Here is a 56,796-nt window from a genome sequence, read left to right as displayed (position 1 = left end):
ATAAGGAAATATAATAACTAATTCAACAAAGGAAAGATCTAGTTGATTGTAAAAACCTAAAGGTTTATCGAAAGAAGTTCTGGCTTTAATCGTAAAATCTTTGGGTTTTTATTGAATCCCTCAATTCTGAAAAAATTCAAATTGAAAACATCCATTTATTAATGAAATCATTATTTTTTCACTTGCTGACATCACTCCTTCTTGGTTTTTCTTTAGCATGTTCTTCTGGTCAAAAAGAGCCTATCTCAAGTTTAACAAATTTTACTTCCCCTGTTTCACTTAAGGTAGATTCCTCGATTCCATTCAAGTGGCCAGATAGTCTAGTGGTTGAAAAAATCACTTATTTGAAGCCTCTTGACAATCATATTGTATCATATGTGGATAAGTTTATAGTTTCTCCAAGTGGTGAACATTTTTATGTTTTTGATCGAAATCAAAGTAAAATCTTTGTTTTCGATGATTCAGGAAATCCAAAACAAATTTTTGATCGCATGGGAGACGGCCCTGCCGAATATCTGGAAATACGTGATGTACAAATTGACTTTGAAAATGACATACTTGAGATTTTGGATTATCTGAAGCTAAAAAGATATAAGCTTAGCACTTTTGAATACATCAGCACTGAAGATTTAAGAGATTTGCCGAAAGACAAGAATTTCACCAATTTTTGCCGAATCGGAGACATCTTATATCTCTGGACACCCCTACCACCCAATCAACGTGTTGGTAAGGAAGAACTCGGCACTCATCATTTATTAAGAGTCGAAAATGGAAATACTAATTTTTATGTGGAGAAAAAATTTGGAGTTATTGATGCAAACATCTTTTACCCGGCTGCATCAAAAAATGAATTTAATATTTCGGGAATGCTTGGTTCCACTGATATCCTAGGTTTGACAAAGGATAGTGTGTATACCAAGTTCAGGTTTGACTATGGAGATAAAGAAATTCCTTTATTTGAACTAATGAATTACTGGGAGAGACGACAGGAAATCCTTTCTTCTGAGTTTTATACCCCTCCACAGATTATACGAGAAACAAATAATCACCTATATTTTTGGTTTGGTGAAGGTGCCAGAGCATATAATCTTCTTTACGACAAAAACACTAAATCGGTCATATCCATAGGGCATGTAAAGAAGATAATTGATGACCTCGTACTTATCCTGTCTGATTCTACCTATTTATACGGATATATGCCTTCAGTATACCTAATAGATTATATTGAAAATGGAGGAAGTCTAACGGATACTCGATTTTTCAAAGACTTAGATCCAAACACATTGGAAAAAGACGAAAATCCCATCATCGTCAAGTTCAGGCTCCCCTATCCTGAGAGCGTAAAATAACTTAAAAGTAAAATCGGCTGTATTAAAAGAAACAGCCGATTATTGTTTTTCATATTTTAAAATTATGTGTATTCGGTTAGCTGCACGTACCCAAATAAAGGTAGAATTAAGTTCCAATTGAATGTGCTGTGGACTGTTGACAGTCGTCTGTGGACGTGTATCCGCATACAAAATACCCCAAATCTAGTCCACGTGCATCAGTGCGGATACACATATTTAAAATATTTCAAAAGTTTTCATTCTAGTGAAAAATTCTAAAATCCAAGCAGTCAATTTTGCACTCTGTGCTAACTCCAAAGTTTTACCATTCTTAAAGTACCATTTTAGACCTTTACTATCGATACCAAAGCCAAAAAGTTTGGCCCTGACTCATTTCTGGTGTATTTTTACACCAAATAATATCTTATGGCACGACAAAGTATCTCTCTCACCCCTCCAAATGATGAATGGCTAAAATCTCAGGTGGATAACCAGGAATATTCCAGCAAAAGTGAATTGGTAAATGATCTGATCAGACAAGCCAGAAAACAGCAGGCTGAGATAGATTGGCTAAGAACAAAACTAGAAAAGGCGGAAAACGGTGGGTTTACCTCTGATACCAAAGAACAGATTTTAGCTGAAGCTAAAGCCGCGGTAAATGGCTAACTATAGACTGAGCGAAGAAGCAAAGGAGGATTTGATCCGAATCTATCAATGGGATGAAAAAAAGTTTGGGATGACCCAAGCTGAAACCTATTTCGACAATTTTTTCAATTGCTTTGAGGTAATCGCAGAAAGACCCTTTTCATTCGAATCTATTGATCACATTAAAGCCGGATATAGACGTTGCGTTTGTGGATCAGACAGCATTTACTTTCGAATAAATCAAGAAACCGTTGAAATAATGGCGATTGTCGGGAGACAGGATCTATCGAAAATCTTGTAACCTTTTATTTTCCTGCTTCTGGATGCCGGATCTTGAAAACCAAAAATGCTGCTTTCGGAAAAGCAGCATAACGGAAAGAACCCGTTGTCCTGCTTCTCTAGAAGCAGGACGTTAATCCAAATGCGATTCGATTTTTCACAACAACTCAAAAGATTTCCGCATGGCAAAGCTCTCTCTGATCCAAGCAGCCAGTCTTGCACTTTGTGCAAAATCCAAAGTTTGCTGTCCATCGGAATAAGCTTTCTCCGGAATCTCATGGGATTCATAGATAATTCCGTCTGCACCGGACATCACTCCTGCCAGAGCCATCTGCGGCACATAGGATCGAATACCGATTCCATGAGACGGATCCACAATCACAGGAAGATGTGATTTGGCTTTCAGGATAGGAATAGCATTTAGATCCAGGGTATTTCTGGAAGCACTTTCATAAGTTCGGATCCCTCTTTCGCAAAGGATCAATTTTTCATTTCCTCCGGAAAAAACATACTCCGCTGACTGTAGCAGTTCCTCGATCGTACCGGAAATCCCCCGCTTGATCATTACAGCTTTGTCCACCTTGCCGAGTTCGTCCAGCAGATTGAAATTCTGGGAATTTCGCGCTCCAACCTGATACACATCCACATAAGGATACATTTCCTCGATTTGAGAAGTCTGCATCACTTCGGTCACGATCTTGATCCCGGCGGCCGAGGCGATTTCATGCCAGAGTTTTAGTCCTTCCAGTCCCAATCCGCGGAAGGCATAGGGACTGCTTCGGGGCTTGAACACGCCGCCACGCATCATTTTGATGTCATTTTCCACGCAGTGGGCGACTACTTTCCGGATCTGCTCTTCCGTCTCGATGGAACATGGACCGGTGATGATGGCCATTTCCCCGTCTTTGATAAAGACATTATCGCCGAGATCGACAGAAGTGGGTTTGGCTTTCCACTTTTTGGAAACCAACTTGTACTCATCAGACACAATATGGATGTCCTGAATGCCATCCATCTGGCCGATTTTTCGGATGTCGAATTCATTTTTGCCGATACCGATCAGGTAATCCCCCAATTGGGTTTTGACCTCGGTGGTTTTATAGCCGATCCCATTGACCTGATTGATCAATTTTTCCTTTTGATTGTCGGATATGTCGGGTTGAAGTTGGATAATCATGAGGAAGTACGATTTACGAATTACGATTTACGAGGTTTTTGATAGGGTTTGAGATTGAAGTGCAATTTGAAGGAATCCCCCCTACCCCCTTTGAAAAGGGGGAGTTGGTACCTCGTTAACTTTTTGCCTCTAATCCTCCAATCACTGCTTTACCAATAACCATTCACTGATAACTTATTAACTAATCACTGACTGAATATATTCCTGAATGTCTTCACTCAGGTTTTTGGCGTCTTTTACTTTTTTGATAAAAGCCGATCCAATAATTGCTCCATTACTATAATTGGAAGCGGTGGTGAATGTTTCGGAATCTGATATCCCAAAGCCAATCAGCCTAGGATTCTTTAGGTTCATAGCTTTAACCCGCTCGAAATAGGCGATTTGCTCTTCACTGATGCCTGTTCGCGCTCCGGTAATGCTGTGTGCCGAAACCATGTAGATAAATCCGTTTGAGTTTTGGTCGATTTCCCGGACCCGCTTTTCAGAAGTCTGTGGAGAAATCAGAAAGGTATTGAACAAGCCGTATTCTTCAAAGAGTTCTTTAAACTCATCTTGGTATTGCTGCATCGGCAGGTCGGGTAGGATCAGTCCGTCTACTCCGACCTCTTTGCATTTTTTACAAAAAGCCTCCATCCCGTACTGCATGATCGGGTTTAAATACCCCATCAAAACAACAGGAAGATGGATTTTGGCTCGGAAACCTTTCAATTGATCGAAGAGCTTTTTCAGGCTCATGCCATTTTCCAAGGCGATCAGGTTGCTGTCCTGGATAGTCGGTCCATCCGCAATCGGGTCCGAGTATGGAACTCCGATCTCGATAATATCAGCTCCTCCAGCCTGAATAGCTTCCATGATCGGAACTGTATCCTCTAAATCAGGAAATCCCGCTGTGAAGTAGATCGAGAGAACCCGTTCTTTTTTGGTGTTGAATAAGTATTGTATTCGGTTCATTTTGTTTATTGATAGAACTTGTCCGCCGTGGCGGATTGAAAAATTTGAAAATTGGAAAATTGGGTTGAAAGGTTGGAAAGTGGTAAGGTTGTAAAGTTTTGGATCGCAATTTCAGTTAAGATCATACGTTCGCAGATTACAATTCGACTTTCACCTTTCTTAAATATCCTTTGGTCTAATTTGGAGAGAGATTATCTAAATACTATTGACCGCGTATTTCGTATCTCGTCTTTCGTACCTCCTTCAATATCCTCCCCACTTAATATACGTCTCCAGATCCTTATCTCCCCTTCCGGACAGATTGATCACAATCACATCGTCTTTTCGGTATTCGATCATATTCAAGGCATGAATGGCGTGGGCAGTTTCTATGGCAGGAATGATTCCCTCAGTTCTACTGAGAAAAATTCCAGCTTTCATCGCATCCTCATCCTCCACAGCGACAAATTCGGCACGTCCCACATCGAATAAATGTGCATGTACCGGTCCGATGCCAGGATAATCCAAACCTGCAGAAATGGAATGTGGCTCGACTACCTGACCGTCTTCAGTTTGCATCAGAATGGTCTTGGATCCATGCAAAATCCCGGGGGTACCCAATGCGGTGGTAGCAGCGGATTTTCCTGAAAATACGCCCAGCCCTGCTGCCTCAACAGCAATAAGTCGCACTTCAGGTGTATTATAATAGTGATAGAAAGCTCCCGCAGCATTGGATCCGCCGCCTACGCAGGCGATGACTGCATCCGGGTTTTCCCGTCCTTCTTTTTCCATCAACTGCCACTTGATTTCTTCAGAAATCACAGACTGAAATCTGGCAACCATCTCCGGATAAGGATGGGGCCCTACCACCGATCCGATGATGTAATGCGTATCCACGGGATTGTTGATCCACTGACGCATGGCTTCATTGGTCGCGTCCTTAAGCGTCTGAGATCCGGAAGTAGCCGGAACCACTTTCGCCCCAAGGATTCTCATCCGCTCTACATTTGGCTTTTGCCGTTCGATATCCAACGAACCCATGTAGACAGTACATTCCATTCCCATTAAGGCGCAAACTGTAGCCGTGGCCACACCATGCTGCCCGGCACCGGTTTCGGCGATGATTCGCTTTTTGCCCAGCTTTTTTGCCAAAATGATCTGACCAACGGTATTATTGACTTTGTGAGCACCTGTATGGCAGAGGTCTTCCCGCTTGAGGTAGATTTTAGCACCGAATTCTTCAGAAAGTCTGGTAGCGAAATACAATGGGGTAGGACGACCTACGAAGTCTTTCAAAAGCATCTGAAACTCGGCTTGATATTCCGGAGTAGCTATGATCGATTCCCAATTTTCCCTCAGTTCTTCAATATTGGGATGAAGCATCTCGGGAATATATGCCCCTCCAAACTTTCCGTAAAAGCCCTTTTCATCTACACGTATCATCTGGTGTCAGTTAAATGTTATTAGTTAATGGTTAATAGGGTTCAGAGTCTAGCTCCGAAGTAAATTTGATGACTATAACTGAGTCAGTAGATTTTTGAATCGTACCAAATTTTCAATGTTTTTTAATCCCGGAACGACCTCAAATTTGGAATTCAGGTCTACTCCCTGGAGTTGGGGGATTTGCTGTCGTAAAGCTAAAACTTCGTCTGCGCTTTCTTCATCCAAACCTCCACTGATTAAAAAGCCTTTGTCGAAGGGATAAGTTTCCAAAACTTTCCAATCAAATCGCTTTCCCGAACCTCCATGTACTGCTGTGGCTGTATCAAACAGAAACTTGCTAACAAAGGGAAGATAACTTTTCAGACTTTCCCATTCAATTTCATCCTTAACAGAAATGACTTTCCAAATTTCGCAGTCTGACTTTTCGGCAAGATTTTGAACAAATTCAGGACTTTCATTTCCATGCAATTGGATAGCTTTCAATCCAAAACCAGCCACTTTTTCAAGGATAGTCTTTAGGTCAGAATTGACAAAAACCCCAACTTTATTCATTTTTAATTCAGAAATCTGCACTGCCAAATCATCTGAAACGAAACGAGGGGATTTGGAATAAAAGATCAATCCCATCCAATCCGGCTTTACCTCAGAAATCAGATTTCGGATATTCTCCGGTTCACGCATGCCACAGACCTTGACTTCCATTATGCTTTGCTTAGCACAGCCGCAGCCAAGAGTTTTCGATATTCTTTAATGAAATTGTAAGCTGCCTGTTCTGGCCTTGCTGACTTTATGAAGTTTTCACCGATCAGAAAACCTTCAAATCCAGCTTTTTTCAACTCCATTATCGTATTCGGATCAGAAATTCCACTTTCTGAAATTTTCACAAAATTGGAAGGAATCTTATTGATCAAGTTTAAAGAGGTGTCCAAAGAAACCTCAAAGGTCTTCAAGTTCCTGTTATTGATGCCTACCAAATCGACGTGATCATTCAGACATCTATCCAATTCTTCGCCATCATGTACTTCAAGAAGAACCTCCAATCCGAGGCTCTTTGCGAAAGCTGCAAGAGATTTCAATTTTCCTGGATCCAGAGCAGCGGCAATAAGCAAAATACAATCTGCTCCGATGGACTTTGCTTCGATGATCTGGTATTCATCCACCACAAAATCCTTCCGTAGGATAGGGCAGAAATTGTATTTGCGAACCACTTTTAGGTCCTCATTAGATCCTCCAAAGTACTCTTTGTCCGTTAATATCGACAAGGCAGATGCGCCTGCCTGCATGTAACCAATACTGACTTGCTCTACGGAAGCTGAACCGTTGATCATACCTTTTGATGGTGATTTTCGCTTGAATTCAGCGATTATCCCAGATTTCTCCGGATTGGTCACATACTTTTTCATAGAGACAACTTTCCCTTCGAAATAGATGCTTTGCTCCAATAATTTAATAGGAAGCACACTGCTTTTATCAGCTACTTCCCGGTATTTATCTGCGATGATTTTTTCTAGAATGTTCATAATTAATGATTAAGCTACTGATATGGTGGTTTTAGGATTAACCAACCCGTTGAAAACGCGGAGGGCTTTCCCACTAAGCAAAACTTCTTCCGCAAGCGCTACTGCATCGGGAAAGTTCAACCCTTCTTTGGCAGTCACCAAAGCAGCAGCGGCATTTGCAGTCACCACAGCGTTCTGACTTTTGGTACCTTCACCCTTCAGCACTCGTTCGAAGATTTTGGCCGATTCTTGAACGGTATCTCCTCCGGCAATGCTTTCAGCAGTAATCTTGGAAAGGCCCAAATTTTCAGGATTTAGGAGTTTTTCACCTTGGTTGGAAATCATTTTAAAGGGACCGGTGAGTGATATTTCATCGTAGCCATCCAAGGCGTGAAGAATGGAAAATCTCCCTTCCATTTCCTGATAGAGGTATCCATACAAGCGGGCAAGTTCAAGACTAAATACACCTACTAATTGTTTTTGGGGAAAGCTCGGATTTACCATCGGGCCTAGCATATTGAAAAATGTCTTTACTCCCAATTCTTTCCGAATGGGAGCCACATTTTTCATGGCCGGATGGAAAAGTGGTGCATGAAGGAAGCAAAGTCCTGCTTCGTCCAAGGATCGACGGATTTCGCTGATGTCATTGGTAAACTCATAGCCGAAATAGGAAAGCAAATTGGAAGAGCCACAGATCGAGGAAACTCCGGTATTTCCGTGTTTTGCCACATTTTGCCCGGCTCCTGCAACGATAAACGATGCCAGCGTAGATATATTAAAGGTGTCTTTACCGTCTCCTCCGGTGCCGCAGAGATCCATGGCGTCATATTCTGCAATCTCTACAGGAATACAAAGCTCCAACATGGCCTCGCGAAAGCCGCGCAACTCCTCTACCGTGATGCTACGCATCAGGTAAACAGTCATAAAAGCCGCAATCTGACTGGAATTATAGGATCCAGTAGCCAGGTTTTTCAACACCTCTCGGGCTTGATCTTGAGAAAGCGTTTTGTGCTCTATCAATTGATTTAGAATATCTTTCATTTCTGGGGAAGTGGGTGATTAATGGGGCTAGTAGACTCAGGATTCTAACCAGTTTTTCATGATTTGTACACCATTTTCGGTTAAAATACTTTCGGGATGAAACTGAACGCCTCTAACATTATACCATTTATGACGAACAGCCATAATTTGTTGATCAGGAGTACGGGCAATCACTTCTAGATCAGGCGAAAGGGTGGATTCGTCGATGACCCAGGAATGATATCTTCCAATACTAAATGTATCGGGGATTTGGTCGAAAAGCAAGTCCTTTTGAACGGTGACCTTAGAGGCAACGCCATGAAGGACTTCTGAGAGATTGATCAAGCTTCCGCCAAATGCTTCTCCAATGGCTTGATGACCTAAGCAAACTCCTAATATGGACTTCGTTGAACCATATTTCTTTAATAATTCAGGCATGATTCCAGCTTCGGAAGGAATCCCTGGTCCTGGGGAAAGGATGATTTTGTCGTATTTATCGACATCCTCCAAACTGATTTTGTCATTTCGGAAAACATCCATCTGCGCTCCATATCCCAACTGACGTACGATGTACACGAGGTTGTAAGTAAAGGAGTCGTAATTATCTAGGACGAGGATTTTCATTTTGTTGAATTGTAAAATTGAAATATTTGAAAATTGAAAGATTGGAGAGAGTTAATCACCCTTCTTCTTTCTGTCTTCAAACTCACTTAAGTACTTAACAAAACCCTTTAATTCACTGGAAAAGTCAACTAAATCCAGATAGTTTTCTTGGTATATTTCTTCATCTATTTTTCCCGCCGAGAGCAAAAGAAAATGTTGACTTCTCAGTTCTCCGGCAGATCCTTTGGCTATTTCCAAATAGCGAATGAATTGGCGGTTTCTGTTGTATTCAAATCCCTCTGCTATATTATTTGAGATCGAAATTGCCGAGCCAACCAATTGATCTTTGGCTCTGTAATCTTTTGCCAGTTTTTCAGAATCAACAAGGCCGTAGATCCTTACTCCAATCCTTATCGCATGCTGCCAAACTGGCAAATCCTCAAACCGCTCGTACTTTGCCATAAAATTTCAATTCTTAATTGTTCAATTCTTTGTAGTTCAATAATTCAAACCTAAGGGTTCACAGAGACACTAATGTTTAGAAATTTAGATTTAAGAAACATGAGCTAGATTTAATGGTATCCCTCTGTGTCTCCAATTTTTCAATTTTTCAATCTTCCAATCTTTCAATCAAATCCCCTCCGCCGCTCTCAACGCCACCCTCAAGGCCTCAAGCTTATTTGCTACTTCCTGGAGTTCGGAGGGAATCGAAGACTTGGCTACAACTCCAGCCCCGGCTTGGAACCTGAGTTGATTGTTTTCCGAAACAAAAGATCTTATCAAAATGGCGTGATTGAAATCTCCATTGAATCCGAGGTACCCGATCGCTCCTCCGTAGAATTGTCTGCTGGTATTTTCCAACTCATCGATCAGTTCCATCGCGCGATATTTTGGGGCACCACTGAGGGTTCCAGCAGGAAAGGTGTCCGCCACAAGCTGAAGCGGATTAGCTCCCTCAGGCAGATGCCCTGTCACCTTGGAAACCAAATGGATGACGTGTGAGTAGTATTGAATTTCTTTGAACACATCCACTTCGACACTGTCTGAAGAACGTGAAAGGTCATTTCTGGCCAAGTCGACCAACATCACATGCTCAGAGTTCTCTTTGGGATCGTCAAAGAGTTTTTTGGCCAATTCGGCATCTTCTATATCATTCCCAGTTCTTCGAAAGGTCCCCGCAATCGGGAAAATGGTTGCTTTTCGGTTTTTGACTACAATCTGTGCTTCAGGCGAGCTTCCAAAAACCTTGAAGGAACCGTAGTCAAAATAGAATAAATAAGGTGAAGGATTTACTGATCTCAGCGCGCGATAGACATTGAATTCATCTCCTTTGAAGTCGGTAGTAAACCTGCGGGAAAGCACAATTTGAAAGACATCTCCTCTAAAGCAGTGTTCTCGGCCTTGGTTGAGAATTTTTAGGAATTGCTCATCTGTGTAGTTGGAAACTTCCTCACCGATTTTCTTGAACGAATAGGCCGGAATATTTTTGTTATTCAGCAGAGTTTCGATTTCATCCATGTATTCTGGGTTCTCAGCCCCAGCTACACGATGCTCGAATAAGTGCAATTCATTCTTATAATGATCGACCACGATGATGTTTTGGTACATAGAATACTGCATCATCGGAGTGTCATTTGGCGTAGTATTTTGGAGTTTAATATCTTCAAAATAGGCCAAAGTATCATATTGGATGTAGCCGAAAAGCCCGTTGGTACTGAACTTAAATTTGTCCGGAGTTGGATCAAACTTATTTCCAAATGTCCTCAGACAATCCATCAAGCGCTTTTTCTCACCTACTTCGTATTCCAAAATGTTCCCCGTAGGAAGTTTTTCCTGAACCTTTCCAGCATTGAAGCTAAATGTAGCAAGCGGATTAAAACAGATAAACGAATAGCTATTTTCCTGACCATGATAGTCGGAGCTTTCCAGCAAAATCGGATTGGCAAAACGGTCTCTGATCTGTAAATAAATACTGACCGGGGTGATCGTATCCGCCAAGCGCTTACGGTAGGTAGTCAGAATTGGAAATTTAACGTGGCTCATTCGGGGTTGATTTTTTTATACAAAAAAAGGCTTACCGGGAAATTCCAGTAAGCCTTTTACTATGTTGTTGTTGCACAAATTTTAGGCAACGGCTTTCTGAGCTTTCCTTTGGAAAGATGTAGAATGCCACCACCAGTATTTGTTTGCGATTGTTTTCATAAGAATGGGACAAATTTAGAAAGGGATTACAAAAGACAAAGCAAGTTTTCGTTTTTTTCAAAAAAATCTTTTGAAAGCATCTCTGTTTCATTCCTAAACTAAGTACTTCCTATCAAACTCAAACCAAGTACTCCCCAACCCGTTCAAGAAATTGAACATAATCCTAACAAACCATGAAAAAACTAACACTCCTCTTTTTCAGTATCATTTTCTCGTTTGGGGTAGTAAAAGGTCAGGAATCCGTTTGGGAAACCCCAATGCATGAAGTAAGATTTACTTCGGAGGGAGTGGAAGGAGCGACTCTTAAGGTTGATCCGGGTTTCCGATATGCTGATCTTCGCCAAAATGAAAGGCATTTCCGGATTTTCTTCAATAACAACAATGGTATTATAAAAAATGCCAGAATTATTGATCAAGACTCCAAACTTCAGGTAGCAAGAGGCAGAGGAAGTTATTTTTGGGGAACAGCCCGATTTGAGTTTATTGATGGTGAGGTTTTTAAAGTAAAATTGAAGCGTAACCGAAACGGGTACGATGTTATTGGCCCTTATGGACCATTGTTCATAGTGGAAAATTTTGGGATAAAACCTGTTAAAACTTTAAACGAAAAAGACTTTTTAGCTCAGGCATTTTATGTATTTGACCGGATAAAAAGTAGTCAAAAACCGCCTAGTGAAGTGATCATTCTCACATCCAGAATCGCAACTATTCAATGATTTCTTAACTTCGCAGGAAAAAATGGCCAAACCAATCGCTCATTATTTCAAGCGCATTTTTGACGACTATCAAGTTCTGGTGATGGTCAATCCATCGGATTTTACAGGAATCGAGTTGATTGTGCATCCCGACGGAACGATCGAAAAGACTGAAATGGAGTTTGACGAAGAGATTTTCGAAGACTTGGAAGAAGATGAATTCAAGCCTTGCGGGGCATTGGAATTTCAATTGACCTTGGCAAAAGGATAATAATCGATTCAGTGGATTTAAGAAACTTGTATTGAAATTTTTCTACAACTGAGCAGCGCTATTCAAAAATCCCACCATCCTTCAAATCATAGAAAATCCCGCATTTCAAAGATTAAGAAACGCGGGATAATGATTTGTTTCAAGCCTCTTGCCGACTTATTCCTTTTCAAGCTTTCTGTCAACAAAAAAGCTGACAACAAGCCCCAATCCTCCAAAGATGAATATACTGGCGGGATACGACACATCAGCGTGCATTCCGCCTTGCTCCAAACCGGCACCAACTAGCACACCTATTCCTATCCCAATTGCCAACAGGGCAAGATTAAGTACGATGGAACCTAATCCCCGTTTTTTTCCGGAATTAAACAGACTTGCATCAGCTCCTCTTTCGATAAGCGCAAGTCGCTCTTTATTGCGTGTGGTCAGGTACACATAAGCCACTCCAAAAATAGTGGAGAAAATAATCAGCGGAATCAGGATTTCTTCTTGCATGTAGTTTTTGTTTTGTTTGTCCTTTGGATGCAAGTTGCCTTAGTCAGGTTACAAAAAATTATAAAAAATAAATTGTAACTTTTTTCATCCCAACTCCATCTAATTGATGAATGCGATTTCTGGAAGACCATCATTACATCAAGCTAATCCGACAAGGTGATATGCAGGCCTTTGGTTTGCTGGTGCAAAAACACCAAAACCTGGTCTACACGCTTGCTGTGCGCATGCTCAAAAATCCGGAAGAAGCTCAGGAGGCTGCTCAGGACACATTCGTTAAAATTTATCAATCACTGTCTGGATTTGAGGGTAAGTCTAAGTTTACGACATGGATGTATCGAATAGTCTACAATGAATGCCTCAGTCGACTTCGAAAAGTGAAGCGTAATTTCACTCTAGTTGAAGAGTTGGTCAATAATCCGGAAGAACCCGCGGATTTAATGGGCGGCTTGGAGATTATGCTGTTGAAAGAGCGTGCTGCTTTGGTTAGAAAAGGAATAGAAATGCTCAGTGCATCGGAGGCTGTTGTATTGACACTGTTTTATTTGGAAGATCAATCGATAAAGGAAATTTCAACAATCACAGGAAATTCAGAATCTAATATCAAAGTCCAACTATTCAGAGGTAGAAACCATTTGGGGGTTGCGTTACAAAAATTAACAAACAGTGAATTAATAGGAACAAAATGAAAAAGGAAACGCATGGCGTATCAGATCCGATAAAAAAACTAATTATCGATGCTGGCGTCCAATCTCCCGGGGAAGATTTTCACTTGTCTGTATTAAATAAAATCGAGTCCCTCCAAAAAACCAGTGCAGTTTACCAACCGGTGATCTCCTCCTTAGGTTGGAAGCTGATTCTTGGATTTATCAGTTCGATTTTCGGAGGATCTATATTATTTATTCCTTCCGAAAGGGAATCCCCTTCCTTATTTGACAAACTCCCTTCTGTTAACCTTCCCCTCCCAGATTTAACTTTTTATAATCTCAAAATACCGACTGTCGATTTTAGCCCTCCATTTTTAATAGGAATCATAGCTTTCTTTATCCTTGGATTTATAATGATTGTGGGGACATTAAGAAATAAACAAGTGAGTGTATAAACAAAAAAAGACAGCGAAACGGCTGTCTTTTTTTTGTTTATATCAAACACAATTAGCTCTTCAGCCAGTTGATAAACGTCTGATAGCCAACTCCAATCTCTCTTGCAAATGCAGCCTTAGTCTTTTTGCCTGCAGCTTCTACCTTTTTCCACTCTTCTACAATTTTGTACTTTTCAGAATCAGAAAAAGATCTTCTCTTTCCTGCGCCTCTTGAAGCCGAACTTCCGCTCAGAACACTGATTAGGTCGTTTAATTCATTCACAAATTTTGAGTCTGTCAAAAACAATCCAGCTGCTTCAAGTTTTTTAATTACTTCGTCTTTTGGATTTACAGGAGTGACTGCAAGTCCTCTTGCTGCTGCTTCATGAAGATCAATTTTTTTTCCTTCAGCAGTTACGTAGATAAAACCATCTGTTTTCTTTAGGTCAACAATGGCTTCTTTAATTAGTTCTCTCATTTTTTTCAGGATTTATTTGTGTTCATAAAAATCCCTGCAATATAATAATTGATTTCTATTACATAAATGAAATTACTATTTATTTGTAAAATAAATTTCATGGCGGCATTTGAATTCTAATTCATTGAATAGGTATTTAACCTGTTTTCAATAAGATTCTTTGTTTTGAATTCCTTTGCAAGGAAATTGAAATAGGTTTTTTCGAGCTTTATGTCCACGAATTTTGATTCATAAAGACTCAAATCATTCTTCATCAACAATTTCTCAAGCATTTCATTGAATGTCTCAAAGGATTCCATTAAAAAAAAGACAAAACTCTTCCAAGACTTTAGCATTTCTTCGCTAAACCCATTATTTCCATCATTGAAAAAACCACTTCTATATAGTTCAAGTTCGCAGGAATTTTCCTTACATAGTGATACCAATTGAAACCAATCATTACCATATAGCTGGGCAAGTGGCCAAAAACAAATTAGTTTTTTATTATTCATTACCACGTCTTCGAAGAGTCTGGAGTAAATAATATTGATAACACGGACGTCATCTTCATACTGAGTCCAGTCCAATTCGGCAAATAAATTCTCCGGATCCAATACTACAACATCTTGCTCTTGAATTTTCAATTTAGCCATCCACTCAGGGTTCATCTCGATATGCTGATCCACAAGTATCATACTCTTGTTTCTAGTCTTCATATTGTAAAGTCATTTATGTTTTTTTATCAGACATTGGGAAAGGTTGATTTTTCTCGCGAAACATAATTTTAAAGTGACCTAACATCAGCTTTTTGTTCGGGGAATCAATTTTCCTTTATTTCGATACTATGGTAATGGAGAGGACAACACGAAAAATTCTTTCGACACAAACTGTCACTATTTACTTTTTATCCTTTTGAATACTGAATAATCTAAAAATCATCAAATCTCAAAAATCAGATCAAACTTCCGAAACCAAGTCAGGAAATTTCCCTAATTTTGAATCCCATAAGATTCCAATTAAAACCATCCCTCCTCCATTCTTATGGGTTCATCCACCAAGTACGTTTTTATCACCGGAGGGGTCACCTCATCTCTGGGAAAAGGCATTATTGCTGCTTCATTGGGCAAGTTGCTTCAGTCCAGGGGCTTCAGTGTGACCATCCAAAAATTTGACCCCTACCTCAATATTGATCCGGGCACACTTAATCCCTATGAGCACGGGGAATGTTACGTGACTGATGATGGTGCGGAGACCGATTTGGACTTGGGGCACTACGAGCGATTCCTAAATGTCACCACCTCTCAAAGCAACAATATCACTACTGGCAGAATTTACAACAATGTAATCACGAGGGAGCGAAAAGGTGAATTTCTTGGCAAGACAGTACAGGTGATTCCACATATCACAGACGAAATCAAAAGTAATTTTTACAAACTTGGTGAAGAGGGAAAATATGATGTAGTCATCACAGAGATCGGCGGATGCGTAGGTGATATCGAATCTTTACCATTCATAGAAGCGGTAAGGCAGGCACGTTGGGATTTGGGTCCCAATAACTTTTTGGTCATTCATCTCACGCTTATCCCCTATTTGAAGGCTACCAAGGAATTGAAAACAAAACCCACGCAGCATTCAGTGAAGCAACTTCTCGAGGCGGGTATTCAGCCTGACATATTAGTCTGCAGGACAGAATATCACCTCCCCCTGGATGTGAAGAAAAAATTAGCCCTGTTCTGCAACGTTCAACTAAACAGTGTCATCGAAGCCATGGATGCGGAGTCCATTTATGATGTGCCTCTTTTGATGAAAAAGGAAAAGCTGGATGAACGCGTTATGAGCAAGTTGAAGCTCTCTTCAAAAACCAATACCGATCTTGAAAATTGGAAAGATTTCTTGGGTAGATTGAAAAATCCCACACAGGAAGTTACTATTGGATTGGTCGGGAAATATGTTTCTCTTCCGGATTCTTACAAGTCAATTATCGAATCCTTTACTCATGCCGGAGCGGCTGTGGAGTGTAAAGTCAGTTTGAAACTGATTTCATCCGAAGAAATTCATACGGATAATTTCGAATCAAAACTCGAAGAACTTGATGGAATCCTGGTAGCGCCGGGATTCGGGGAGAGAGGATTCGAAGGAAAGATCGAGACTGTCAGATATGCTCGAGAGCAACAAATTCCATTCTTCGGGATTTGTCTGGGAATGCAGGTTGCAGTGATTGAATTTGGCAGAAATGTACTTGGCCTCCAAGACACCAACTCTACTGAAATGGATTCAAACACATCCCATCCAATGATCGCACTGATGGAAGAACAAAAGAAAATCGACCAAATGGGTGGTACTATGCGATTGGGTTCGTATGCTTGCGACCTCAAAAAAGGAAGTAAGTCCGCACTTGCCTATGGAAAAACCAAGATTCAGGAGCGACACCGTCACCGATATGAATTCAATAACGCTTACCTCGAGCAAGTTGAAAGCAAAGGAATGATCGCTACCGGTAAAAATCCAGATACAGGACTGGTGGAAATCATGGAGCTGAAAAACCATCCTTGGTTTGTTGGTGTTCAGTTTCACCCGGAATATAAAAGTACCGTCTTAAACCCTCACCCGCTGTTTGTGAAATTTATCCAAGCAGCGATAGATAATAAAAAAGTAAAGTAATCGACTTGCACCAAAACTTTTGGTGTGGAACTAACGAAATATGGATAAAAATCAAGCAACTGGTTTAATTCTCTTTGCAGCGGTGATTTTGATCTACTCCTTATTTTTTGCGAGTAGCCCCGAAATTCCGCCTTTAGAGCAAACACCTCAAGAGACTGAAGCGCAGACTTTGGTCAGTCCCAAAGTACCGACAATAGAGGTTCTTCCGGACAGTCTGGTTGATGCTCAGCGAATCTCCAAATATGGAGCTCTTGCATCCCTTACAGTAGGAGAGGAAGAAAATGTGATTCTCGAAAATGACAAGGTGAAAATTACCTTTTCGACAAAAGGTGCGCAAATCAAGGAGGTAATCTTAAAGGAATTCAAAAGCTGGAACATGGAGCCCCTTGCTTTACTGGATGAAAAAAGTTCTACCATGAACTTTTCGCTTGAAAGTACCAAAGGCCCTATTGCCCTTTCTGAACTATACTTCAACTCAAACCTTACTGGAGAAGAACTTGATGGAGTCAAAACTCAAGTCCTGACCCTATCTGCCAAGACAGAGTCGGGCAGTATCATTCAGAAATTCACCCTGTCAGACGGAAGTTTTGAGGTTAAAAAATCGCTTGAAATTGAGCGTTTTCAAGGAGTTTTTTCGGGCAATGCAATAAATTTTACTTGGGAAGACAAGGTAAAAGCTCAGGAAAAAGATCTCTCTGAATCCCGCAGACAAACCCAACTCAATTATTACCTCGCTTCCGAATCCTACGACAACTTGGGAGTAGGGAATGATTCAGAAGAGGAGCAACTAACCGAGCCTGTAAAATGGATAGGTTTTAGCCAGCGATTTTTCACGGCAGGAATTATTGCGGATTCTGTATTTCAAAATGTAAAAGTTGCGCAGTCCACCCCTGCCGACTCTTCTATTGTTCGGATCATGAGTGCTTCATTTGCTATTCCGCTTCAAAATGGAAAAGCAGGCTTGAGCTTTTATTTTGGTCCCGACAAATACAAAACCTTGAAAAAGGTGACTGATGGATTTGAGAAAAATGTGGACATGGGCTACTTTTTTGTTAGCTGGGTCAACAAATACATCGTCGTTCATTTATTTGAATTTCTGGAAAAGTACTTCAATAATTATGGCATTATCATCATCCTGATTGTTTTGATCATCAAGTTGGCCTTATCCCCTTTGACCTACAAGTCATACATTGGAATGGCCAAAATGCGAGTGATTAAGCCGGAAATCGACGAACTTAAAGCGAAATACGGCGATGATGCTACAAAAATGCAGCAAGAACAGATGAAGCTCTTCTCCCAATTGGGAGTAAGTCCAATATCCGGATGCTTACCGCTTTTGCTGCAGATGCCTTTTCTTTTTGCAATGTTCTTCTTTTTCCCAAACGCAGTAGAGCTTCGCCAAGAATCTTTCCTTTGGGCAAATGACTTGTCAACATTTGATGAATTTATCAAGTTGCCGTTTACCATCCCCTTTTATGGTTCACACGTCAGTTTGTTTACGCTCTTGATGACAGTATCTCAGATCGTTTACACACACTTCAACAATCAACTGACTACTGTAACCGGGCCTATGAAGAATTTGGGCTACATCATGCCGGTAATGTTTATGTTTATTCTAAACTCCTACCCTGCAGGTCTTAGCTTCTATTACTTTGTGTCCAACGTTGTGACTTTTGGACAGCAGGCATTGATTAAGCTTTTTGTAGACGATGCGAAAATCAGAGCAAAAGTAGAAGAGAGCAAGGTCAAAAACGTCAATAAAAAGAAATCCAAGTTTCAACAAAAACTGGAAGACGCGATGAAAGCAGCAGATTCAAACCGAAAAAAGTAAATTTAAGAGGAGCTCGAAACAGCTCCTTTTTTAATGCATGGGGCCATGTGGCTAAAAAACTCAAAATCTCAGTCTGAGTTGAAAATGAATGATTTAACCTAATTTCACAAGGATTCCTCTCCAAAAAAGCAAAATCTTCCACAGGAAACGACCTTAATTTGATTAATATTGAGTCAAAATACCCTCTAACTTAACCATGGGAAAAATAATTGCTATAGCCAATCAAAAAGGCGGAGTGGGAAAAACCACCACTGCAATGAACCTTGCAGCCAGCTTGGCTGTCTTGGAGTTTAAGACCCTGGTCATCGATGCTGATCCCCAAGCCAATACCACCTCCGGATTGGGTCACGACCCCAAATCAATAGAAGCCAGCATTTACGAGTGTATGGTGGATGGCGTCAATGTCAAAGAAATTATTCGCAAGACATCGCTTGACAATCTTGACCTGGTCCCATCTCATATCGACTTAGTTGGTGCCGAAGTGGAAATGATCAATTTGGAAAACCGAGAGGAAAAGATGAAAGAGGTGATTTCATCGCTTCGGGAGCTTTATGACTTTATCATCATTGATTGCTCACCGTCATTGGGGTTGATCACTATCAATGCACTGACAGCCGCTAATTCCATCATTATTCCCGTACAGTGCGAATACTTTGCATTGGAAGGGCTGGGGAAATTGCTCAATACCATCAAAATCATTCAAACTCGGCTTAATCCTGACTTGGAAATTGAGGGTATTCTACTTACCATGTATGACGTTCGCCTTCGACTTTCAAACCAAGTGGTAGAGGAAGTTAGATTCCATTTCAAAAACATGGTTTTTGACACAATTATTCCACGAAACGTTCGTCTTTCTGAATCACCAAGCTTTGGTTTACCGGTAATATCCTTTGACGCAGATGGAAAAGGATCGATTGCTTACTTGAATCTGGCAGGAGAAATCGCTAAAAAAAATGGTCACCAACAAGTGGCTGATTAATTATGTCAGAAAACAAGCCCAATCGAAAGAACGCATTAGGAAGAGGTCTGGGAGCACTGTTGGAAGACAGCCCTGCCAAGCATAAATTCAACGAAATTCTTCCTGAAATCGCTAAAACAGGAATTTTTGAAATCCCTCTTGAAGAGATTCAGGTCAATCCTTACCAGCCAAGAGTCCATTTTGACAAAGCTGCACTTCAGGAACTTGCAGATTCCATTTTGGTTCAGGGGATAATTCAACCAATTACTGTTAGAAAACTTGCTCCAAATGAGTACCAACTGATCTCTGGAGAGCGTAGATTTCAGGCCTCTAAAATCGCAGGCTTAACTCAAATACCTGCCTACGTCAGGACAGCAAATGACCAGCAAATGCTGGAAATGGCGCTGATCGAAAACATTCAGCGAGAAAACCTGAATGCCATGGAAATTGCCAATTCATACCAAAGGTTATTGGTAGAGTGCAGTCTCAAGCAAGAGGAACTCGGTGATCGGGTCGGGAAAAACAGAACGACTGTAAACAATTACCTAAGACTTTTAAAACTCCCCCCTACTATTCAGGCAGCAATTCGCGATCAACAACTCTCCATGGGGCATGCCCGTGCATTGATCAACATCGAAGATGTGGACAAGCAACTGGCCATTTTCAAGAAAGCTGTCGAAGAAGAACTGAGTGTGCGAAGCGTTGAAGCGCTCGTCAAAGCCCTCAATGCAAGTAAAGAAGAGAAAGAAAAAAACACAAAGAGCATGGATCCGGTTCGTAAATATGAAATGAACAAAATCCAGCAACGTTTGGCTTCTCATTTCGGAACTAAGGTAGCCTTGAAAACGGATGAGAAAAACCGGGGAGAAATTAAAATACCTTTCAATTCGGTAAGTGACCTCAACAGAATTCTGGAAATTCTAGAAATCATCTAAAATTGACCCATTTCCTTTTCCATACCGGATCAAAAAACAAAACCCCATGGATTTCCCTTGGGATTTTGCTCTTGGCTTTTTTTATTTCTGTCCCCTCTTTTTCCCAAAATCAATCAGAGGACAAAGTCACTGAGAACCAACCAAGGGGGAAGGAAGATAAACCCGTTTTTTCGACCCTGCCTAAAAACCCAAGAAAAGCAACACTGCTCTCTGCAATTTTGCCTGGGGCAGGCCAGGTATATAACAACAAAGCATGGAAAGTACCCCTGATATATGCCGGCTTCATGACAAACATTTATTTTATAGGCTTCAATAATAAGCGCTACCAAACATTTAGGACAGCACTATTTGCTTTCGATGAGGGGGATAAAAGCCAGTTTCCTTCCCTCAATCGGGAAGCATTGGTGAGAAACGTTGACTATTGGAGACAAAATCGGGATATGACAATTCTGCTGTTGGCTGCCATCTACGCACTAAATTTGATTGATGCCAATGTGGATGCCCACTTGTCAGGATTCGATATTTCCGACGACATTTCCATGAAAATTGAACCAAATGTGGGTACTTTCGCAGCCTCTGGCAATTCGCTGGGCTTAACTCTGAAATTTCAATTCAAATAATGGACATTTTAATTCTCGGATATGGTAAAATGGGGAAAATCATCAGTGAGATCGCTGAAACCCGCGGCCACCGTATTTCCGGCAAAATAAACATAGACAATCGGGACGAACTCAATTCGCTTGATCCCTCAAAAATTGACGTTGCCATCGAGTTCAGTCAACCTGAGGCGGCAGTTGAAAATATCAGCTGGGCGATGACACGTGGAATTCCCGTGGTGTCAGGTACTACCGGCTGGCTTGACAGAAAATCGGAAATTGAAATCTTAACTGCTAAACATAATGGATCGTTTTTTTATGCGTCCAATTATAGCATCGGAGTCAATATTTTTTTCAAAGTCAATGAGTTTCTGGCAAAGCTGATGAATGAAATAAGTGGCTATCAGGCATCTCTGGAAGAAATTCATCATACCGAAAAAAAGGATGCCCCATCGGGAACAGCTATAACTCTTGCAGAGGGTATTATCCGAAATGTAAACAATTTAAATAGTTGGCATCTGAACGGACAATCGCCCGAAAGTGAACATTCGCTACCGATTACTGCAAAGCGCATTGACCCTGCTCCAGGCACCCATATTATTCGCTATAGCTCTGAAATTGACCAAATTGAAATCACCCATACTGCTCACAGCAGACAGGGCTTTGCCCTTGGCGCAATTTTGGTGGCTGAGTGGATTCTAGGCAAAAAAGGAGTACTTTCTATGGATGATTTTCTATCTTTCTGAACCTAACATTAGCACATGAGTCAATCTAAAATCAAAAAATCAGCAACCAGGGAATGGCTGGATGCGTTGGTTTTTGCCGTTGTAGCTGCCAGCTTAATCCGTTGGCTTTTACTTGAGCCTTTTACTATCCCCACTGCTTCTATGGAAAAATCACTTCTGGTAGGTGATTTCCTTTTTGTAAGTAAAATGCATTATGGAACGCGAATCCCCAAAACTCCGCTACAGGTGCCTTTAACTCACCAAAAAATATGGGGAACCGAAATCCAATCCTATTCTGACGCTATCCAGATACCTTATTTACGGCTTCCGGGCTTCAGTGATATTGAAAGAAACGATGTGGTAGTCTTTAATTTCCCTATTGAATTTCAATATCCAAGTGATCTAAAAACCAACTATATCAAGCGGGCAGTAGGCATCTCTGGGGATATTATAGAAGTTAAGCAGGGAGAATTAATAGTGAATGGAGCCGTAGCCCCCAAACCGGAGGAAATGCAATATTCCTACGATTTAATCGCTAACAGGCCTTTGACGGTAGATTTCTTCGCTGATTATGATATCAATCAGGAGAGTTTCTTGTCCTTTACCAACGGGGTGGGCTACATGGTTTTTGGGACAGATCAAATGATGGAAAGACTTCGAACCTCACCTGTCGTAGTTTCAATCACCAAGCGCATCGAGGGTCCAGGAGTCAACGATATCAGGATTTTCCCTGCAAATTCAAATTATGGTTGGAATGCAGACAACTTCGGCCCCTTACAGATTCCAGCCAAGGATTGGACTATCGAAATGACTCCTGACAACGTGATGCGTTATGGATTTACCATAGAAAAATACGAAAGCCATAAAAACGTGGAAATCCGGGATGCCGCACTTTTTATCGATGGACAAAAGGTGGACAATTATACGTTCAAACAGAATTATTATTTTATGATGGGAGACAATCGCCATGATTCATTGGATTCCAGATTTTGGGGATTTGTTCCTGAAGACCACGTAGTAGGCAAGGCTTGGTTTCTTTGGTTATCACTCGACAAATACGAATCCATGTTCAACAAAATCCGCTGGAGCCGATTCTTCAAAAGCATTGAATAACTGAAAATCCCCGATCAGGGATTTTTTTTACCAATTGATAGGTTTTAGCTGCTTTTCAATCAAATAGTCATTCGCTTTGGAAAAATGCCGACACCCTAAAAATCCACGATGTGCAGAAAGTGGACTTGGATGAGGTGCTTTCAGGATGAGATGTTTTTCAGGGTCAATTAATTCCGCTTTTTTTTGCGCATAGGCACCCCAAAGCATAAAGACTACATTTTCTCTTTGAGAACTTATAGATTTAATCACTTCGTCGGTAAAAATCTCCCATCCTTGCTTTTGATGAGAACCGGCCTGATTTGCACGTACCGTAAGAGTTGCATTCAAAAGGAAGACACCTTGATCTGCCCATCTTGTCAGATCTCCATTGGGGGGCATATCCATTCCAATATCTGCTTTTATTTCCTTTAAAATATTCAAAAGACTTGGAGGAAAGGGAATTCCAGCTTTTACCGAAAAAGAAAGTCCATTAGCTTGGCCGGGACCATGATACGGATCCTGACCTAAAATCACTACTTTTACTTTCGAAATTGGACAAAGTTCAAACGCTTTAAAGATTTCTTTACTAGGAGGGAAAACCTGATGCGACTGATATTCGTCCCTTACAAAAGATACCAAACAGGAAAAAAAGTCTTGATGAAACACTTCACTTAATGCGTTTTTCCAACTATCTTCAATTTTCACTTGCATTTTATTAGATTAAATCAGCATAAATTGTAACTTCAAATATTTCAATGCATTATCCCATGGTCATAGCAGTAACTGAAGGAATAAAGGTCAGTGTGGAAGTCACCTATCAGGCGGAATTTTCCAGCCCTCACCAGCATCATTATGTTTTTACCTACAAGGTAACGATTGAAAATAAAAGCCAACATACCTATCAGCTTTTGAAAAGAAAATGGGAAATATTCGATGCTGCTGAAGAATCTAAAATCGTAGAGGGAAATGGTGTTGTTGGGCAACAACCTATACTTGAACCTGGGGATTCACATAATTATGTGTCGGGATGTAACTTGAAATCAGGATTAGGTAAAATGAAGGGTACTTACACCATGGAAAAAATTTTTGATGGAAAACTGGTAGAAGTAATTGTCCCTGAATTTCAGATGATTGCCAACATTTTCCATAATTGATTTGGGAAAAATATTTTTCTCCATCAAGGCTTATCTTATTTATTGGTTAAAAAAAGAGGATCGTTACAGCCAACAGTCTCCTTTTGTATTCAAGGTTTATTCCAGATTGATTCAATATTTAAAGGAGAATGAAGGAGGGTATCTGGAAATAGAGCAGTTTAGACAGAGTCTTCTGAAAGACAAATCAATTATAAAGGTTGTTGACCTGGGTGCAGGTTCAAAAAAAGTCCCTCATGCCAATCGCAAAGTTGCTGAAATCACTCGGTATTCTACCAGCGGAGTCAAATTTGCACAACTTTATGCATTTTTTTGCGGCTTGACACCGGCAGAAAATGTGATTGAATTGGGAACTTGTGTTGGTATTTCCACTCGATATCTTGATAGGCAAACCAAAGGACAGCTTTACACTTTCGAGGGTTCTCCGGAAATTCAAATTGTAGCTCGACGCGAACCAATCCCGTCAAACACGAAATTCATATTAGGATCGATTGAAGAGCGAATACCCTTGTTGCTAAACACAATTTCTACAGTTGATTTCGCCTTGATTGACGCCAACCATACCTACGAAGGGACAATTTCATCATTCAAAACCTTACTTTCAAAAGCCCATTCTAAATCAATTTATGCAATAGGCGATATTCATTGGTCTGAGGAGATGGAGCAAGCCTGGGAGGAAATCAAGTCCTATCCTGAAGTAAAATTATCCCTGGACTTCTTTGAGTGTGGAATTATATTTTTTGATTTTCCTGGTAAAAAAACTGATTTAATTCTAGCTCTCTGATTTTTTTAAATTGATAAAAAGCTCGGTTCCCATTCTTTCCGGAATAGAATTATAACATGGCTCAAACTTTTCGAAGGTAAAATAAGGCTCAAAATAGCCTCGGTACTCTTCTTTTTTGCCCCCAAAAGGAGGGCCTGTTTTATCAAACTCTCTATCAAATAAAACTCCGACGAGCCTTCCTCCGGGCTTAAGCAATTCATGCATTTTTTTAGCGTAAAGCGCCCTTAATTCAGGGTCAATGGCACAGAAGAAGGTCTGCTCAAGGATTAAATCATAACTGCCTTGATGTTCAAAAAAATCCTGATGGTGTGTTTGTCCAGCTGGAAAAGAAGGATTAATATCTAAAAAATTCTTAATTGGAAATAAAGAGATATCCAATAAGTGGATGTTTTTAAAGCCTAAACTCCATGCTGCAGCTATTTCATAAGCATTTCCTGCGCCGGGAACGAGGACAGCAAGAGTTTTAGTATCAATTTGGCAAAGATATTGATAAATAGGAGGTGAAGGAGAGCCGATATCCCATCCGGTAGTTCCAGTCAGATATCTGGAAGACCAAAAATTCTCATTTAAATTTTGCATATTACATATTAAAAGCATCTAAACTAAGTATACATCATGAGTTCGAATTTCGAAAAAGAACCAAGCCAAAACAAAGACCAGAATAAAAACATCATTATCATAGTTCTGGTTTTGTTAGTCATCATCAGTGGTGTAAAACTTTATTTTGACTATGTGGATCGCACCAAAAAAACTGAAGAAATACTTCTGCTTTCCACTGAGAATAATGAACTAAACAACCGATTGGATTCTGTCACCTTTCAACTTAACCTCAGAATTCAGGAAATAGAAAAGCTTGGAGGAGATGTTCAAGCTCTTGAGGCGGTAAGAGATCAATTAATTGCAGAAAGGAATTCAACCCGACAGCGAAGTACTTCCGAAATCGCAGCGCTCAATGGCAAGATTACAAATCTGAATGGTCTGATCGCACAAAAAGATCAGGAGATATTGGAGTTGAGGGCCGCAAATCAACAGCTTTTTGCAGAAAATCAGGATTTGAAAACAACTCAAGCAGAGATCGAGGAAGAGGTCGTTCAGTTGAATATGCAAAAACAAGATCTTCAGGCAAAGGTAGACGTGGCCTCAATGCTTAAGGCTGAAAACATTAATATTGCAGCTGTAAACTCGCGTGGAAAAGAGCGCGTGGAGACGACCAAAGATTTTAAAAACCGACAGATCGAACGCCTGAAAGTAAGCTTCAATTTAGCTGACAACAAAGTGGCTGAAAAGGGCCCAAGAAATGTTTATGTGCAGGTCTTGGATGCAAATTCACAGCCTATCTTTGACGTGGCTAAAGGATCTGGCACTTTTATGATCAATGGCGTAGAGCAATTTTACACCGTCAAGCAGGATATTATTTTCAACAATTCAGAGCAGGAACTGACTTTCTATTATGAAAAAGGCTCTGATTACACTTCAGGAAACCATCAGGTGAAGATTTTTGTAGACAACTACCAAGTGGGTTCTAAGACATTCAGTGTGAAATAATTTGATCTTCTAACGAAAAGCCTCCTTACTCGGAGGCTTTTCTGGTTTATACCCGGTTCAATTATGGATCTAGATTTGGAATAGAACGTCAATTACTCTACTTTTGCGGTCTGTTTATTCAAATTCCTTAAACACATTAAAAAAATGTTCCAAAGAAATTATGAGACGGTATTCATTTTAACTCCCGTTTTGTCTGACATTCAGATGAAGGATACCGTCGACAAGTTTGTAAGCTTGTTAAAAGAAGAGGGGGCAGATGTTATCAATGTGGAGAACTGGGGTCTAAAGAAAATGGCTTATACCATTGAAAAAAAGACAACCGGGTTTTACGTGATGGTTGAGTTCAAGGCTGTTCCTACTATCATCCGCAAGTTCGAAATCGAGCTTAGACGTGATGAGAAAGTAATGAGATTCTTGACTACTGTGTTAGACAAACATTCAATTGTTTATGCTGACAGAAGAAGAAAAGGAGAATTTAATAAAAAAGTAGAAGTTAAGGAGGAGCAAGCCTAATGACACTAGTAAACGAACCAATCAACAGAGGCGAAATCAGGAAGAAGTATTGCCGATTCAAAAAGCACGGTATTAAATATATCGACTACAAGGATCCTAACTTCCTATTAAAATTCGTAAACGAGCAAGGTAAAATTCTTCCAAGAAGACTTACCGGTAACTCTGCGAAGTATCAGAGAAAGGTAGCTCAGGCTATCAAAAAAGCAAGACATTTAGCTTTGTTGCCATTCGTAACCGATGGTTTGAAATAATTCGGTCTTGTATCGTCCAATCACAAAAGATCATTACAAATGGATATCATTCTAAAAACAGACATAAAAGGTCTAGGCTACAAAAATGACCTTGTGGCAGTAAAACCTGGTTACGGAAGAAACTACCTGATTCCTCAGGGATTCGCAGTTTTGGCCACAGGTTCTAATCGAAAGATTCTTGCTGAAAACATCAAGCAGGCTGCTCATAAAGCAGAGAAAATCAAAACTGAAGCTGAAAACATTGCGGCGAAACTTGCAGAGACTACTTTGGAAATCAAAGCTAAGATCGGTGATTCAGGCAAAATCTTCGGTAAAGTAACTACGCTACAGATTTCTGATGCCTTGGCAACTCAAGGTTTCGAAATTGATCGAAAGAAAATCTCCATTGGAGTGCCTGTAGATGGTGCTGGAGAATTTTCAGCAGATATTGACCTTCACAGAGAAGTGAAAACTAAAGTGAAGTTTATCGTATCTGGAGAATAAATTCTTCTCAAACAAACAAAAAGCTCGCCTTCCGGCGAGTTTTTTTTGTTTTATGCTAATGCTTTTTCCAGATCGTCGATCAGTTTCTTGGCCACGGCCTTCGCATTTTTTTCACGGGCTTCCTTGAAAGCAGCTAATGCCTGAGAAGACTTCTCAATTACGCCTTCAGGATTTTGGTCATTTTGGAAACTTACCCAGCACCAGCTGAGATCAGCCGCCAAATCTGTGTGCTTCAATTTCTCCAATTTTTCGATGACTTCAGCTACCAGTTTCTCCATTTTTTCAGCCTTCATAGCGCGATGTATTTTTAGTTTAGTTTTCAAATCTGAAACAAAACAATACAAATATTCTCATTCGAACAACCCAACTGCCTGAAAATTAATAAAAAGACAAAATTCAATCGATTTCGTCAATATATATTTAACCCTAAGCAACCCTTCCTCGACTGAAACACAATTATTGAAAAGGGTGACAATTGAAATAATTTTTCTGCCTGAATGCAAGTAAATTACACTCTTATGCTAAAATTCTTTAGAAAGCCATTTGGAAAAAATGAGGCAAGAATCTACCTTTGTGACACTTTAAGAAAAACGAAGCGTTTCTCTAAAATTGAATTGGCTGATGGTGTAACTGGCAACACGTCTGATTTTGGTTCAGAAGAGTCCAGGTTCGAGCCCTGGTCGGCCAACAAAGCTTTCCGATATTCGGAAAGCTTTTTTTATTCAGGATTGTTCTGCTTTTCGGTTTCAATCGCTACCTGATTACATTTCAAGATCCTAAGTCGATAGGCATTCATAGCGAATCTTCCCAAGTGCTCAGTCAGCCTATAATTAGCAATTGCCCCTACTCCTGCCCCGATGATCGGAATCAGCTGTGCCAGTTTGGCCAAGTCAATATAATCGCGGTAGTCAAGCTGGAATGTCCTCCAATCGAAGTCTCCAATTTCTTTTGGTAAATCACTTTTGAAGCTATTCCAATTTTCAATCAACCCAATAAGCTCATTTCTTCGATTTTGGTCAGAAAAGCTCAATTGAAAAATGTAAAGCAAAAAGAGCCGTTCATGATAATCCTTTGTATTGGCTCCATAAAGGGCCGCGATATCAAAAAGCATCTTCATCTTGATGGTCAAAAAAGCAGGGAAATCTGCAAACCCAAGTAAAATCCCTCCTGCGCCAGTCAATGCACCTTCGGCGGAAGCAGTATTCCTGTACCATTTGATCCGCTCGCGTACTCTCATTTCAGAATCCTTAAGCAGCAGCATTGGATCAGATTTGGGGACGATCCAAGAAGATCCTGTGATGACAGCTTTGACCATATTTTCAATGGCTGTCGTGATCACTCTATGTACCTTCTCCGGAATGACACGATTGATTTTTCCCTGCACCCCATGAGTCAGTCGACTAAACAGGCCCGGAGGCTTTTTCATTTCATAGAGCCACAAACCGAGTTCGGCATCCACATAATGCTGGTAAGAATCCATATCATTCACTTTTTGGAGAAATAAAACTTAATTTAGCTTAGGGAGTTTTCCCAACATATTAATCAATCCTTAACAAAGCAAAAACCCATGATCAAGCCCCTTTTATCTTTAATCCTGATCTTAGGCGCACTTTATTTCTTTCCCAAAGAACAAAGCTCTCACTCAGATCCATTTGAAGGCATCAGTATTTGCCATTCTCTGTCCGATGACATGGCTCAATTTGTCGACGCGCCGGGTTTTGCTTCATTTCATCCATCACCGATTCCATTTGAATTTGAGGGCAAAGGGGAAATGGTCAGTTTTCCTACGGAAGATGGCATGAAAGCAAACGGTTATTTCATCAAAGCTTTGAGATCTTCAGATAAATGGCTTTTCGTCTATCAGGAGTGGTGGGGTCTAAATGACAACATCAAACAACAGGCAGAGGTATTTTATGATGATCTTGGAGGAAAGGTCAATGTACTTGCAATCGATATGTATGATGGCAAAGTAACTGCCAATCCTCAAGAAGCCGGTAAATTGATGCAGGGGGTAAAAGAAGAAAGACTGGAATCCATTGTAATCGGCGCACGTGAAATGGCCGGGGCAACTGCACAAATCGCAAATGTGGGCTGGTGTTTTGGCGGTGGTTGGTCACTGAAATCCGCCTTGCTCAATGGTCAGCAGAATTTGGGTTCGGTCATGTATTACGGCATGCCTGTACGGGATGTGGAAAAATTAAAGACGTTGAACTCGGATATTTTGGGTCTTTTTGCCACTGAAGAATATATCTCAGAAACTGTCATCAAGGAATTCGCTGCCAATATGGAAACTGCAGGAAAGAAATTAACTTACAAAATATTTCCTGCGGTGCACGGTTTTGCAAATCCCAGCAACCCCAGATTTGATACCGAGGCAAGCAAAGAAGCCTATGAAATGGCAATCGGCTATTTGAAAGAGAAATTTGGGGTTTAAAGAAATTATAGCACAAAAATGAAAAAGCTGCCTGATTGGGCAGCTTTTTTCATTTTTATTGACTTTTAGTTATTTATAAAGTCCATTGAAAAGCATTTTAAACGTCCCGTGAGATTGAGCCCTAAAAGTGATCTCCGGACCGTAAGCATACAACTTTCCCTTTCCAACTTGAGCTTCAAAAGCGGTAACTCCATTTTTCAAGTATTGCTGACCCCAAGCCCATCCACTTTTAAGTGGTTCCTCGGTTCCAAACCATGCCAGCGGCTTCACTCCCTGCAAAGCTGCGCCAGGAGCTAGTTTGAATACTGGACTGTTGTTGAAAAGTACATTGGCCTTGTCACCCATTCCAAAATTTGCCGGTGAGGAATTGTCCACATGCATCTCCAATACACTGCCGGGGATGTAGTATTTGTCGCCAGTTAAGGATTTTTCCTTTCCTCCTGCTATTTCCACCAAGGCATTGGTAACTGGCAAATCCAAATGGTAAGCCAATGAAGTCGCTGCACCCACTGTGATAATCTGTCCACCTTTCTCCAAAAACGACTTAAGCTGAGGAATGGATTTATCCAATGACAATCTTCCGATCATGTGATGAAACTCGGCTGGGATGTCCTCTTTTTTAGGTTGGGCTCCACTACCGTAGCCTCCACTTTCTCCGGGCATTCCGGGTCCTATAAATAGAATCACATCGTATTTGGCATTGAGATCTCCTCCATCAATTTCCTGTGGAAAAATCTGCCGGAAATCAAAATGAAACTGCTCCATCATCCACCTCACCCAACCGGACGGCATCGACCCACCATAGTAATCATATAGTCCGATTCGGGAAGGTTTGACTTCTTTGGCTCCGGTTGGCAATCCTTTTCCCTCCACAGGTTTGATTCCATAGGATTTAGCAGCGGCTTGCAATGCATTTTTTCCAGAAGCCGGAACATAAAAAGAACCTGCAGGTAATCCGTTGATTTCAGCTGAGGTACGATAAACTTTTACTTTTGATTTGAGGAGGTCATTGACTGCCAGATATGAATCATTTACCCGCGCATCCAGTAAATACCCGGATGCTGCTACAAGTGTCGTGGATTCAGGAGAAAGCAATTGTCCATAAGCAACAGGCTCAAATGGCCCATCAAATCCTTCCATAATCCGATCTACTCTTACTCCCATTTGATAAGCCAGTGTCCAACCTGCTGCATCGTATGGTCTGATTGGAGGTCCTCCCGGATAGAGAAAATCATTAGGGTGATCCTGGGGCTCAAACATGTCCAACACGTGAGGTCGGAATGCTTGGGCTGTTTTGACAATGTAAGATCCTTTCGGATAAGGCTTTCCATTCACAGTAAAATCTGCCGTGGCTTTATGTACCAAAATACCTGATTTGATCAGGGCATTCAGAAACTTAATCGCTGTGGAAAAGTCTGGCTGATCTGCGGAAAGGATATAACCCCTGGGGTCTCTTTTTGATGGATCTTTGTACACTGAATCATAAAACTGAATCGGCAAACCGGATCGGTATCCAAAATAAGCTTCCTCCTCATTTTCTGCTTCTTTCTTCTTTTGCGCGGAATCAAATGCTTTCTGAATTGCCTGGGCATTTTTGGGATAACGGGTCCAAGTATCGGTATTTCCACGCTCGATGGACTTCCTACCCATCAGGTAGAAGTTATACAACAATTCGTCACCATGTCGGACAGCATGATTAAGAATTGCATAATTGAGGGAAACAGAATAATCAATAGATCTTCTGAAAGGCCAAGGACCCGGGGAAACGGGATAAGGAGTGCCGTTATTTGGGATCAAACGATCGGGAACCAAAGGAATCGAATAAGGGGACGGGCTGCCCACAATTTCGGTCAAAATGCCTATCATATTATGATAGTAAGGGGTTGTTCTCAATCCACCGTTCCACCAAGTGGAAAAAACAGAACCGTCTAATCGAGTATATCCCGGCTTATCTTCCACGTGCAATCTGTTGATCATGGCAGCACCCACCGCATCAAGACTGGTGATAATTAGTGGATCAAACACGTGGTTAAACGGGTCCCTGTAAGGAGGCCCGGCAACGACAGTTCCGGCAGGACCTGCCTGGTGATGATTATAAATGATTTGAGGAAGCCATTCTACATATTGTTGAAGTGAGATATTGGTGGATTCAGACATGTTGTTCATGTAAAAATCCCGGTTATTATCATGCCCGACATATTTTTGATAGAGGACAGGAATATTCTGCGCTCGTTTGCTCTTATCCTGATTTCTCATGTACCAGTCAGACATGATTTCCATTCCATCGGGATTGACGTGCACCAACAGAATAATTACCTCGTCGAGGATTTTTAGCGTCTCTTCATCATTTCCTGAAGCAAGTCTATAAAGCGTTTCGATTAACTGTTGTGCAGCGACCACTTCATTAGCATGAAGACCCCCATCAATCCAAACTACGGGCTTACCCTCCTTAACAAGCGCTTTCGCTTCTGCCTCGGAGATTTCGGCACGCCCAAGTTTTCTTGAAATTTCTTTGTAGCGCTCGATTTGAGGAAAATTTTGCGGTGCAGTGATGATCAGCATAGGCTGAGACCTTCCAAATTCTGTTTTTCCGATTTCCACAAGCTTCACACGGTCACTCGCTTCATCGACTTTCTTGAAGTAGGCCTCTGTTTGGCTAAAATTGGCCAGCATATATTCGTCTCCGATATCAAATCCAAAGTGGGATTTGGGGGTGGGGACAACTTGGGAATGCACAAAAAAAGGCAGTGTCCCTAAAAAGAGAATTAGAATTAAATATTTTTTCATAAGGTCGGGGTAAATTCCAGCAAAGAGTAAAAATAAACCTTAACCCACAAAACGGGTAATGAAAAACAGCTTTCGGAGAAAATATTACAGGATCGGTACAGTCAGAAAAAAATCACTGCAAGAAATCTCCTCCGATTCAAAATCCGGGATCAATTTTTAAATAAATGTGAGTATGAAATGACTTGACTTTAGCCTGTCCGTCAAAAATCCTTACTTTTGTGATAGGCACTTTTCCAACCCATTACCTCCAAAAAAACCCACCATGTCCGAGGTTAAAATATTTGCAGGCACCAGCAGTCTTCATTTGGCAGAACGAATCGCCAAAAATTATGGCAAAAAGATCGGCGACTTAACGATGTCAAAATTCAGTGACGGAGAGATGTCACCGAGTTTCAATGAGTCGATCAGAGGTTGCACAGTATTTATCATTCAAAGCACCAACCCTCCGAGTGACAACATTTTGGAGCTTTGCCTTATGATAGATGCGGCCAAGCGTGCCAGTGCGTACAAAGTCTGTGCTGTGATTCCTTACTTTGGCTATGCCCGTCAGGACAGAAAAGACCGCCCAAGAGTCTCCATTGCTGCCAAGTTAATTGCCAATATGTTGACATCCGCAGGAGCTGACCGAATAATGGCTTGCGACCTACATGCTGGACAAATTCAGGGTTTTTTCGATATCCCCTTGGATCATTTAAATGGATCAGCTATTTTTGCACCCTATTTGAGCACGCTTAGGCTTCCGGATATGATTTTCGCAGCACCTGATGTAGGAGGTGTGGCAAGAGCCAGATCTTTTGCAAAGCATTTTGAAGTAGAAATGGTCGTCTGTGATAAGCATAGAAAAAGGGCCAACGAGATCGCCTCAATGCAGGTAATCGGTGACGTAGAGGGAAAAGATGTAATTCTTGTAGATGATTTGGTCGATACAGCAGGCACACTTTGCAAGGCTGCACAAATAATCAAAGAGAAAGGAGCAACTTCGGTCAGAGCCATCGTAACACATGGTGTGCTTTCGGGAAATGCTTATGAGAACATCGAAAATTCCGTATTGGAGGAGCTAGTCATCACTGACACGATCACCATGAAGCAGCATTCTTCCAAGATCCGGGTACTGACTGTTGCAGACTTGTTTGCAAAAGCAATTCATGCAGTGACCGGTAATACCTCCATCAGTTCTCTATTTATTTAAAAAACCAATTTAAAATACAAATACTTATGAAAACACTTGAGATTATAGGGTTTAAAAGAGCAAATCTCGACAGTGCCACTTTGAACGAAATCAGAGATTCAGGCAATGTTCCCTGCGTAGTTTATGGACCAGGTATTCCTGAACAAGTTCATTTTTACTCTCCAGCTATCCTTTTCCGTGATTTGATATACACGCCTGAAGTTCACTTGGTAGAATTGAATATCGAAGGTATGATCGTGAAAGCAGTATTGAAAGAAGCTCAATATCACCCTGTAAGTGAGGTTTTATTACACGCTGACTTCATGGCTTACACAGAAGAAAAAGCCATCAAATTCGAAATTCCTGTGAAAGTAACAGGTAGCTCACCAGGTATCGCTAAAGGTGGTAAACTGGAATTCAAGACAAGAAAATTAAAGGTAAAAGGTTTGGCAAGTAACTTCCCTGACTTCATTACTGTTGATATTTCTGACTTGGATTTGGGAAAATCATTTAAAGTAAGTGAATTGAAAGCGCAAGGTTTTGAAATTCTTACTTCTCCAAATGTTTCTATCGTGACTGTTGGGATTCCAAGAGCACTTAGAGGTAAAAAAGGAGAATAATCAAAATCTTCCAAAGCCATTAAATCCTGCTCATTACCGGGCAGGATTTTTTATTTTCAAAAATTACTAGACCTGTCAGGTTTTGAAAACCTGACAGGTCTATATTCGATTAAAATTAAATCAAGCTTGACTAAATTGTTACACACGATTTTAAATTTAGTAAGGTGAGATTCTCCCGAAACAAGCCTATCTGCCGGTCAGGCAGTTTCGGGACAAGCTATTTGACCACTTAAAAACAAATTACAAACGGATGAAATACCTGATCGTGGGATTAGGGAACATTGGCCCCGAATACGAACTAACCCGACACAACATTGGATTCTTGACTGTAGACAGACTTGCCGACAAGGAAGGGGCAAGTTGGAAAAGTGATCGGCTGGCATTCAAAACTGAAATCAAATACAAAGGCAGAAGCTTACATCTGATCAAGCCCACTACTTACATGAATCTAAGTGGAAAAGCCGTCAACTATTGGATGAAGGAGCTTGGCATTCCCAAGGAGAATATTCTTGTGATCGTAGATGATGTCGCTATTCCTTTTGGCAAACTGAGAATGAGAGTCAGGGGCAGTGCCGCTGGGCATAACGGCCTGAAAAACATTGAAGACCTCACAGGTGGACAAGATTACCCTAGACTTCGAATGGGAATCGGAGACAATTTCCCAAAAGGAAGGCAAGTTGATTATGTTTTGGGGAGATTCTCCCAACAGGAATTTGATGAACTTCCGATGATGATGGACAAGGCGATTGACATGATTTTTGGCTTTTGCACCATCGGGATTTCCCAAACCATGACTCAATTCAATGATTGATTTCACGTGTTTAAATCTTGTTTTTTTAATTGCCACGTCGAATGCCCCACATAATCATTTCCCTGTATGAGATTTTTTTTTCAAGGGCATTTTAGGAGAGATTTGGATTTGACCAAATCTCCCTTTTTCTTTGCATCACTTCAGGAGACTGATTTATAAAGAAGAGGCGAGAGAATAGGCTCTGTGACCCTCTGGCAACCATCCCAAACTCCGGTGAAAGGTGCCAATTCCTACCCTCTGCGGGAACTATAAATTGGCGTAATCATAACTGCCTCAATTCTGGTTCAAATTCTGCCTTTGGGAAAAATCTTTTTCAGTCCTGACGTGTACACCTGTATTCAAACCGAACAGACCATGTCTCATTTCGAAACCGATTCGATCCGAATCCAACAGCGTTCTAATCAAAAAGAGCATTCCTCACCCATTTACCTGAGCTCAAGTTTTACTTTTGATTCCGCGGAGGAAGCACGTGCAATGTTTGCCGATGAGATTCCGGGAAATATCTATTCCCGCTATGCAAACCCAAATTCATCTGATCTGATCGAGAAGGTATGTGCTGCGGAAGGAACGGAAGATGGGATAGCCACTGCATCTGGAATGGCGGCGATGTTTGGAAGTATTGCGGCTTTACTTCAACAAGGAGACCATGTTTTGGCTTCAAGATCCTTATTTGGTTCTACCCATCAATTGTTGACCCGAGTATTTCCAAAGTGGGGGATTAGTTCAACCTATGGAGATATTTCAGATTATCTCAACTGGGAAAAACTAGTCCAGCCAAATACCAAGATGCTCTTTATCGAAACCCCGTCAAATCCCGGTTTGGAGATCATCGACTTGGAGTGGGCAGGAAAATTTGCAGCAGCACACAATCTGATTCTCGTGGTAGACAATTGCTTTGCCACCCCTTATCTCCAGCAGCCTGCCAAATGGGGCGCTCATATCGTTACCCACAGTGCTACCAAATACATCGATGGGCAAGGGCGAGTATTAGGTGGACTTATTCTCGGTTCGAAAGAATTGATGAAGGAAGTTCATTTTTTTGCAAGGCATACAGGCCCGTCTATTTCACCATTTAATGCCTGGATTTTGGCTAAAAGCATGGAAACGCTTGCTGTCCGTATGGATCGTCACTGTGAAAATGCAATGAAAGTCGCCTCCTATTTCGAAGGAAATCCCGAATTGGAAGCCGTGAAATATCCTTTTCTAGCCTCCCATCCTCAGCATGATCTTGCAGTAAAGCAAATGAAAGCCGGTGGAGGGATCATCACCCTGACGCTAAAAGGCGGGGTGGCCAGAGCACAGCGATTTATTGATCAGCTTCAGATGATTTCTGTCACTGCCAATTTGGGAGATAGTAGAAGTATCATCACCCATCCTGCATCTACGACCCATAGCAAACTTTCGGCGGAAGAACGAGCCCGCGTGGGGATTGCCGATGGGTTGATTAGACTTTCGGTGGGTTTGGAGCATTACGAAGACATTCTGAAAGATGTTGAGAGGGCCATCGAAATGTCTAAATAGAAAATTTAAGCCTCCAATTCAGAATAATATTAAAGAGGCTGTCTCAAAAGGACTGAAGGTGTCAGCCTGACCCTTCGACTCCGCTACCGATGACAGCTTGTATTTAATTTTTTAAAAAAGAATATTATAGAATTTTATTCCGATTTGTAGTCTTTAAATCGTTAGACATTGATCATTTAATTATGGTTCTGGATTTAGGTTAAGTATTTTTTTTCTTCGTTCTTTTGGCTTAACCCAAAAGAACCAAAAGGTCAAGATTTGCCAAAGCTCCCACCGCACAAGGCCGAACGCTGGCTCGCTGGCAAATCCTCCCACCGCGCCCTTCCGATCCATGTTTTGTTTACGCAGGTTAAATCAAACGTGGTTTTACATTTATTGACTTACTTGGTGTGCAAAACCCTGTCATTCCCTTTTTGTATGTTCCCGCAATATTTAAGACTCAATGTGACAATCGGCATTAATCAGACAACCATTGGTTTTTACCAAGTCGTGTGTTTGAGCTTGGGGAAAGCTCGAATCACATCACTCAAACTTAGCTGACCCACGAGATGACCATCTTTTAGTACTGGAAACCGGCGGATTTTATGCTCTAAAAATTTTTGGGCCGCATCAAAAAGCGACATGTCGGGATTCAGATAGATCACATTCGTACTCATGTGTTCTTTAACCTTAGCGGGAAATCTAACGGTATTACTGTATTTTCCTTTAATGATTTCCGCCAGACAATCTACCTCAGAGATTACTCCAACCAAGGCACCTGACTCATCCAAAACAGGTGCGCCTGAAATTTTCCGCTTGGTCAGCGCATCAATAACTTGATCAATCGTGTCTTCCGGCTGAAAAGTAACCAAATTGGTGGTCATATGGTCCTTGACCAAAATCTGCTGAATCGGGGCTTTGGGCTCCACTTCTCTGACCCCTTGAAAACTTTTTACCATAGCTTTTTATTTAAGGAAAGATAATAAGATACTGAATTTCTTTGAATAGAGAAATAAAAAAACACACTTAATGGATAATACAGATAAGTATTTCAAGTAATTACAAATAACAATTGATTACTTCAAGCTATTTCTCAGGATGATAAAAGGACTCCAAGTTGAAGTTGGAGCCTTGTATAGCTCATCAAAGGCAAAAGTCCCGATTACTAGATCTTGATCTCCATCCCCGTCCAAATCCCCCTTGGTAATGGTAAGCCAATTGAATTCGGGCGCATTTTCCAAAATAAATGGATCGTATTTGCTTTTATCCCCTTGTTGAAAATAAATCAAGTCCTGTCTCGGGGTTTGATTTCGATCTGGAAAAAAAGCAATCGCAATCAAATCCATATCCCCGTCCTGATCAAAATCATCCACTTCCAATCCAGTGGCTCCATGCATGGGGTAGAACCATTTTTCAGTAAACTTTCCTTTCCCATTATTTTCAAAAATCCGGACACCGTGGTAATTTTTTAAAATTTGGGATTGGTCGGCATTATCCCCATTCACTAAAATCAAGTCCGGCAGTCCATCACCCGTCATATCTTCATACCGCAAATCATTCGATCCAAAGGCTGGCTGAAAAGCCAATAATACGCGTTCCCTGAGCTTGCCATCGCCTTGATTTTCGAAAAGCACGATTGCTTCTTTTGCCTGAGTCATCAGAGCAAGGATGTCCATGTCACCATCACCGTCAAAATCAACAGCTATTGTCCTTCTTGCACCCGGGTCTTTCTTCAAAATGATCTCTTCAAAGCCATCATTTTTGGTAAGATAAAGACTCAACTTCCCCAGATGATTTCCAAAATGGCTAATCACACAGTCTTCTTTTCCATCCCCGTTGAAATCCGAATATTCTACATGAACCGGTCGCATCAGTTTTTCCTGAATCGGAAAACTCTGCCAGGATTTTCCAGAATTTGAATACTTGCCCAAGACTCCAAGTGAATCATTCGCTCGATCCATCAAACCCATGGACAGCAAATCGAAGTCAGTATCAGAGCTCCACTTTATCTCAACCGGCGCAATAGGAGTATTAATCGAGTCTAACTGACTGAATCCATTTTTCGAGTCCAATACATATAGCAAACGGAACCTGTGACCCAACCATAAGTTCCCTGTTTTGGGATGTACCCTGACCATCGTGGTAAGACTGGGTCTGACGAAAGGAAAATTGGGTATCTCCAATTCAAATCCCGGAATTCCATTTTTTGGGTTAATCTTTTCAATTTGTGGAAGGGGTTTTTCAGGCGCATTTTCCAGATAATAGGTCAGAAGCTTTGCCCAGTTTTCTCGGGAAATGTATTGTATCTTAGAATAAATACCCTCGGGAACTCCTCCATCCTGAGGAAGGACTGTTCCCAAATCCTCCTCAAGGTATAAGCCCATCCGCTTGCGCATGTCCGGCAATACACTGGTCTCCCAGGTTATCCTGTCCAACACCTCAGGCTCGGGTTTCAAATGGCAAGCCGCACAATAGCCGTTTGCGAGTTGCTCACCCGTCAGATTCAAATCCGACTGCGCCAATTGTTGCAAACTTGGGGGTGGTTGCTTTCGCTCTGAAATCGGCCCACAGCTCCAACACATCAACCCAACAATCCAGAGATACTTTCGCATTTTTAACTTATAGAACAGATTTGAACTCATTGACTACCGCCGGATCAACTCCAAAGTGAAGCGAAAAATCCAAAGGCATGGCCGAAAAAGACAGACCTTCATTAATAAACTGATTGGGTGAAGGTTTTGCCACTTTGCAGGAAGCATGGACTTCTTTCAAATAGCCACTTTTTCTTAGGATCGGCACATGTTCTGCTTTGGTTCCACCTCCCGGCATAATAATAATTCTGTCTTGGGCCTTTTCCAAAAGTTCCAAAATCACCGGAAGCCCTTCCGTCAGGGAATTTTTTCCACCTGAGGAAAGAATTCGATTAAAGCCCAGATCAATAATTCGCTCCAGGGAATCCTCCAAATCCGATGATGCGTCAAATGCACGGTGGAAGGTACAGGGCTTTTCTCCGGCTGCACGCAGTAGCATCTTGCAAGCTGCTTCATTTACCTTCCCTTTTTCATCCAAAATCCCGAAAACAAAGCCATCAGCTCCCAATTCAGTCAACAACTGAATGTCTTGCTTCATCACAATTTCCTCTTTCAGAGAGTACACAAAATCTCCTCCACGTGGACGAATCATCACAAAAACCGGAATATCTACTTCACTTTTCAAAAAACGAAGCATTCCTGCACTTGGAGTTTCTCCCCCTTCGGGAAAATTGGAACAAAGCTCCAGTCTGTCAATCCCAAATTGGGCTGCTTCCATGGCTGCTTGAAGATTGAAAACAGGCGCTTCTAATAGAATCTTTTCCATCGCTTAAAAATGGCTTTTAGAATCAATTAGGATATTTTCCGATGAAGTGGCTCTAGCAAAATTAAATCCCGGGTGAACCGCAAAAGCCCCGGTTTCTCCATATTTATTGATAGCTAAAAAGCCTGCCTGAATATCTTGGATGTTTTTGCTTTTGGTCACAAGCCGCTTAACTGCTTCCTCGCAAGCTTCTTGTGGTGTCCTCCCCTGACGCATCAATTCCACAATCAAAAAACTGCCACAAATCCGAATGATCGTCTCTCCCAATCCAGTAGCGGTAGCAGCACCAACTTCATCATCCACATACAATCCTGCACCAATAATGGGGCTGTCTCCTACCCTTCCATGCATTTTGTAGGCAAGTCCACTGGTCGTGCAGCTTCCCGCAAGTTTTCCCGAGGAATCAATTCCGACCATGCCTATCGTATCATGATTTTCGATATTGATGATGGGTTTGTATTGGCTAGTCACTTTCCATTTGTCATACTCGACTTTGGCCTTTGGGCTAAGTTCTTCTTTTTCCAAAGGAAAACCTTGGGCAATGGCAAACTGCCGTGCCCCCTCCCCTGCCAACATTACATGTGGAGTCTTTTCCATTACAGCCCTAGCCAAAGTAATAGGATGCTTAATCTGACGGACAAATGCAACGGAGCCACAAGCTCCGTCTCCTGTCATAATGGAAGCATCCAAAGTGGTGATTCCTTCCCGGTCCGGTAAGCCTTGAAGTCCTACGGATAAGTTTTCCATATCCAATTCGGTATCCCGAACACCTGCTTCTACCGCATCGAGAATACTGCCTGTTTCCTTGAGTTTGTTCCAAGCTGCCTTATTTGCCGGGAGGCCATGATTCCAAGTGGATAGAATTAGTGGTTTTTCTTCCTTTTGCAATCCCTTTTCCAAGGTTTTGGAAAAAGCTGAAACACCCGGTAAAAATAAAGCAGAACTGACAAGGGATTGCTTGATAAACTTTCTTCTTTGAGACATTGAGACTATTTTTAGAATCGGGATTCAAATTATCAATTTTGACCCAAATCCCCCTGCCATTCCTCCAAATACTAAAAAACAATCTTGATGAGACCCTATATTCTGAAAGAAGCCACCTGGAAAGATCTTAAAACATTTCGTTATGATTTGGCGGTTCTGCCTTGGGGAGCCACCGAAGCTCATAATTATCATCTCCCGTATGGTACTGACATTTATGAAGCAGATGACCTCGGGGCAGAGGGGGCAAGAAAGGCTTGGGAAAAGGGATCGAAAGTCGTGGTGCTGCCCACTATCCCATTCGGTGTCAATACCGGGCAAAGTGACATCTATCTGGACATCAACATCTATCCAAGTACACAACTGATTATTCTGACGGATATTATTGAAGTACTCAGCAGACAGGGGATCAAAAAGCTTTTGATTCTGAACAGCCACGGAGGGAATAACTTTCAGCCCATGTTGCGGGAATTGGGTCTTAGATTTCCTGACATGTTACTTTTTACCTGCAATTGGTTTCAGGCATTGGACAAATCTAAGTATTTCGAGGAAGCCGGAGATCATGCCGATGAAATGGAAACTGCCTTGATCCAATACCTGCATCCTGAACTGGTTTTGTCGCTGGAAGAAGCAGGAGACGGTGCCGAACGTAAATCTGTGATACGGGGGATAAGGGAAAAATGGGCTTGGGCAGAGCGAAAGTGGTCTCAAGTCACTGATGACACCGGAATCGGTAATCCAAAAAAAGCCTCCCCGGAAAAAGGGAGGCGGTATTTCGAAGACGTCACTGATAAAATCGCGGAATTGATCGCTGATATCTGCGAAGCCAGACCGGGAGATCTCTACAAGTAAGCTAGTTCATCGTGAAGATTCCCACCGGCGTCATCTGACCCTTGTAGTCAATCATCACTGCTGATTTTGTTCCTTTGGGGAGGCTTATTTCCCGCGTAGATTGGGATCCAAATCCAGAACCAAGACTTAAATCAAAACGCTGCCTTTTGCCATTTTCCAATTCAAGAATTAAAGCCATGGCATCCTGCCCAAAAGAAAGCGTTTTTGCTTCTTCATAAGAGGATCTGAAAGCAAGCAATTTGCCCCTATTTTGGGAAGCAAAATAAAGTGGTGCACCTTGGGAAGTACTCAATTTTACCAAAGATTTTGCGTCTCCGGGCACCACAAAACCGCTTTCTCTTGGATTGACTGACTCAAAATTACCTTTACCATCTCCAAGAAGCAGCAATCCTACAGAAGCATCCAGCCTTCCTATGAAGATTTCATTCCCATAGTCATTCCCTACCATAAGAATATCGGAAATTCCGTCACCGTTGATGTCATCGGCCACAATTCCGTTTGTCGGAGCGATTTGGGCCAAAATAGGCAGTTCATGTACGGTAAATTTCCCGTTACCGAGATTTTCAACCCATATCGTCCGGTCATAGTTTCCGGTCAAAATCATCACATCTTTCTTTTCATCTTCGGTGAAAAATGAGGTTTCAGTACTCAACGCAAAATATTTATACCGATCAAATTTCCTTCGGAACATCGGACTTTGTCCCATCAAATCATCCCAAAAATGACTTGGAAATGAATTGTAAACGCCTCCTTGCTTGTCTTTATAATAAGCAAAAGAAACCGGATCCACACTTCCGTTATTGTCAAAATCCTTGGCATAGATTTTCACCGGCCTATCAAAAGTTGGATGGTGGGAATTATTGGCTCCAAGGTTTCCGATGACAAAATCAGTATCGCCGTCCTGATCAAAATCTGCAGTGGCGATGGAATTCCACCATCCAAGGTAATTCTCCAGTCCGGTATTTTGCAGTTTCTCGAACTTGCCACCCTGATTGATGAAAATGGTGATTGGCATCAATTCACCGACCACAATCAGGTCGACTTTCCCATCGCCGTTGATATCCGACCAAATTGCATCAGTCACCATCCCTACCTCCCGCAGTCCCGGTGCAAGTTTATCAGTTACGTCAGTCAGGAGTCCATTTTCGTTTTTTAGCAGAAAACTCTTCTCTGCCAGGGGAAATTTTCCGATCGGAGATCTCCCTCCTACAAACAAGTCCAAAAATCCATCCCCGTCAAAATCACCTCCACGCACAGTGCTTCCATTTGCTTTTATTGCAGAAAAGCTTTTATCCAAGGTGAAATTCCCTTTCCCGTCATTGAGATAAATTCTATCCAAATATTCCGCAGCCTCTGGTAAAAATTCAGCACTCCCACTGACGAGGTAAAGATCTAAATCCCCATCATTGTCCAGGTCAAAAAGCAGGATTCCCGTTTCTTCGAAAATTGGATTCTCTCCCGGAAGTAACTCTTTTTGGATAAACTTACCATCCTCCTGCTGTGCATACCAAACCGGAGAAAACCCAGAAGCAGACCCTATAATCAGATCCTCTCTTCCATCTCCGTTAAGGTCTCCTACGGCCAAAGCGGGGCCAAATTGCGTGAGTTTGTGGGGGAGAGTCCGTTGAATATTGAAATCAATTTTATCCTCCTCTTGGTGAATGAATGAAATTCCAAGCTTTTCGGAAACTTCAGAAAGAAAATTCCGGGACATCGGCAAATCCAAAATTGCAAGGCTGTTTTTTCCAACTTGGGCAGAAGCGTAATCCACTACAAGAACCTGATTAACAGCAATATTTGAAAGTTTGGACTCTTTGCCATCAGGCCAAATGACTGTAAGTTCCCCGACTGAATTTATGGAATCCAAGCCAAAATGAAGGACATCTTCAATAGATGACATATACCCCCGCACCACTTGCAATTCCTGATATAAAAGACTTTCAGGAGTCGGCCTTAGGAGTACTTTTGCACCCAAACCTTGGGAATTTTTGGCTGGCCCTTTCAATTTCACACGAAGGTAGTTAGGGGCATTTTTGCTCTTATTCAGCTTGTTCTCAAATACAAAAGCTGGGTCATTGATATTGTTCACTACATAATCCAAGTCCCCATCCAGATCCAAATCCACCAAAGCAGCACCATTTGAAAATGAAGGTTTATTCAATCCCCATCCATCCCCGCTGTCTTCAAATCTTAAATTTCCCGTATTTCTGTATGCGTAGTTTGGGATTTTCACAATAGGAATTGAGTCCAGAAGTTGTCTTGTCGTTGCGATATTTCCCACATCCGCCCGGTAATTGGCAAAGTCTTTATCAGTAATATCGCGCGGAAATCCGTTGGTAATCAACAAGTCCCTGAATCCGTCGTTATCTACATCGCCAAAAAGTGGAGCCCAACTCCAATCTGTCTGATAAACTCCCGCCATCAATCCGATTTCTGAAAAAGGAATTCCCGGTCCGTTATTCAGATGGAGCATATTGCGGACATATTGGTATTCGTAGCCAAACTGCTCGTTGTTGAGGTAAGTTTGGTAGACATTTTTCCCGATCGTAGTCTTTTTGCGGTAATTGTCCTCCCCCAGCATGTCGATGGTGATCAGGTCGGGAAGGCCGTCATTATTGAAGTCTGCAATATCTGAACCCATCGAAAACTGACTTTGGTGCCGCAGATTTTCCTTGGTTCGGTTTGAAAAAGTGCCATCCTGATTATTGATATACAGGATATCATTGGTAATGTAATCGTTGCTGATATGAATATCCGGCCAACCGTCATTGTTGACATCGGCAATCAGTAATCCCAAACCAAAACCTTCGAAAGTTATACCTGCTTCGATGGTGACATTGGTAAAGGTGCCGTCCCCGTTATTTCGATAAAAGCTGTCGTTATTTACAGCAGTACCATCCGTTACTTTAGGCCTGAAATTAGTAGGCTTGGATTTTAGTTGTTCATTGTTTAACACGTATAGATCCAGATCTCCATCCAAGTCATAATCTATAAAAGCAGCACCCATGCTATTCCCCGGATCTGCAATTCCGTAGGCCTCTGCCATCTCTTTGAATGTCACATTTCCGGATGAGTCTTTTCCCTGATTTACAAAAAGAAGGTTATTTCGTTCTCCCGCACCCATTTTCATAGCTGTAGCTACATAAATGTCGGGCCAGCCATCGTGGTTGATATCCACAATCACGCTACCTGTACACCAGCTATCAGGAGCCAATATACCTGAGGATTCGGAAATGTCGCCGAACTTAAAGTTTCCCCCGTTCAGGTAAAGTCTGTTCGGAACTTGATTTCCTGTAAAAAATAAATCAGGAAGACCGTTTTGATCAAAGTCTGCGACTGCTACACCACCTCCATTAAAAATATATTCGTCGGTCAAAATATTGAAGGAATCGGATTCGATGATTTGGTTATTGAAATCAATTCCCGTCTGATCTGAGGACTTCAATTCGAATAAGGTTGAATCTTTTTTACAGGATGAGAAAAGGACAATAAGGCAAACAAATGCGGAAGGATAGAAAGACTTCATAGGGGGTTTTAGGGTATTGCTAGCGAGCTTTAAATTAGCATTTTCCGAATGGAGGAAAAAGCATAAGAAATAAAAGCATAAAAAAAGGGAGGCTAAAGCCCCCCTTTTAAAGGAATTGTATTTAAGAAATTAGAATCCGGGATTTTGTTTAAGGATATCAGGCCCAACCAAATCAATTTGATCTAGAGGAATTGGGACCCACTTAAATCTGTCTGTATATTTAGATCCACCAAGAGAAGAAGCCAATTTAACACCATCATAAGCGAAGTAGAAGTCCAACTCTGCTTGTGCAGTACCCCAACGCTGCAGATCATAGAATCTGTGTCCTTCCATACCCAACTCAAGAAGCCTTTCGTGACGAACTGCAAGTCTTGCAGCATCAGCGCTAGTCCAAGGTGCAGTGTAGATGTTGATTACGTAATTGGCAGCATTAGTCCCGTCAGCTCTCTTAATAAAGGAGTTCATAGCACGGGTTCTTACACGGTTTACATATTCCCGAGCTTTCTCCAAGCCACCTGTTTCGATTTCCGCCTCAGCGGCCATCAACAAAACATCCGCAAATCTGATGATCATGAAGTTGATTCCAGTGTAGCCAGGAGTCCAGGAGGAGTTATCCTGGAAGGTACCCTGCTCAGCTCTCTGATAAACATACTTTTTAGGAGAATAAGGCCCACCGTTGGGTTGGTTTCGAATCCAAGCCTGACCTGGGTGATCTTGCCAATCCAAATAAGGAAGTCCTCTCCTTCCAACTGTATGATCCAAGCGGGGGTCAAGTGGACCTGCATCTGGAGTGAAAGCTGCACCGGAAGCGACACCCATGTCACTCTTTACTTCGTTAGCAGGAGAATTGTAAGATTTGTCTAATAATGGCAAACCGTTAGCCGTTCTGAATGCATTTACAAAAGTAAAGCTAGGCTGGAAAAATCCGCAACAGTTGCCCGGACCCGCAGGGCCAGTATTGTATGGGAAGTTCAAGTCAAACTCCGGATTTGCATTAAGAACAGAACCTGTATTAGCAGCAGACTGATAAGCCCATACAGATTCTTGGTGATTGTCATTTTTACCACGGAAAGCATCATCATAATATGGAACTAGCCCATATTTCAAGTTATTGGATGTTCTTCCATTTTCGATCACATCGGTGAATAGTGCTTTGGCTTCAGCAAACTTTTTCTGATACAAATACACTTTGGCCAAATAAGCTTTTGCAGCCCACTGATTTACTCGACCCACCTGTGCTTGAGTAGCTGGGAGATCTTTGACAGCATCTTGAAGATCCTTTTCAATGAACGGCCAGAGTGGCTTATCATTTTTCACTTTCTCCAATCCACTTCCATAGTCCACGGTCTCATCTACGTAAGGAGTTTTGTCGTAATCACGTGCAAGCTCAAAGTAAAAATGCGCTCTCAAAAATTTCGCTTGAGAGGATAATCTTACTTTGTCATTTGCGGTTACGTCAGAACCGGCTTTGGTCAGCAATCTCAAAACATTGTTTGCTCTGGCAATACCCTCATAAGCCACGTTGTATTTTGCACCCATTTCTCCTCCCGCAGCGTCATTTTCAAATCGCTGAATGGGGTTGATACTTGTAAAATCACCGGGGTCAGTACCTTTATTAGCCTCTCCCCCTCTAATACTCCCCCAAACCCAGTTGGAAGGAGACCCTAGTCTGTTACCACGACCATTTACTTGGGAATATGCTGCTATCAAAGAAGCATCGATTCCAGCCAAGGTAGAAAGTTGATTTTCAGACAACTGTCCTACAGGCGGAACATCCAAGAATTCGTCGCTACAACTCACTGCTACCAGCATCGCTGTCGATGCTAGTAGGGCTCCGATTTTTAATTTAAAATTGTTCATTTTTCTTAATCAATTATAGTTTCTATAACTCGATTCATTTTAAGTTGTTTGGATTAGAAGCTAAGGTTTAAACCAAAGGTCCAACCACGTGTAACCGGGTAATTTCCTACATCGACACCAAATGTCAAGTCAGCATCACCACCAACCGCAGGATCCAATCCACTATATCCAGTAATCGTTAACAAATTGTTAACTGAGGCAAAAACTCTGGCTCTTTCCATTTTCAACTTAGTAAGCACACTTGCTGGTGCAGAGTAACCAAGTGTCAAGTTCTGTAATCTCAAAAATGAACCATCTTCAACGTAAAATGAGTTGGCAACGTTTGAGGTAGAGAAGTTAGACACTCTTTCTACAATAGGAATAGTGGCATCCAAATTTTGAGGTGTCCAAGCTTCTTTCAATCTGTTAGAAATAGCTGCTCCTTCGAAAGTTTGGAAGAAATCTGTAAACCACTTAGACTGATTCCAGATTTCGTTACCAATTGAAGTGTACAAGTAGGCAGATAGATCAAATCCTTTGAACCCAATGGTAAAGTTCATACCACCGGTAAAATCCGGCACTGGATTTCCAAGGAATACACGATCGTTCGGCGTAATTCTGCCATCACCATCCACATCTTCAAACTTGAATCGACCTGGAGCTTTTCCGTCCTGAACTGCATGGGAATTTACATCTTCCTGATCTCTGAATAACCCTTGAACATTAAATCCAAAGAACGAAGAAAGAGGCTGACCTACTGCATTTCGGATTGGCTGGATACCTCTGTAACTAGGGTTAACTGAGGTAATGAAGTTCAATCCCGGTGCAAGAGAAACGATCTCATTCTTCAATGTTGAACCAGTGAAAACCAATTCATAGGTCAAATCACCTGTTAAATTACCTTTGGTACTTACCATGAGATCCAGACCTCTATTGAGCATTTCACCAATATTCACAGCTGGAGGTGCAGCATTTGATCCGGCAGTCAAAGGAATTGGAACTGTAAACAACAAGTCCTTGGTATCCTTTCTCCACCAGTCAAAGATAACATCCAAACGACCATTGAAGAAGGTACCGTCAAAACCGATGTTTTGAGTCACGGCAGTTTCCCACTGAGCATTTGGGTTACCGATTCTGGATCTTCTGAAACCAATTAGCGCACCAGAGTTAGAACCTGTAATATCATAGGAAGAAGCACCTATACTACCACCAAAAAGGTTGAATTGGTTGTCAGGGTTCACATTATTGGAATTACCCATTTCACCGTATCCACCTCTGATTTTCAAATCATCAATCCAGGTCGCTCCCTGAAGGAAGGGCTCAGACGATATTCTCCAAGCTGCGGAGAATGCAGGAAACACTCCATATCGTGAGTTTGACCCGAATCTTGAAGATCCGTCACGTCTTAAAACCGCGCTTACGATGTATTTGTCATTGTAAGTGTAGCGCAACTGACCAAAATAAGAGTTGAAGTTTACACCCTTAAATTGGAATGAGTTAACAATACGAGTGCCTACAGGCAAATTTGAAATGGTAATAAAATCAGGATCTGTAGAGAAGGGATTCTGTCCAACAGCATCCATACCTCTTCCTGCACCACTATTCAAAGCTTCCTGACCTGCCAAAACATTGAAGTCATGCTTGCCAATCTTCTTCTTATATGAAACTGTATTGGTGAAAGTCCAACCAAATACGAACCCTCCTCCTTCACCATATCCAAAGGCTGAGTTGTTTTCAGAGTTCTCATATTGTAGTCGGGTAAAATTCCAGAAATAGTTGTTGTTATACTGACCACCGATTGAAGTTCTGAACGTCAAATCATCAATAATATCCCACTCTCCATAGACGTTACCAAATGCATTGGCATTGAAATTTCTATTATTTAATTGGCCGTCTCTACTTGCAACTGGGTTTCTTGGGTTGTTAAAACCTCTGGAGGCTGTACCTGCATATCCGCCAAACTCGTCATAAACCGGTATGATTGATGGCATACGGAATGCCTGAAGAATGTCATTTTCATCATCCGAAACACCCCGTCCACCTGCACCACCTTGCTGACCTAAGACCTGACGGTATGTCGCTTGGAAGTTTTGACCAACTCTTATTCTTTTTGTTACATCAAATTCGGAATTTGCTCTCAAAGAATATCTTTTAAAATCGTTACCGATCATAATTCCTTCTTGCTCCTGAATACCAAGACCAATAAAGAATCTGGACGTTGCAGATCCTCCATTAAAGCCCAAAGAATGACGCTGTAAAACTGCCGGTCTTGTTAGAGCAGCATACCAATCTGTTCCTTCTCCTGTGGCTGCTCTAGTGAGCTGCCTTACAGTACCTCTAGTGGGATCAATATTGTACCATTCTCTCTGCTGCTCAATTTGAGCCGCCGTAAGTGGGCCTGGCTGACCTGAAGCGACTCCAAAAGCACCCGTAGTTGGGTTTCTGGTAATCATGCTCAAATAGTAAGGCATTACAGGCGTAGTACCTGTACCTAACTGAGGATGCCCATATGATGGGGCTCTGTTTTGAAGTTGGGCAGTATTTCGTTCTGCCAACCACGTGTAGTCTGCATAATCCTGAGGATTCATCATATCCAATCCTGTTCCTGGGTCAGTGACTCCAAACATACCATTGTAGTCAACTCTCAATTTCTTGTTTCTTGCGCCTCTTTTGGTGGTGTAAACAATTACACCGTTGGCAGCACGAGCACCATAGATAGAGGCAGCAGCTGCATCTTTCAATACAGTAGTAGACTCGATATCATCAGGATTCAAGAAGTCAGTGGATCCTGTAGGAACTCCATCCACGATGTACAGTGGCTCGTTACCACCAAAGGCACCAAATCCACGAACACGGATGATTGAAGTAGTACCAGGCTGACCGTTTGTAATTACCGTTACCCCGGCCACACGACCCTGAAGAGTCTGCTCAATATTACCAGTAGGGATAACAGTCAAATCTTTCGGATTTACTGTGGAAATCGCACCGGTTGTTTCTCTTCTTGCATCGATAGAGTAACCGGTTACAACCATTTCAGTTAGTGTTCTTTCATCCGGCTTCATCGAAATATTGATGACGCTTCGAGATCCCACCACCTGTTCAAGGGCAGTGTATCCAATAAAAGAAAAAACCAGTGTCGACTGGTCACTTGGGACGCTGAGGGAGAATTTCCCGTCAATGTCAGTTGCCGTACCTGTGGTAGTTCCCTTAACCAGGACCGAAACACCCGGAAGGCCTAAACCATACTCGTCCAGAACCGTACCCGTCACAGTCTTTTGCGCAAAGGCAGCACTGGCGGATAGGACTAAGAGCGTTAGGCACACACTTAGAATTTTGTAAACTTTTTTCATAAACATAGATAGATTGGGTAACAAGATTAATCTCAAAAACTTGTTTGTTAATTGATTATGCAATCGTTTGCGATTATCCTCAAAATAACGACAATAGAAAGAGCTTGATTTTCAAGATTTTATTGCGATTTACCGTGGTCAAAAGACCTGCTTAATAGAAACCTCTAGGTTTGAATGCATCGACTGATGCAGATTGAGAGAAGGAAAAATGCTAAGTAAAATAGATCATAGGCTTGAATTTTAGGTTTAATTGTTAATTCTAATGCCTCAATGTTAAATAATCTAAAACAAATTTCAAACCCACCTGAGTAAATTAAATTTTGAAATTTTCAACACCAGCTTTATTTAAACCATGTATAACAAAGAAAAATCCCTGAAAAAGGAAGTCTAAATGAAAAAAATCAAAATAAACCGCATTAATTTGAGAAATTCTCAAAAAAAGACCTGAATAATCAAAAATTAGAAAAATCAGAGAATTCAATTTTGAGTACTTCCGGAAAAAAAATCTTTGCTATTACGAAGTTCTTCAAAGGACGGATCTTGAAATGCCAAATTAGCCAACTGTTTATTTGCTTCGATAGCCTTTTTAAGATGAATCATAGCCACTTCTTGTTGTCCGCTGGCAGCAGCTATCATAGCAAGTCCATAATACCCATATCCAAATACTCTTCCATGCATAACTGATTCTTCGAAAGCAGTGGATGCTTTTGCAAAGTCATCGATCATAAAATAAGCAAGCCCCTTGTTGAAATAGTCTTTCGGGTCTGAAAACTTGAAGTCAAATCTAAGTGTTGCAAGTTTATAATCACCTCTTAGAATATCCAATGCTCCTCTCAAGGCCTCATTCTGTTGAAGAAAATCGGGATTTTTTGTCAAGGATGCAGCTTCGGATAATTTCAGATAAGAATCCCAGTATTTTCCCTCAAGTGCCAAAATCTGTCCTTGATTATGAAGGATATAAGGATTTGGTTCAATTCGTATAGCCTGTTGGAGGAGTCTGAGCGCTTCTTCCCAAAGAACTTCTTTGGATTCCTGATCAAGGGTGCGTTGGGCTTGCCGCATTCGGACTACAGCCAAATTGTTATAGGGTAAGGCTGAGCGAAAAAATTCCGTCATCTTAGAATAGATGACTGCCTTTTCTTCTAGACTTTGACTCGCTTCAGCAGCCAAGGACCATTCCGCAAAGGATAATGAATTTGTGCCATCTGAGCTCAAAAGTGACTCCTTCAGTTTGATTGACTGTCGCATATCGAGGCCTGTTCTGGAGGTAGCGGAGATTTCAATTTTGGCAACCCGGAGTTTTGGATACAGATCCTGTACAATTTGGGAAAATCCTGGAACTTTTTTTAATCGATCGGTTTGCTCAAGATACGTCTCCTGATTGGTCAAGATCGTATAGAGTTCCTCTTTACGATTTGTTGATATTCCCTTGTAATCCCCTAATAGTAGCCTGAGATCAAACCAATCATTACGACGGGAATCTATTCTGATTTGAGAATCCGATAAGGTCTGAAATCTCGTTATAAGTGCCTTTTTTGCGGATTCAGCACGATTAGCACCCAAGCCGCTGTTTTTTCCTTCCGCAGGTTCTGGAGATTGTATTCCGGTAATTTTAAATTCCTGAATGCTGGGATTGTTTTCCAAAAAAGCATCGATTTTCCGAAGTGTCTCCTGATTTGCCACACTTAATTTGAAAGCTGAAGACCCCAATTCATAAACAAAAGTGAACTCCTCTTTTTGCGTAACTCCTCTTTCAATTCCTGTGGGAATAAACAGTCCAACCGAAGGAATTGGCTCATCAGGATAGACGGCTCCAAGTTTGACCATCAGCTGTGGGGCTATTACCCCTTTTGCCAGTACTTTCTTTTCGAAAGGAGATTTACTTTCCCTTTTCCCCTGGAAAAAAAATATTTCCAATGTAGCACCTGACATCCAAGGTTCGTACTTTAAGGAAAACTTACTTTCATAGGAATAATTAGCGACATTCCTCTTTAAATTAATTTCTCCAAGATCTACATAGTTTTGATCTGCTTTAAATGAGAGACTCAATCTTGGATTATTTGGTGACAGCACCGATTCAATTGGTATTGAACCTTTGACTGTAAAGCGGATTGAGTCCCCTTCAAGTTTAAGTTTCGCAGGTACGAGTTGAATGTCTTTTAAAAATTTATTTTCGGGCATTATTATTGAACCCGCAGATAAACAATGAGTTGAAAGCAAAAACAAAACTGTCAAAACCCTAAACATTTTGAGAGTGAGTTGATTTATAAAATTCAAAATCATTTTATCTTATTTTTACACTATAAACAGATTAATATATGGAAAAACTGAAAATATTCTTCGAAGAGCATGCCTTTGGGGTTTGCTCAAGACTTGGAGAAAAACTCAATTTTCCGATCGATAGCATCCGGCTATTCTTTATTTATTCTTCATTTGTAACGATGGGATCTCCAATTATCCTTTACGTGAGCATGGCAATGATGATGAAAATCCGAAAGTATTTCCGCAAAATGAACAATCCGGTGCTTTTTGATTAAAGTTGAGTAAATACCCGTTTTCTCAAAACCAGATAATTCCAAAAGATAAACTTAACAGGGCCTGAGGTTGAACTGTCTACCTCGGGCTTTTTTAGGGGTCTTTCTAAATTTTCAATTCCTGAAAAAAAGTCCCTATATCCCCGAAATACTCCCAAGGCATGCTCTTTTTTGCCTGACATCAAATATCCCACTGCCGCAGCCATTTCCATGATGCTCTTAGCTACAATTATTCCAAAAAAACGGAGTGGATTCACATTTTTATAAATCATACTGAGGTTGTTTCGGATATTGAGGTAAAGCTTTTTTGGACTGGACCGGTCTAAAGTCGCACCACCCTGATGAAAAACAGTGACCGCACCTAAATACCCGATTTTTTTTCCCGACCGCCTCAGTCTCCAACACAAATCAATCTCCTCCATGTGGGCAAAAAAATGCGCATCAAAACCCTCCTGCATAAAAAAATCGGCTGCGCGAATTACCAGACAGGCGCCTGAAGCCCAATCCACCTGCACCTCATCATTGTATTGCCCATGGTCAGACTCGAGCGTATTCCATATCCTCCCTCGACAATAAGGGTAGCCCAGTTCATCCAAATACCCACCACCTGCCCCTGCATAATCAAACATTTTTCGGTCTTGCCAGGAAAGGATTTTCGGCTGAAGAGCCGCGTATTCCGGTTTGCCATCCAAGCAGTCAACCAAATCCCGATCCCATGCCGCGGTGACTTCAACATCTGAATTTAATAAAATGAAAAATTCATATTTTCCCCGAAGCTCCTCTAATCCCCAATTGTACCCCCCGGCATAGCCAAAGTTGGAACCCAGCGAAATAAGATTGATTTGAGGATAATTGGCTGTGAAAAGCTCGACTGAATCATCAGTGCTGGCATTATCAATGATCCAAATATCATAGGAACTGTGGGTGACCACTGAAGGTAAAAAGGTGGATAAAACATCTTTGCCGTTGAAATTCAGAATGACTATTGCTGCCTTATTCATAGGATCAAATTTACTTAACAATGGCTATTAGCCCAGGCAGGCTCGAGTTAAATGGATTTGTGTTTTTTTTTAATTGGTTGGTCATACCTACCGGCCAGATAGGTGGAAAGTCCCGGTTAATTATGCTCCTATGTGAGGACGTTTTCTAATGGGCCTTTCATCCGAACATGCTGCCCAAGTCCATTCCGGGTATGTTGGGGATCATTCCCTCGGTAGCCACTTTCATTTCAGCTTTGATCTTCACATCTATCGCCTCCATGGCTTTATTGGTCGCTGCTACGATCAAATCGCTCAGCATTTCTTTGTCATTTGGTGTCACTAGGGATTCATCCATCTCGATTTTCATCACTTTTCGGTCCCCATTGACCAGAACTTTGACCATCCCTGCACCGGCTTCTCCCTCGGCAGTCAAATGCACCAGCCGCGCCTGAGTTTCTTTAATCTTCGCTTGGGCTTCCTTTACTTTGCCCATCATTCCCATGATATCAAACATATCTTTTCAATTTTATTTTTAATGGATTTACAATTCAATAATTGACTATTCTTTATGCCAGATTTGACTCCACAAGTTAACTAACGCTATTTCAAAAACTATTACTCATTGTTTTTCAAATTCATTTAGATTTCTTGGGTAACTTTTATAATACTTATCAAGTACAAATAAGTGACTAACCCGGACAAAGTCATGAAAACCATACTCACCATCGAGAAAGAAAATATTTCAAACTTGAGTTTTTCAATAGCCGAAGTAATTCCTGATCCTAATGGGCAGAAAAAACGAATGGCAGACCTCTACAGATCTCAAACCTTGGGAAATTTACTTCACACTAAAGTCAAAATCACATTTGAAGCTGCGGATCAGCAGATTTACATGGTTGAAACAACAGTTTGGGCTGTTGGAAATAGTTTTGTGTCATTGAAAGGAGGTGTTTTTCTTCCTATCCGATCCATTCTTCAGGTCGATTAGGACAGTAAAACTATAGCTTTAGAAATATCCAACCTTTGCTGATCCCCTGTAACCATATTTTTTACGGAGATTATTCCTGCTTTAAGTTCCTCTTCACCGCAAATTCCCACAAATGGAATTTCTTTTTTATTGGCAAATTCAAACTGCTTTTGAATTTTCGTTTGATTGGGGTAAATCTCAGTCTTAATCCCTGCGTTACGGAATTGACTGAGCAAACCCAAAGCATATTCAAAACCCTTCTGGTCAAAATAGGTCAACAGTATTCGGGTACTGGTATGACTCTCTTTTGGGAATGCCTTCAACTCATCCAACACATCATACAATCGATCCACCCCAAAGGAGAAACCCACGCCTGAAACACCCGGAAGTCCAAATACTCCGGTCAGATTATCATATCTCCCTCCACCACTCACAGATCCTATGGAAACATGGTGAACTTTCACCTCAAAAATTGCTCCCGTGTAATAAGAGAGACCCCGGGCAAGCATGATATCAAAGTCAATATGATCCAGATTTTCTCCCATTTGAGAGAGAATCCCGAAGGCCCCTTCCAATTCCTCCACCCCTTTCAATCCTACTTCTGAGTTTTTCAGAAAGAGTTTCAAAAAATTCAGCTTACGCTTCATATCACTTTCCAGGGAAACCAAAGGGGCTAAACTTTCGATTGATTTTTGTCCGAAACCTCGTTGTAAGAGTTCTTCCTTTACTTTTTCCCAGCCAATCTTATCCAATTTATCAATAGCCACACAGAGCGGCCCTTCTTTTCCTACCTCACCGATGGCTTCAGCTATACCGGTCAGAATTTTCCGGTTGTTGATTTTGATACTATATTCCCTGAGCCCCAGATTTTCAAAAACACGACGTATCATCAAGACGATCTCTGCTTCACACACCAAGCTGTCTGTTCCCACCACATCAGCGTCGCACTGATAAAATTCGCGGTAACGGCCTTTCTGAGGACGATCTGCTCTCCAGACTGGCTGAATTTGATAGCGCTTGAAAGGGAATGTCAACTCATTTCTATTCATCACCACATATCTTGCAAAAGGAACCGTCAGATCGTATCTAAGTCCTTTTTCCGAAACTTTATTCAAAACTGCTCCGGGTCCCTTGTCTAAATCAGCTGTAGTTACATCTTTCAAAAGATCACCACTGTTCAGGATTTTGAAGAGTAACTGATCTCCCTCATCACCATATTTACCGGTCAGCGTATTGAGATTTTCCATGGCCGGAGTCTCGATTTGCTGGTAGCCAAATAATTGGAAGGTATCCCTTATGGTGTCCAAAATGAAGGTTCTACGGGCCATCTGCAATGGTCCAAAATCTCGGGTTCCTTTTGGCAAACTCGGTTTTTGCATGAGTGAATTCAGGTGATTGGTCGTCAAATTTATTTAAAAATCAGTAAAGGACTGCCCGATTGATTAATTT

General features: G+C 41.4%; 56 protein-coding genes, 1 tRNA gene and 1 riboswitch. Of the genes, 29 read left to right on the top strand and 28 right to left on the bottom strand.

The window, feature by feature from the left end; all coding sequences use genetic code 11:
• The first annotated feature begins 182 nt into the window (after window positions 1-182).
• The 3 genes from BLQ81_RS10980 (at window position 183) to BLQ81_RS10970 (ending at window position 2,274) form a co-directional block, all read left to right on the top strand.
• Window positions 183-1,349, top strand: a complete 1,167-nt coding sequence (locus BLQ81_RS10980) for a 6-bladed beta-propeller (RefSeq protein ID WP_175454215.1) — start codon at window positions 183-185, stop codon at window positions 1,347-1,349.
• 405 nt (window positions 1,350-1,754) lie between these two features.
• Window positions 1,755-1,994 (top strand): ribbon-helix-helix domain-containing protein, encoded by a 240-nt coding sequence (locus BLQ81_RS10975; RefSeq protein ID WP_092730001.1) that lies wholly within the window; start codon window positions 1,755-1,757, stop codon window positions 1,992-1,994.
• A complete protein-coding gene (locus BLQ81_RS10970; RefSeq protein WP_092730000.1) occupies window positions 1,987-2,274 on the top strand; it encodes a type II toxin-antitoxin system RelE/ParE family toxin in 288 nt (95 codons plus the stop codon). The genes BLQ81_RS10975 and BLQ81_RS10970 overlap by 8 nt, the downstream gene beginning before the upstream one ends.
• A 135-nt stretch (window positions 2,275-2,409) precedes the next feature.
• Here BLQ81_RS10970 and aroF read toward each other — a convergent pair whose 3' ends face one another.
• From aroF to BLQ81_RS10925, 9 genes are all read right to left on the bottom strand, one after another.
• Window positions 2,410-3,429: a 3-deoxy-7-phosphoheptulonate synthase gene (gene aroF / locus BLQ81_RS10965; RefSeq protein ID WP_092729999.1), complete on the bottom strand. Its 1,020-nt coding sequence runs from the start codon at window positions 3,427-3,429 to the stop codon at window positions 2,410-2,412.
• A gap of 177 nt (window positions 3,430-3,606) precedes the next feature.
• Window positions 3,607-4,380: a tryptophan synthase subunit alpha gene (trpA, locus tag BLQ81_RS10960; RefSeq protein ID WP_092729998.1), complete on the bottom strand. Its 774-nt coding sequence runs from the start codon at window positions 4,378-4,380 to the stop codon at window positions 3,607-3,609.
• A gap of 243 nt (window positions 4,381-4,623) precedes the next feature.
• The gene (gene trpB / locus BLQ81_RS10955) at window positions 4,624-5,802 is read right to left on the bottom strand and encodes a tryptophan synthase subunit beta (RefSeq protein ID WP_092729997.1); all 1,179 of its coding nucleotides are present in this window, start codon (window positions 5,800-5,802) and stop codon (window positions 4,624-4,626) included.
• A gap of 72 nt (window positions 5,803-5,874) precedes the next feature.
• Window positions 5,875-6,504 carry a phosphoribosylanthranilate isomerase gene (locus tag BLQ81_RS10950; protein ID WP_092729996.1) on the bottom strand — a complete coding sequence of 210 codons (630 nt, stop codon included), beginning with the start codon at window positions 6,502-6,504 and terminating at the stop codon, window positions 5,875-5,877.
• A complete protein-coding gene (gene trpC / locus BLQ81_RS10945; protein ID WP_092729995.1) occupies window positions 6,504-7,322 on the bottom strand; it encodes an indole-3-glycerol phosphate synthase TrpC in 819 nt (272 codons plus the stop codon). Before trpC ends, BLQ81_RS10950 begins: the two co-directional genes overlap by 1 nt.
• Window positions 7,323-7,331: 9 nt before the next feature.
• Window positions 7,332-8,342 carry an anthranilate phosphoribosyltransferase gene (gene trpD, locus BLQ81_RS10940; protein ID WP_092729994.1) on the bottom strand — a complete coding sequence of 337 codons (1,011 nt, stop codon included), beginning with the start codon at window positions 8,340-8,342 and terminating at the stop codon, window positions 7,332-7,334.
• 36 nt (window positions 8,343-8,378) lie between these two features.
• Window positions 8,379-8,945 carry an anthranilate synthase component II gene (locus tag BLQ81_RS10935; protein ID WP_092729993.1) on the bottom strand — a complete coding sequence of 189 codons (567 nt, stop codon included), beginning with the start codon at window positions 8,943-8,945 and terminating at the stop codon, window positions 8,379-8,381.
• 51 nt (window positions 8,946-8,996) lie between these two features.
• On the bottom strand, window positions 8,997-9,386 hold the full coding sequence (locus BLQ81_RS10930) for a four helix bundle protein (RefSeq protein ID WP_092729992.1): 390 nt from the start codon (window positions 9,384-9,386) through the stop codon (window positions 8,997-8,999).
• A gap of 168 nt (window positions 9,387-9,554) precedes the next feature.
• Window positions 9,555-10,967, bottom strand: a complete 1,413-nt coding sequence (locus BLQ81_RS10925) for an anthranilate synthase component I family protein (protein WP_092729991.1) — start codon at window positions 10,965-10,967, stop codon at window positions 9,555-9,557.
• A 332-nt stretch (window positions 10,968-11,299) separates the two neighbouring features.
• Here BLQ81_RS10925 and BLQ81_RS10920 point away from each other — a divergent pair, with 332 nt between their 5' ends.
• Together BLQ81_RS10920 and BLQ81_RS10915 are read left to right on the top strand one after the other, a co-directional pair.
• Window positions 11,300-11,842, top strand: a complete 543-nt coding sequence (locus BLQ81_RS10920; RefSeq protein WP_092729990.1) for a hypothetical protein — start codon at window positions 11,300-11,302, stop codon at window positions 11,840-11,842.
• A 22-nt stretch (window positions 11,843-11,864) separates the two neighbouring features.
• Window positions 11,865-12,092: a hypothetical protein gene (locus BLQ81_RS10915; protein WP_092729989.1), complete on the top strand. Its 228-nt coding sequence runs from the start codon at window positions 11,865-11,867 to the stop codon at window positions 12,090-12,092.
• Window positions 12,093-12,248: 156 nt separating this feature from the next.
• Here BLQ81_RS10915 and BLQ81_RS10910 read toward each other — a convergent pair whose 3' ends face one another.
• The gene (locus BLQ81_RS10910; protein ID WP_092730015.1) at window positions 12,249-12,584 is read right to left on the bottom strand and encodes a DUF6249 domain-containing protein; all 336 of its coding nucleotides are present in this window, start codon (window positions 12,582-12,584) and stop codon (window positions 12,249-12,251) included.
• 110 nt (window positions 12,585-12,694) lie between these two features.
• Between BLQ81_RS10910 and BLQ81_RS10905 the strand changes: the two genes are divergently transcribed.
• Together BLQ81_RS10905 and BLQ81_RS10900 are read left to right on the top strand one after the other, a co-directional pair.
• Window positions 12,695-13,270, top strand: a complete 576-nt coding sequence (locus tag BLQ81_RS10905; RefSeq protein WP_092729988.1) for an RNA polymerase sigma factor — start codon at window positions 12,695-12,697, stop codon at window positions 13,268-13,270.
• Window positions 13,267-13,683 carry a hypothetical protein gene (locus BLQ81_RS10900; protein WP_092729987.1) on the top strand — a complete coding sequence of 139 codons (417 nt, stop codon included), beginning with the start codon at window positions 13,267-13,269 and terminating at the stop codon, window positions 13,681-13,683. The genes BLQ81_RS10905 and BLQ81_RS10900 overlap by 4 nt, the downstream gene beginning before the upstream one ends.
• 52 nt (window positions 13,684-13,735) lie before the next feature.
• Here the strand turns inward: BLQ81_RS10900 and BLQ81_RS10895 are convergent, their stop codons facing one another.
• Together BLQ81_RS10895 and BLQ81_RS10890 are read right to left on the bottom strand one after the other, a co-directional pair.
• Window positions 13,736-14,140, bottom strand: a complete 405-nt coding sequence (locus BLQ81_RS10895) for a hypothetical protein (protein ID WP_092729986.1) — start codon at window positions 14,138-14,140, stop codon at window positions 13,736-13,738.
• Window positions 14,141-14,256: 116 nt separating this feature from the next.
• Window positions 14,257-14,835 carry a hypothetical protein gene (locus tag BLQ81_RS10890; RefSeq protein ID WP_139183615.1) on the bottom strand — a complete coding sequence of 193 codons (579 nt, stop codon included), beginning with the start codon at window positions 14,833-14,835 and terminating at the stop codon, window positions 14,257-14,259.
• A 325-nt stretch (window positions 14,836-15,160) separates the two neighbouring features.
• Between BLQ81_RS10890 and BLQ81_RS10885 the strand changes: the two genes are divergently transcribed.
• The 7 genes from BLQ81_RS10885 to lepB all read left to right on the top strand — a co-directional run bounded on the left by BLQ81_RS10885 (window position 15,161) and on the right by lepB (window position 22,938).
• On the top strand, window positions 15,161-16,780 hold the full coding sequence (locus tag BLQ81_RS10885; RefSeq protein WP_092729984.1) for a CTP synthase: 1,620 nt from the start codon (window positions 15,161-15,163) through the stop codon (window positions 16,778-16,780).
• Between the two features lie 40 nt (window positions 16,781-16,820).
• Window positions 16,821-18,611, top strand: coding sequence for a membrane protein insertase YidC (yidC, locus tag BLQ81_RS10880; RefSeq protein ID WP_092729983.1), 1,791 nt, complete (start codon window positions 16,821-16,823; stop codon window positions 18,609-18,611).
• Window positions 18,612-18,807: 196 nt separating this feature from the next.
• Window positions 18,808-19,590, top strand: coding sequence for a ParA family protein (locus BLQ81_RS10875; protein ID WP_092729982.1), 783 nt, complete (start codon window positions 18,808-18,810; stop codon window positions 19,588-19,590).
• A gap of 2 nt (window positions 19,591-19,592) precedes the next feature.
• A complete protein-coding gene (locus BLQ81_RS10870; RefSeq protein WP_092729981.1) occupies window positions 19,593-20,504 on the top strand; it encodes a ParB/RepB/Spo0J family partition protein in 912 nt (303 codons plus the stop codon).
• A gap of 2 nt (window positions 20,505-20,506) precedes the next feature.
• Window positions 20,507-21,124: a DUF5683 domain-containing protein gene (locus BLQ81_RS10865; RefSeq protein WP_245693239.1), complete on the top strand. Its 618-nt coding sequence runs from the start codon at window positions 20,507-20,509 to the stop codon at window positions 21,122-21,124.
• Window positions 21,124-21,846, top strand: a complete 723-nt coding sequence (gene dapB, locus BLQ81_RS10860; RefSeq protein ID WP_092729980.1) for a 4-hydroxy-tetrahydrodipicolinate reductase — start codon at window positions 21,124-21,126, stop codon at window positions 21,844-21,846. The genes BLQ81_RS10865 and dapB overlap by 1 nt, the downstream gene beginning before the upstream one ends.
• Window positions 21,847-21,861: 15 nt before the next feature.
• A complete protein-coding gene (gene lepB, locus BLQ81_RS10855) occupies window positions 21,862-22,938 on the top strand; it encodes a signal peptidase I (RefSeq protein WP_092729979.1) in 1,077 nt (358 codons plus the stop codon).
• Window positions 22,939-22,965: 27 nt separating this feature from the next.
• Here the strand turns inward: lepB and ung are convergent, their stop codons facing one another.
• Window positions 22,966-23,628 (bottom strand): uracil-DNA glycosylase, encoded by a 663-nt coding sequence (gene ung, locus BLQ81_RS10850; RefSeq protein WP_092729978.1) that lies wholly within the window; start codon window positions 23,626-23,628, stop codon window positions 22,966-22,968.
• A gap of 56 nt (window positions 23,629-23,684) precedes the next feature.
• Here ung and apaG point away from each other — a divergent pair, with 56 nt between their 5' ends.
• Both apaG and BLQ81_RS10840 read left to right on the top strand, forming a co-directional pair.
• Window positions 23,685-24,071, top strand: coding sequence for a Co2+/Mg2+ efflux protein ApaG (gene apaG / locus BLQ81_RS10845; RefSeq protein WP_092730013.1), 387 nt, complete (start codon window positions 23,685-23,687; stop codon window positions 24,069-24,071).
• Between the two features lies 1 nt (window position 24,072).
• On the top strand, window positions 24,073-24,852 hold the full coding sequence (locus BLQ81_RS10840) for an O-methyltransferase (RefSeq protein WP_092729977.1): 780 nt from the start codon (window positions 24,073-24,075) through the stop codon (window positions 24,850-24,852).
• Here BLQ81_RS10840 and BLQ81_RS10835 read toward each other — a convergent pair.
• Window positions 24,841-25,431: a class I SAM-dependent methyltransferase gene (locus BLQ81_RS10835; RefSeq protein WP_092729976.1), complete on the bottom strand. Its 591-nt coding sequence runs from the start codon at window positions 25,429-25,431 to the stop codon at window positions 24,841-24,843. The genes BLQ81_RS10840 and BLQ81_RS10835 overlap by 12 nt on opposite strands.
• A gap of 36 nt (window positions 25,432-25,467) precedes the next feature.
• On the opposite strand from BLQ81_RS10835, the gene BLQ81_RS10830 reads away from it, so the two are divergent.
• The 4 genes from BLQ81_RS10830 to rplI all read left to right on the top strand — a co-directional run bounded on the left by BLQ81_RS10830 (window position 25,468) and on the right by rplI (window position 27,644).
• On the top strand, window positions 25,468-26,397 hold the full coding sequence (locus BLQ81_RS10830) for a hypothetical protein (RefSeq protein WP_092729975.1): 930 nt from the start codon (window positions 25,468-25,470) through the stop codon (window positions 26,395-26,397).
• 144 nt (window positions 26,398-26,541) lie between these two features.
• Window positions 26,542-26,910 carry a 30S ribosomal protein S6 gene (gene rpsF / locus BLQ81_RS10825; protein WP_092729974.1) on the top strand — a complete coding sequence of 123 codons (369 nt, stop codon included), beginning with the start codon at window positions 26,542-26,544 and terminating at the stop codon, window positions 26,908-26,910.
• Window positions 26,910-27,161 (top strand): 30S ribosomal protein S18, encoded by a 252-nt coding sequence (rpsR, locus tag BLQ81_RS10820; protein WP_092729973.1) that lies wholly within the window; start codon window positions 26,910-26,912, stop codon window positions 27,159-27,161. Before rpsF ends, rpsR begins: the two co-directional genes overlap by 1 nt.
• A gap of 39 nt (window positions 27,162-27,200) precedes the next feature.
• Window positions 27,201-27,644: a 50S ribosomal protein L9 gene (rplI, locus tag BLQ81_RS10815; RefSeq protein WP_092729972.1), complete on the top strand. Its 444-nt coding sequence runs from the start codon at window positions 27,201-27,203 to the stop codon at window positions 27,642-27,644.
• A 50-nt stretch (window positions 27,645-27,694) separates the two neighbouring features.
• On the opposite strand, the gene BLQ81_RS10810 is transcribed toward rplI, so the two are convergent.
• Window positions 27,695-27,937: a hypothetical protein gene (locus BLQ81_RS10810; RefSeq protein WP_092729971.1), complete on the bottom strand. Its 243-nt coding sequence runs from the start codon at window positions 27,935-27,937 to the stop codon at window positions 27,695-27,697.
• A gap of 322 nt (window positions 27,938-28,259) precedes the next feature.
• Here BLQ81_RS10810 and BLQ81_RS10805 point away from each other — a divergent pair.
• A tRNA-Gln gene (locus tag BLQ81_RS10805) sits at window positions 28,260-28,332 on the top strand.
• 30 nt (window positions 28,333-28,362) lie between these two features.
• On the opposite strand, the gene BLQ81_RS10800 is transcribed toward BLQ81_RS10805, so the two are convergent.
• A complete protein-coding gene (locus tag BLQ81_RS10800) occupies window positions 28,363-29,124 on the bottom strand; it encodes an EcsC family protein (RefSeq protein ID WP_092729970.1) in 762 nt (253 codons plus the stop codon).
• An 87-nt stretch (window positions 29,125-29,211) separates the two neighbouring features.
• Here BLQ81_RS10800 and BLQ81_RS10795 point away from each other — a divergent pair, with 87 nt between their 5' ends.
• Complete coding sequence (locus BLQ81_RS10795) at window positions 29,212-30,078, top strand: dienelactone hydrolase family protein (protein ID WP_092729969.1); 867 nt, start codon at window positions 29,212-29,214, stop codon at window positions 30,076-30,078.
• A gap of 69 nt (window positions 30,079-30,147) precedes the next feature.
• On the opposite strand, the gene BLQ81_RS10790 is transcribed toward BLQ81_RS10795, so the two are convergent.
• Complete coding sequence (locus BLQ81_RS10790; RefSeq protein ID WP_092729968.1) at window positions 30,148-32,865, bottom strand: M14 family metallopeptidase; 2,718 nt, start codon at window positions 32,863-32,865, stop codon at window positions 30,148-30,150.
• 262 nt (window positions 32,866-33,127) lie between these two features.
• Between BLQ81_RS10790 and BLQ81_RS10785 the strand changes: the two genes are divergently transcribed.
• The 4 genes from BLQ81_RS10785 to BLQ81_RS10770 all read left to right on the top strand — a co-directional run bounded on the left by BLQ81_RS10785 (window position 33,128) and on the right by BLQ81_RS10770 (window position 36,985).
• Window positions 33,128-34,054, top strand: coding sequence for a ribose-phosphate pyrophosphokinase (locus BLQ81_RS10785; protein ID WP_092729967.1), 927 nt, complete (start codon window positions 33,128-33,130; stop codon window positions 34,052-34,054).
• Window positions 34,055-34,080: 26 nt separating this feature from the next.
• The gene (locus tag BLQ81_RS10780; RefSeq protein WP_092729966.1) at window positions 34,081-34,653 is read left to right on the top strand and encodes a 50S ribosomal protein L25/general stress protein Ctc; all 573 of its coding nucleotides are present in this window, start codon (window positions 34,081-34,083) and stop codon (window positions 34,651-34,653) included.
• A gap of 250 nt (window positions 34,654-34,903) precedes the next feature.
• Window positions 34,904-35,464 carry an aminoacyl-tRNA hydrolase gene (gene pth / locus BLQ81_RS10775; protein WP_092729965.1) on the top strand — a complete coding sequence of 187 codons (561 nt, stop codon included), beginning with the start codon at window positions 34,904-34,906 and terminating at the stop codon, window positions 35,462-35,464.
• 150 nt (window positions 35,465-35,614) lie between these two features.
• Window positions 35,615-35,719: riboswitch (SAM riboswitch) on the top strand.
• Window positions 35,720-35,818: 99 nt separating this feature from the next.
• The gene (locus BLQ81_RS10770; RefSeq protein WP_092730012.1) at window positions 35,819-36,985 is read left to right on the top strand and encodes a trans-sulfuration enzyme family protein; all 1,167 of its coding nucleotides are present in this window, start codon (window positions 35,819-35,821) and stop codon (window positions 36,983-36,985) included.
• A gap of 479 nt (window positions 36,986-37,464) precedes the next feature.
• Here BLQ81_RS10770 and BLQ81_RS10765 read toward each other — a convergent pair whose 3' ends face one another.
• The 4 genes from BLQ81_RS10765 to BLQ81_RS10750 all read right to left on the bottom strand — a co-directional run bounded on the left by BLQ81_RS10765 (window position 37,465) and on the right by BLQ81_RS10750 (window position 41,302).
• The gene (locus BLQ81_RS10765; protein WP_092729964.1) at window positions 37,465-37,923 is read right to left on the bottom strand and encodes a CBS domain-containing protein; all 459 of its coding nucleotides are present in this window, start codon (window positions 37,921-37,923) and stop codon (window positions 37,465-37,467) included.
• Between the two features lie 117 nt (window positions 37,924-38,040).
• Window positions 38,041-39,576, bottom strand: coding sequence for an FG-GAP repeat domain-containing protein (locus tag BLQ81_RS10760; RefSeq protein WP_175454214.1), 1,536 nt, complete (start codon window positions 39,574-39,576; stop codon window positions 38,041-38,043).
• 7 nt (window positions 39,577-39,583) lie between these two features.
• On the bottom strand, window positions 39,584-40,321 hold the full coding sequence (locus BLQ81_RS10755; protein ID WP_092729962.1) for a copper homeostasis protein CutC: 738 nt from the start codon (window positions 40,319-40,321) through the stop codon (window positions 39,584-39,586).
• A 3-nt stretch (window positions 40,322-40,324) separates the two neighbouring features.
• Complete coding sequence (locus tag BLQ81_RS10750; protein WP_092729961.1) at window positions 40,325-41,302, bottom strand: isoaspartyl peptidase/L-asparaginase family protein; 978 nt, start codon at window positions 41,300-41,302, stop codon at window positions 40,325-40,327.
• A gap of 87 nt (window positions 41,303-41,389) precedes the next feature.
• Between BLQ81_RS10750 and BLQ81_RS10745 the strand changes: the two genes are divergently transcribed.
• A complete protein-coding gene (locus BLQ81_RS10745) occupies window positions 41,390-42,151 on the top strand; it encodes a creatininase family protein (RefSeq protein WP_092729960.1) in 762 nt (253 codons plus the stop codon).
• 1 nt (window position 42,152) lies between these two features.
• Here BLQ81_RS10745 and BLQ81_RS10740 read toward each other — a convergent pair whose 3' ends face one another.
• From BLQ81_RS10740 to BLQ81_RS10725, 4 genes are all read right to left on the bottom strand, one after another.
• Window positions 42,153-45,677, bottom strand: coding sequence for an FG-GAP-like repeat-containing protein (locus BLQ81_RS10740; protein WP_092729959.1), 3,525 nt, complete (start codon window positions 45,675-45,677; stop codon window positions 42,153-42,155).
• A gap of 129 nt (window positions 45,678-45,806) precedes the next feature.
• On the bottom strand, window positions 45,807-47,537 hold the full coding sequence (locus BLQ81_RS10735; RefSeq protein ID WP_092729958.1) for a RagB/SusD family nutrient uptake outer membrane protein: 1,731 nt from the start codon (window positions 47,535-47,537) through the stop codon (window positions 45,807-45,809).
• Between the two features lie 53 nt (window positions 47,538-47,590).
• Complete coding sequence (locus BLQ81_RS10730; protein ID WP_092729957.1) at window positions 47,591-50,872, bottom strand: SusC/RagA family TonB-linked outer membrane protein; 3,282 nt, start codon at window positions 50,870-50,872, stop codon at window positions 47,591-47,593.
• A 471-nt stretch (window positions 50,873-51,343) separates the two neighbouring features.
• On the bottom strand, window positions 51,344-52,915 hold the full coding sequence (locus tag BLQ81_RS10725; protein WP_139183614.1) for a tetratricopeptide repeat protein: 1,572 nt from the start codon (window positions 52,913-52,915) through the stop codon (window positions 51,344-51,346).
• Window positions 52,916-53,184: 269 nt separating this feature from the next.
• Between BLQ81_RS10725 and BLQ81_RS10720 the strand changes: the two genes are divergently transcribed.
• Window positions 53,185-53,403: a PspC domain-containing protein gene (locus BLQ81_RS10720; RefSeq protein WP_092729955.1), complete on the top strand. Its 219-nt coding sequence runs from the start codon at window positions 53,185-53,187 to the stop codon at window positions 53,401-53,403.
• Here the strand turns inward: BLQ81_RS10720 and BLQ81_RS10715 are convergent.
• A complete protein-coding gene (locus tag BLQ81_RS10715; RefSeq protein ID WP_092729954.1) occupies window positions 53,400-54,401 on the bottom strand; it encodes a glycosyltransferase family 2 protein in 1,002 nt (333 codons plus the stop codon). The two genes, BLQ81_RS10720 and BLQ81_RS10715, sit on opposite strands and share 4 nt — an antisense overlap.
• A gap of 157 nt (window positions 54,402-54,558) precedes the next feature.
• Window positions 54,559-54,894 carry a YbaB/EbfC family nucleoid-associated protein gene (locus tag BLQ81_RS10710; protein WP_092729953.1) on the bottom strand — a complete coding sequence of 112 codons (336 nt, stop codon included), beginning with the start codon at window positions 54,892-54,894 and terminating at the stop codon, window positions 54,559-54,561.
• A gap of 192 nt (window positions 54,895-55,086) precedes the next feature.
• On the opposite strand from BLQ81_RS10710, the gene BLQ81_RS10705 reads away from it, so the two are divergent.
• A complete protein-coding gene (locus BLQ81_RS10705) occupies window positions 55,087-55,368 on the top strand; it encodes a hypothetical protein (RefSeq protein WP_092730011.1) in 282 nt (93 codons plus the stop codon).
• Here BLQ81_RS10705 and hisS read toward each other — a convergent pair.
• Window positions 55,365-56,726 carry a histidine--tRNA ligase gene (hisS, locus tag BLQ81_RS10700; protein ID WP_092729952.1) on the bottom strand — a complete coding sequence of 454 codons (1,362 nt, stop codon included), beginning with the start codon at window positions 56,724-56,726 and terminating at the stop codon, window positions 55,365-55,367. The two genes, BLQ81_RS10705 and hisS, sit on opposite strands and share 4 nt — an antisense overlap.
• Between the last annotated feature and the right edge of the window lie 70 nt (window positions 56,727-56,796).

It is taken from the genome of Algoriphagus alkaliphilus (assembly GCF_900103735.1).
Lineage (GTDB): Bacteria > Bacteroidota > Bacteroidia > Cytophagales > Cyclobacteriaceae > Algoriphagus > Algoriphagus alkaliphilus.
This window is presented reverse-complemented; position numbering and strand designations above follow the sequence as displayed.

What these genes read in the sequence shown, in the direction of transcription:
- BLQ81_RS10705 (WP_092730011.1), top strand. Translation starts at nt 55,087, where the DNA reads ATGAAAACCATACTCACCATCGAGAAAGAAAATATTTCAAACTTGAGT.
- BLQ81_RS10890 (WP_139183615.1), bottom strand. Translation starts at nt 14,835, where the DNA reads ATGAAGACTAGAAACAAGAGTATGATACTTGTGGATCAGCATATCGAG.
- BLQ81_RS10760 (WP_175454214.1), bottom strand. Translation starts at nt 39,576, where the DNA reads ATGCGAAAGTATCTCTGGATTGTTGGGTTGATGTGTTGGAGCTGTGGG.
- BLQ81_RS10770 (WP_092730012.1), top strand. Translation starts at nt 35,819, where the DNA reads ATGTCTCATTTCGAAACCGATTCGATCCGAATCCAACAGCGTTCTAAT.
- lepB (WP_092729979.1), top strand. Translation starts at nt 21,862, where the DNA reads ATGAGTCAATCTAAAATCAAAAAATCAGCAACCAGGGAATGGCTGGAT.
- BLQ81_RS10915 (WP_092729989.1), top strand. Translation starts at nt 11,865, where the DNA reads ATGGCCAAACCAATCGCTCATTATTTCAAGCGCATTTTTGACGACTAT.
- ung (WP_092729978.1), bottom strand. Translation starts at nt 23,628, where the DNA reads ATGCAAGTGAAAATTGAAGATAGTTGGAAAAACGCATTAAGTGAAGTG.
- dapB (WP_092729980.1), top strand. Translation starts at nt 21,124, where the DNA reads ATGGACATTTTAATTCTCGGATATGGTAAAATGGGGAAAATCATCAGT.
- BLQ81_RS10750 (WP_092729961.1), bottom strand. Translation starts at nt 41,302, where the DNA reads ATGTCTCAAAGAAGAAAGTTTATCAAGCAATCCCTTGTCAGTTCTGCT.
- BLQ81_RS10730 (WP_092729957.1), bottom strand. Translation starts at nt 50,872, where the DNA reads ATGTTTATGAAAAAAGTTTACAAAATTCTAAGTGTGTGCCTAACGCTC.
- BLQ81_RS10720 (WP_092729955.1), top strand. Translation starts at nt 53,185, where the DNA reads ATGGAAAAACTGAAAATATTCTTCGAAGAGCATGCCTTTGGGGTTTGC.
- BLQ81_RS10710 (WP_092729953.1), bottom strand. Translation starts at nt 54,894, where the DNA reads ATGTTTGATATCATGGGAATGATGGGCAAAGTAAAGGAAGCCCAAGCG.
- BLQ81_RS10925 (WP_092729991.1), bottom strand. Translation starts at nt 10,967, where the DNA reads ATGAGCCACGTTAAATTTCCAATTCTGACTACCTACCGTAAGCGCTTG.
- BLQ81_RS10885 (WP_092729984.1), top strand. Translation starts at nt 15,161, where the DNA reads ATGGGTTCATCCACCAAGTACGTTTTTATCACCGGAGGGGTCACCTCA.
- BLQ81_RS10735 (WP_092729958.1), bottom strand. Translation starts at nt 47,537, where the DNA reads ATGAACAATTTTAAATTAAAAATCGGAGCCCTACTAGCATCGACAGCG.
- BLQ81_RS10745 (WP_092729960.1), top strand. Translation starts at nt 41,390, where the DNA reads ATGAGACCCTATATTCTGAAAGAAGCCACCTGGAAAGATCTTAAAACA.
- BLQ81_RS10895 (WP_092729986.1), bottom strand. Translation starts at nt 14,140, where the DNA reads ATGAGAGAACTAATTAAAGAAGCCATTGTTGACCTAAAGAAAACAGAT.
- BLQ81_RS10810 (WP_092729971.1), bottom strand. Translation starts at nt 27,937, where the DNA reads ATGAAGGCTGAAAAAATGGAGAAACTGGTAGCTGAAGTCATCGAAAAA.
- rplI (WP_092729972.1), top strand. Translation starts at nt 27,201, where the DNA reads ATGGATATCATTCTAAAAACAGACATAAAAGGTCTAGGCTACAAAAAT.
- trpA (WP_092729998.1), bottom strand. Translation starts at nt 4,380, where the DNA reads ATGAACCGAATACAATACTTATTCAACACCAAAAAAGAACGGGTTCTC.
- hisS (WP_092729952.1), bottom strand. Translation starts at nt 56,726, where the DNA reads ATGCAAAAACCGAGTTTGCCAAAAGGAACCCGAGATTTTGGACCATTG.
- trpD (WP_092729994.1), bottom strand. Translation starts at nt 8,342, where the DNA reads ATGAAAGATATTCTAAATCAATTGATAGAGCACAAAACGCTTTCTCAA.
- pth (WP_092729965.1), top strand. Translation starts at nt 34,904, where the DNA reads ATGAAATACCTGATCGTGGGATTAGGGAACATTGGCCCCGAATACGAA.
- BLQ81_RS10780 (WP_092729966.1), top strand. Translation starts at nt 34,081, where the DNA reads ATGAAAACACTTGAGATTATAGGGTTTAAAAGAGCAAATCTCGACAGT.
- BLQ81_RS10790 (WP_092729968.1), bottom strand. Translation starts at nt 32,865, where the DNA reads ATGAAAAAATATTTAATTCTAATTCTCTTTTTAGGGACACTGCCTTTT.
- BLQ81_RS10765 (WP_092729964.1), bottom strand. Translation starts at nt 37,923, where the DNA reads ATGGTAAAAAGTTTTCAAGGGGTCAGAGAAGTGGAGCCCAAAGCCCCG.
- apaG (WP_092730013.1), top strand. Translation starts at nt 23,685, where the DNA reads ATGGTCATAGCAGTAACTGAAGGAATAAAGGTCAGTGTGGAAGTCACC.
- BLQ81_RS10800 (WP_092729970.1), bottom strand. Translation starts at nt 29,124, where the DNA reads ATGGATTCTTACCAGCATTATGTGGATGCCGAACTCGGTTTGTGGCTC.
- rpsF (WP_092729974.1), top strand. Translation starts at nt 26,542, where the DNA reads ATGTTCCAAAGAAATTATGAGACGGTATTCATTTTAACTCCCGTTTTG.
- BLQ81_RS10905 (WP_092729988.1), top strand. Translation starts at nt 12,695, where the DNA reads ATGCGATTTCTGGAAGACCATCATTACATCAAGCTAATCCGACAAGGT.
- trpB (WP_092729997.1), bottom strand. Translation starts at nt 5,802, where the DNA reads ATGATACGTGTAGATGAAAAGGGCTTTTACGGAAAGTTTGGAGGGGCA.
- BLQ81_RS10920 (WP_092729990.1), top strand. Translation starts at nt 11,300, where the DNA reads ATGAAAAAACTAACACTCCTCTTTTTCAGTATCATTTTCTCGTTTGGG.
- rpsR (WP_092729973.1), top strand. Translation starts at nt 26,910, where the DNA reads ATGACACTAGTAAACGAACCAATCAACAGAGGCGAAATCAGGAAGAAG.
- trpC (WP_092729995.1), bottom strand. Translation starts at nt 7,322, where the DNA reads ATGAACATTCTAGAAAAAATCATCGCAGATAAATACCGGGAAGTAGCT.
- BLQ81_RS10900 (WP_092729987.1), top strand. Translation starts at nt 13,267, where the DNA reads ATGAAAAAGGAAACGCATGGCGTATCAGATCCGATAAAAAAACTAATT.
- BLQ81_RS10740 (WP_092729959.1), bottom strand. Translation starts at nt 45,677, where the DNA reads ATGAAGTCTTTCTATCCTTCCGCATTTGTTTGCCTTATTGTCCTTTTC.
- BLQ81_RS10975 (WP_092730001.1), top strand. Translation starts at nt 1,755, where the DNA reads ATGGCACGACAAAGTATCTCTCTCACCCCTCCAAATGATGAATGGCTA.
- yidC (WP_092729983.1), top strand. Translation starts at nt 16,821, where the DNA reads ATGGATAAAAATCAAGCAACTGGTTTAATTCTCTTTGCAGCGGTGATT.
- BLQ81_RS10870 (WP_092729981.1), top strand. Translation starts at nt 19,593, where the DNA reads ATGTCAGAAAACAAGCCCAATCGAAAGAACGCATTAGGAAGAGGTCTG.
- BLQ81_RS10875 (WP_092729982.1), top strand. Translation starts at nt 18,808, where the DNA reads ATGGGAAAAATAATTGCTATAGCCAATCAAAAAGGCGGAGTGGGAAAA.
- BLQ81_RS10935 (WP_092729993.1), bottom strand. Translation starts at nt 8,945, where the DNA reads ATGAAAATCCTCGTCCTAGATAATTACGACTCCTTTACTTACAACCTC.
- BLQ81_RS10715 (WP_092729954.1), bottom strand. Translation starts at nt 54,401, where the DNA reads ATGAATAAGGCAGCAATAGTCATTCTGAATTTCAACGGCAAAGATGTT.
- BLQ81_RS10795 (WP_092729969.1), top strand. Translation starts at nt 29,212, where the DNA reads ATGATCAAGCCCCTTTTATCTTTAATCCTGATCTTAGGCGCACTTTAT.
- aroF (WP_092729999.1), bottom strand. Translation starts at nt 3,429, where the DNA reads ATGATTATCCAACTTCAACCCGACATATCCGACAATCAAAAGGAAAAA.
- BLQ81_RS10930 (WP_092729992.1), bottom strand. Translation starts at nt 9,386, where the DNA reads ATGGCAAAGTACGAGCGGTTTGAGGATTTGCCAGTTTGGCAGCATGCG.
- BLQ81_RS10950 (WP_092729996.1), bottom strand. Translation starts at nt 6,504, where the DNA reads ATGGAAGTCAAGGTCTGTGGCATGCGTGAACCGGAGAATATCCGAAAT.
- BLQ81_RS10785 (WP_092729967.1), top strand. Translation starts at nt 33,128, where the DNA reads ATGTCCGAGGTTAAAATATTTGCAGGCACCAGCAGTCTTCATTTGGCA.
- BLQ81_RS10830 (WP_092729975.1), top strand. Translation starts at nt 25,468, where the DNA reads ATGAGTTCGAATTTCGAAAAAGAACCAAGCCAAAACAAAGACCAGAAT.
- BLQ81_RS10755 (WP_092729962.1), bottom strand. Translation starts at nt 40,321, where the DNA reads ATGGAAAAGATTCTATTAGAAGCGCCTGTTTTCAATCTTCAAGCAGCC.
- BLQ81_RS10835 (WP_092729976.1), bottom strand. Translation starts at nt 25,431, where the DNA reads ATGCAAAATTTAAATGAGAATTTTTGGTCTTCCAGATATCTGACTGGA.
- BLQ81_RS10910 (WP_092730015.1), bottom strand. Translation starts at nt 12,584, where the DNA reads ATGCAAGAAGAAATCCTGATTCCGCTGATTATTTTCTCCACTATTTTT.
- BLQ81_RS10970 (WP_092730000.1), top strand. Translation starts at nt 1,987, where the DNA reads ATGGCTAACTATAGACTGAGCGAAGAAGCAAAGGAGGATTTGATCCGA.